The organism is Palleronia sp., assembly GCF_042089775.1.
Taxonomy (GTDB): Bacteria; Pseudomonadota; Alphaproteobacteria; order Rhodobacterales; family Rhodobacteraceae; genus Palleronia.
The window spans coordinates 1-45,108 of record NZ_JBELKF010000023.1 but is presented as its reverse complement, the minus strand read 5'-3'; the positions used below and the strand labels follow the sequence as shown (position 1 = coordinate 45,108).

Annotated in this window: 49 protein-coding genes and 1 tRNA gene; 11 read left to right on the top strand and 39 right to left on the bottom strand. The window is 66.0% G+C overall.

The window, feature by feature from the left end; translation table 11 throughout:
- On the bottom strand, nucleotides 1–1,372 hold a 1,372-nt coding region (pstC, locus tag ACFDS3_RS08315; RefSeq protein ID WP_375261888.1), incomplete at its 3' end, for a phosphate ABC transporter permease subunit PstC.
- Nucleotides 1,373–1,444: 72 nt separating this feature from the next.
- Complete coding sequence (locus ACFDS3_RS08310; protein ID WP_375261887.1) at nucleotides 1,445–2,497, bottom strand: substrate-binding domain-containing protein; 1,053 nt, start codon at nucleotides 2,495–2,497, stop codon at nucleotides 1,445–1,447.
- 282 nt (nucleotides 2,498–2,779) lie between these two features.
- On the opposite strand from ACFDS3_RS08310, the gene ACFDS3_RS08305 reads away from it, so the two are divergent.
- Both ACFDS3_RS08305 and ACFDS3_RS08300 read left to right on the top strand, forming a co-directional pair.
- Nucleotides 2,780–2,905 (top strand): hypothetical protein, encoded by a 126-nt coding sequence (locus tag ACFDS3_RS08305; RefSeq protein WP_375261886.1) that lies wholly within the window; start codon nucleotides 2,780–2,782, stop codon nucleotides 2,903–2,905.
- Nucleotides 2,906–3,067: 162 nt separating this feature from the next.
- Nucleotides 3,068–4,114 (top strand): YihY/virulence factor BrkB family protein, encoded by a 1,047-nt coding sequence (locus tag ACFDS3_RS08300; protein ID WP_375261885.1) that lies wholly within the window; start codon nucleotides 3,068–3,070, stop codon nucleotides 4,112–4,114.
- Between the two features lie 18 nt (nucleotides 4,115–4,132).
- Here ACFDS3_RS08300 and ACFDS3_RS08295 read toward each other — a convergent pair whose 3' ends face one another.
- From ACFDS3_RS08295 to ACFDS3_RS08285, 3 genes are read right to left on the bottom strand one after another with little or no spacing between them, the layout of a single operon-like run.
- The gene (locus ACFDS3_RS08295; protein WP_375261884.1) at nucleotides 4,133–5,455 is read right to left on the bottom strand and encodes a mechanosensitive ion channel family protein; all 1,323 of its coding nucleotides are present in this window, start codon (nucleotides 5,453–5,455) and stop codon (nucleotides 4,133–4,135) included.
- A gap of 47 nt (nucleotides 5,456–5,502) precedes the next feature.
- Nucleotides 5,503–6,204, bottom strand: a complete 702-nt coding sequence (locus ACFDS3_RS08290; RefSeq protein WP_375261883.1) for an RlmE family RNA methyltransferase — start codon at nucleotides 6,202–6,204, stop codon at nucleotides 5,503–5,505.
- A gap of 59 nt (nucleotides 6,205–6,263) precedes the next feature.
- The gene (locus ACFDS3_RS08285; protein ID WP_375261882.1) at nucleotides 6,264–7,379 is read right to left on the bottom strand and encodes a Ppx/GppA phosphatase family protein; all 1,116 of its coding nucleotides are present in this window, start codon (nucleotides 7,377–7,379) and stop codon (nucleotides 6,264–6,266) included.
- A 237-nt stretch (nucleotides 7,380–7,616) separates the two neighbouring features.
- Here ACFDS3_RS08285 and ACFDS3_RS08280 point away from each other — a divergent pair, with 237 nt between their 5' ends.
- From ACFDS3_RS08280 to ACFDS3_RS08245, 8 genes are all read left to right on the top strand, one after another.
- Nucleotides 7,617–7,913, top strand: a complete 297-nt coding sequence (locus tag ACFDS3_RS08280; protein ID WP_375261881.1) for a virulence factor — start codon at nucleotides 7,617–7,619, stop codon at nucleotides 7,911–7,913.
- 30 nt (nucleotides 7,914–7,943) lie between these two features.
- Complete coding sequence (locus ACFDS3_RS08275) at nucleotides 7,944–8,861, top strand: methylenetetrahydrofolate reductase (protein ID WP_375261880.1); 918 nt, start codon at nucleotides 7,944–7,946, stop codon at nucleotides 8,859–8,861.
- Nucleotides 8,858–9,517 (top strand): HAD family hydrolase, encoded by a 660-nt coding sequence (locus ACFDS3_RS08270; RefSeq protein WP_375261879.1) that lies wholly within the window; start codon nucleotides 8,858–8,860, stop codon nucleotides 9,515–9,517. Before ACFDS3_RS08275 ends, ACFDS3_RS08270 begins: the two co-directional genes overlap by 4 nt.
- Nucleotides 9,514–10,473, top strand: coding sequence for a methyltetrahydrofolate cobalamin methyltransferase (locus ACFDS3_RS08265; RefSeq protein WP_375261878.1), 960 nt, complete (start codon nucleotides 9,514–9,516; stop codon nucleotides 10,471–10,473). The genes ACFDS3_RS08270 and ACFDS3_RS08265 overlap by 4 nt, the downstream gene beginning before the upstream one ends.
- Nucleotides 10,474–10,495: 22 nt before the next feature.
- Complete coding sequence (locus ACFDS3_RS08260) at nucleotides 10,496–12,508, top strand: ASKHA domain-containing protein (RefSeq protein ID WP_375261877.1); 2,013 nt, start codon at nucleotides 10,496–10,498, stop codon at nucleotides 12,506–12,508.
- Between the two features lie 55 nt (nucleotides 12,509–12,563).
- Nucleotides 12,564–12,637, top strand: a tRNA-Gly gene (locus ACFDS3_RS08255).
- Between the two features lie 200 nt (nucleotides 12,638–12,837).
- Nucleotides 12,838–13,146: a thermonuclease family protein gene (locus ACFDS3_RS08250; protein ID WP_375261876.1), complete on the top strand. Its 309-nt coding sequence runs from the start codon at nucleotides 12,838–12,840 to the stop codon at nucleotides 13,144–13,146.
- 156 nt (nucleotides 13,147–13,302) lie between these two features.
- On the top strand, nucleotides 13,303–14,433 hold the full coding sequence (locus ACFDS3_RS08245; protein WP_375261875.1) for a sulfotransferase: 1,131 nt from the start codon (nucleotides 13,303–13,305) through the stop codon (nucleotides 14,431–14,433).
- 223 nt (nucleotides 14,434–14,656) lie between these two features.
- On the opposite strand, the gene ACFDS3_RS08240 is transcribed toward ACFDS3_RS08245, so the two are convergent.
- The 16 genes from ACFDS3_RS08240 to ACFDS3_RS08165 all read right to left on the bottom strand — a co-directional run bounded on the left by ACFDS3_RS08240 (nucleotide 14,657) and on the right by ACFDS3_RS08165 (nucleotide 29,886).
- Nucleotides 14,657–14,800, bottom strand: coding sequence for a hypothetical protein (locus tag ACFDS3_RS08240; RefSeq protein WP_375261874.1), 144 nt, complete (start codon nucleotides 14,798–14,800; stop codon nucleotides 14,657–14,659).
- A 376-nt stretch (nucleotides 14,801–15,176) separates the two neighbouring features.
- Nucleotides 15,177–15,419, bottom strand: coding sequence for a hypothetical protein (locus ACFDS3_RS08235; RefSeq protein WP_375261873.1), 243 nt, complete (start codon nucleotides 15,417–15,419; stop codon nucleotides 15,177–15,179).
- Nucleotides 15,420–15,445: 26 nt separating this feature from the next.
- A complete protein-coding gene (locus ACFDS3_RS08230; protein WP_375261872.1) occupies nucleotides 15,446–15,715 on the bottom strand; it encodes a DUF6527 family protein in 270 nt (89 codons plus the stop codon).
- A gap of 44 nt (nucleotides 15,716–15,759) precedes the next feature.
- Nucleotides 15,760–16,572, bottom strand: coding sequence for a M15 family metallopeptidase (locus ACFDS3_RS08225; RefSeq protein WP_375261871.1), 813 nt, complete (start codon nucleotides 16,570–16,572; stop codon nucleotides 15,760–15,762).
- A gap of 130 nt (nucleotides 16,573–16,702) precedes the next feature.
- Nucleotides 16,703–17,332, bottom strand: a complete 630-nt coding sequence (locus ACFDS3_RS08220) for a hypothetical protein (protein ID WP_375261870.1) — start codon at nucleotides 17,330–17,332, stop codon at nucleotides 16,703–16,705.
- Nucleotides 17,333–17,433: 101 nt separating this feature from the next.
- Nucleotides 17,434–20,112: a hypothetical protein gene (locus ACFDS3_RS08215; RefSeq protein WP_375261869.1), complete on the bottom strand. Its 2,679-nt coding sequence runs from the start codon at nucleotides 20,110–20,112 to the stop codon at nucleotides 17,434–17,436.
- A 16-nt stretch (nucleotides 20,113–20,128) separates the two neighbouring features.
- On the bottom strand, nucleotides 20,129–20,743 hold the full coding sequence (locus ACFDS3_RS08210) for a hypothetical protein (RefSeq protein WP_375261868.1): 615 nt from the start codon (nucleotides 20,741–20,743) through the stop codon (nucleotides 20,129–20,131).
- Complete coding sequence (locus tag ACFDS3_RS08205) at nucleotides 20,743–21,750, bottom strand: hypothetical protein (protein WP_375261867.1); 1,008 nt, start codon at nucleotides 21,748–21,750, stop codon at nucleotides 20,743–20,745. The genes ACFDS3_RS08210 and ACFDS3_RS08205 overlap by 1 nt, the downstream gene beginning before the upstream one ends.
- A gap of 11 nt (nucleotides 21,751–21,761) precedes the next feature.
- Nucleotides 21,762–24,026, bottom strand: coding sequence for a hypothetical protein (locus tag ACFDS3_RS08200; protein WP_375261866.1), 2,265 nt, complete (start codon nucleotides 24,024–24,026; stop codon nucleotides 21,762–21,764).
- A gap of 15 nt (nucleotides 24,027–24,041) precedes the next feature.
- Nucleotides 24,042–24,701, bottom strand: coding sequence for a phage tail protein I (locus ACFDS3_RS08195; RefSeq protein ID WP_375261865.1), 660 nt, complete (start codon nucleotides 24,699–24,701; stop codon nucleotides 24,042–24,044).
- Nucleotides 24,698–25,603 carry a hypothetical protein gene (locus ACFDS3_RS08190; RefSeq protein WP_375261864.1) on the bottom strand — a complete coding sequence of 302 codons (906 nt, stop codon included), beginning with the start codon at nucleotides 25,601–25,603 and terminating at the stop codon, nucleotides 24,698–24,700. The genes ACFDS3_RS08195 and ACFDS3_RS08190 overlap by 4 nt, the downstream gene beginning before the upstream one ends.
- A gap of 10 nt (nucleotides 25,604–25,613) precedes the next feature.
- Nucleotides 25,614–26,579, bottom strand: coding sequence for a phage late control D family protein (locus ACFDS3_RS08185; protein WP_375261863.1), 966 nt, complete (start codon nucleotides 26,577–26,579; stop codon nucleotides 25,614–25,616).
- A gap of 4 nt (nucleotides 26,580–26,583) precedes the next feature.
- Nucleotides 26,584–26,793, bottom strand: a complete 210-nt coding sequence (locus tag ACFDS3_RS08180) for a tail protein X (protein ID WP_375261862.1) — start codon at nucleotides 26,791–26,793, stop codon at nucleotides 26,584–26,586.
- Nucleotides 26,790–27,227 carry a phage tail protein gene (locus ACFDS3_RS08175; protein ID WP_375261861.1) on the bottom strand — a complete coding sequence of 146 codons (438 nt, stop codon included), beginning with the start codon at nucleotides 27,225–27,227 and terminating at the stop codon, nucleotides 26,790–26,792. Before ACFDS3_RS08175 ends, ACFDS3_RS08180 begins: the two co-directional genes overlap by 4 nt.
- 1 nt (nucleotide 27,228) lies before the next feature.
- Nucleotides 27,229–29,487: a phage tail tape measure protein gene (locus tag ACFDS3_RS08170; protein ID WP_375261860.1), complete on the bottom strand. Its 2,259-nt coding sequence runs from the start codon at nucleotides 29,485–29,487 to the stop codon at nucleotides 27,229–27,231.
- 114 nt (nucleotides 29,488–29,601) lie between these two features.
- Complete coding sequence (locus ACFDS3_RS08165) at nucleotides 29,602–29,886, bottom strand: phage tail assembly protein (RefSeq protein ID WP_375261859.1); 285 nt, start codon at nucleotides 29,884–29,886, stop codon at nucleotides 29,602–29,604.
- A 224-nt stretch (nucleotides 29,887–30,110) separates the two neighbouring features.
- On the opposite strand from ACFDS3_RS08165, the gene ACFDS3_RS08160 reads away from it, so the two are divergent.
- Complete coding sequence (locus ACFDS3_RS08160; RefSeq protein WP_375261858.1) at nucleotides 30,111–30,467, top strand: hypothetical protein; 357 nt, start codon at nucleotides 30,111–30,113, stop codon at nucleotides 30,465–30,467.
- 27 nt (nucleotides 30,468–30,494) lie between these two features.
- Here ACFDS3_RS08160 and ACFDS3_RS08155 read toward each other — a convergent pair whose 3' ends face one another.
- The 18 genes from ACFDS3_RS08155 to ACFDS3_RS08070 form a co-directional block, all read right to left on the bottom strand.
- Entirely contained in the window at nucleotides 30,495–31,007 is a 513-nt protein-coding gene (locus ACFDS3_RS08155) for a phage major tail tube protein (RefSeq protein WP_375261857.1), read from the bottom strand.
- Between the two features lie 12 nt (nucleotides 31,008–31,019).
- Nucleotides 31,020–32,207: a phage tail sheath subtilisin-like domain-containing protein gene (locus ACFDS3_RS08150; RefSeq protein WP_375261856.1), complete on the bottom strand. Its 1,188-nt coding sequence runs from the start codon at nucleotides 32,205–32,207 to the stop codon at nucleotides 31,020–31,022.
- 45 nt (nucleotides 32,208–32,252) lie between these two features.
- Nucleotides 32,253–32,588, bottom strand: coding sequence for a GPW/gp25 family protein (locus ACFDS3_RS08145; protein ID WP_375261855.1), 336 nt, complete (start codon nucleotides 32,586–32,588; stop codon nucleotides 32,253–32,255).
- A gap of 4 nt (nucleotides 32,589–32,592) precedes the next feature.
- Entirely contained in the window at nucleotides 32,593–32,808 is a 216-nt protein-coding gene (locus ACFDS3_RS08140) for a hypothetical protein (RefSeq protein WP_375261854.1), read from the bottom strand.
- Between the two features lie 8 nt (nucleotides 32,809–32,816).
- The gene (locus ACFDS3_RS08135) at nucleotides 32,817–33,362 is read right to left on the bottom strand and encodes a hypothetical protein (protein WP_375261853.1); all 546 of its coding nucleotides are present in this window, start codon (nucleotides 33,360–33,362) and stop codon (nucleotides 32,817–32,819) included.
- A complete protein-coding gene (locus ACFDS3_RS08130) occupies nucleotides 33,359–34,102 on the bottom strand; it encodes a hypothetical protein (protein WP_375261852.1) in 744 nt (247 codons plus the stop codon). The genes ACFDS3_RS08135 and ACFDS3_RS08130 overlap by 4 nt, the downstream gene beginning before the upstream one ends.
- Entirely contained in the window at nucleotides 34,099–34,473 is a 375-nt protein-coding gene (locus ACFDS3_RS08125) for a hypothetical protein (protein ID WP_375261851.1), read from the bottom strand. Before ACFDS3_RS08125 ends, ACFDS3_RS08130 begins: the two co-directional genes overlap by 4 nt.
- A gap of 54 nt (nucleotides 34,474–34,527) precedes the next feature.
- A complete protein-coding gene (locus tag ACFDS3_RS08120; RefSeq protein WP_375261850.1) occupies nucleotides 34,528–34,755 on the bottom strand; it encodes a hypothetical protein in 228 nt (75 codons plus the stop codon).
- Complete coding sequence (locus ACFDS3_RS08115) at nucleotides 34,755–35,780, bottom strand: major capsid protein (protein WP_375261849.1); 1,026 nt, start codon at nucleotides 35,778–35,780, stop codon at nucleotides 34,755–34,757. The genes ACFDS3_RS08120 and ACFDS3_RS08115 overlap by 1 nt, the downstream gene beginning before the upstream one ends.
- 13 nt (nucleotides 35,781–35,793) lie before the next feature.
- Entirely contained in the window at nucleotides 35,794–36,168 is a 375-nt protein-coding gene (locus ACFDS3_RS08110; RefSeq protein WP_375261848.1) for a head decoration protein, read from the bottom strand.
- Between the two features lie 15 nt (nucleotides 36,169–36,183).
- The gene (locus tag ACFDS3_RS08105; protein ID WP_375261847.1) at nucleotides 36,184–37,284 is read right to left on the bottom strand and encodes a head maturation protease, ClpP-related; all 1,101 of its coding nucleotides are present in this window, start codon (nucleotides 37,282–37,284) and stop codon (nucleotides 36,184–36,186) included.
- A gap of 12 nt (nucleotides 37,285–37,296) precedes the next feature.
- Nucleotides 37,297–37,533: a gpW family head-tail joining protein gene (gene gpW, locus ACFDS3_RS08100; RefSeq protein WP_375261846.1), complete on the bottom strand. Its 237-nt coding sequence runs from the start codon at nucleotides 37,531–37,533 to the stop codon at nucleotides 37,297–37,299.
- A complete protein-coding gene (locus ACFDS3_RS08095; RefSeq protein WP_375261845.1) occupies nucleotides 37,523–39,142 on the bottom strand; it encodes a phage portal protein in 1,620 nt (539 codons plus the stop codon). Before ACFDS3_RS08095 ends, gpW begins: the two co-directional genes overlap by 11 nt.
- A complete protein-coding gene (locus ACFDS3_RS08090) occupies nucleotides 39,139–41,193 on the bottom strand; it encodes a phage terminase large subunit family protein (RefSeq protein ID WP_375261844.1) in 2,055 nt (684 codons plus the stop codon). The genes ACFDS3_RS08095 and ACFDS3_RS08090 overlap by 4 nt, the downstream gene beginning before the upstream one ends.
- Before the next feature lies 1 nt (nucleotide 41,194).
- Nucleotides 41,195–41,830, bottom strand: a complete 636-nt coding sequence (locus ACFDS3_RS08085) for a hypothetical protein (protein ID WP_375261843.1) — start codon at nucleotides 41,828–41,830, stop codon at nucleotides 41,195–41,197.
- 219 nt (nucleotides 41,831–42,049) lie between these two features.
- Nucleotides 42,050–42,577 carry a hypothetical protein gene (locus ACFDS3_RS08080; RefSeq protein WP_375261842.1) on the bottom strand — a complete coding sequence of 176 codons (528 nt, stop codon included), beginning with the start codon at nucleotides 42,575–42,577 and terminating at the stop codon, nucleotides 42,050–42,052.
- Between the two features lie 153 nt (nucleotides 42,578–42,730).
- On the bottom strand, nucleotides 42,731–43,498 hold the full coding sequence (locus ACFDS3_RS08075) for a hypothetical protein (protein WP_375261841.1): 768 nt from the start codon (nucleotides 43,496–43,498) through the stop codon (nucleotides 42,731–42,733).
- 341 nt (nucleotides 43,499–43,839) lie between these two features.
- Nucleotides 43,840–45,108 (bottom strand): phage/plasmid primase, P4 family (locus ACFDS3_RS08070; protein ID WP_375261840.1); only part of this gene is annotated, 1,269 nt, incomplete at its 5' end.

Genomic DNA, 45,108 nt, shown 5'->3' with positions numbered 1-45,108 from the left:
CGTAGGCTTCGCGGTACTTTCGGACGATGCCGAGCGCGAGAATGTTGATCAGCAGGGTCACAAGGAACAACATCATGCCCAGGGCGAACGCGGCGAGCGTCTTGGGGTTGTCGAAGGCCGTGTCGCCGATCAGCAGGGTCACGATCTGAACCGTCACGGTCGTCACGCTGTCGAGCGGGTTGATCGTCATCTTCGCCATCAGGCCGGCGGCCATCACCACGATCATCGTCTCACCGATCGCCCGGCTGACGGCCAGCAGCACGCCCCCCACGATGCCCGGGATCGCCGCGGGGAACAGGACCGACGTCATCATCTCGCCTCGTGTCGCGCCGAGGCCGAGCGCGCCTTCCCGCAGGCTGCGCGGGACCGCACTGAGCGCGTCGTCCGCGAAGGAAGAGATGAACGGGATCAGCATGATCCCCATGACCCCCCCGGCCGCGAGCGCCGTGTTCGGCGCGATGCTCAGGCCAAGGCTCGCGCCGAAGCTGCGGATCGCAGGTGCCACGGTCAGGATCGCGAAGAAGCCGTAGACCACGGTGGGCACGCCGGCGAGGATCTCCAGCGCGGGCTTGGCGACGGCCCGGACGGACTTGGGCGCGAATTCGTTGAGGTAGATGGCCGAGAAGAGGCCCACCGGCACGGCCACGACCAGGGCGACGACGGTGATGACGAGCGTCCCGAGGAAGACGGGGACCCAGCCGAAGGCACCGGTGGCCGCAACCTGGTCGGCACGGATCGGGATCTGCGGCTCCCAGTTGGTGCCGAAGAGGAAATCGCTGATGGGGACCATCGAGAAGAACTTGATGGTCTCGAACAGCAGCGCCATGACGATGCCCACGGTGGTGAAGATCGCCACGGTCGAGCAGAAAATCATGAGGCCAAGCACGATCCGCTCGACCCCTTGGCGGGCGCGGAACTCGGCCGAAACGCGGCGCCGTGCGAAAAGCGCGAGGGCGACCGACAGCACCGCCACAACGATCACGAGAAGGACGCGGCTCGTCGTCTGCATCGACTGGTAACGGGCGGCCGCTTCCATCTTCCACTCCGGCGGGGTGCCGAAGATGGTGCCCGCAGCGATCGTCTTGATGTCCGCAACCGCAAGCTGGGCTGCGCCGCCGCTCAGCCCTTCGACCTCGCTCACGGGCAGCGACCGCCAGAGCAGCCAGTCGATGACCGGCCCCTGCAGCGCGAGCCACGCGAGGATGACGACGAGGACCGGCACCGCGACGAGAAGCGCCGAAAATAGTCCATGAAGCGACTCCAGCGAGTGCAGGCGTGTCCCGCTGCCGCTGATCTGTGCCGCGGCCCGTCGGTTGAGTGCGTAGCCAAGCGTACAGACCAAGAGAAGGATGGCGAAGGCGACGGCTGTCATGGCGGCGGCTTTCCTAATAGAAACTCCGGTCGACGTCATGCCGACCGGAGCGCGTTTTTCAAGAGGCTCGGATCAGCCCTGCGGAGCTTCCATGCTCTTGGCGTTGACCACGGCTTCCTGCATCTCTTCCCGGCGATCATCGGCCAGGGGAACCAGGCCGCGCTCGGTCAGGTAGCCGCCCGGGGCCAGCGCATCGTCGGAGACATACTCTTCGACGAACTCCTGGAGGTTCGGGATGACACCGCGATGCGCGTTCTTCACGTAGAAGTACAGCGGGCGCGAGATCGGGTAGGACTTGTCGGCGATCGTCTCGGTGCTCGGCTGAACGCCGTCGACCGAAGCGGCCTTCAGGGTGTCCTGGTTCTCGTAGAGGAACGAGTAGCCGAAGATGCCAAGGGCGTTCGGGTCGGCCTGGATGCGCTGAACGATCAGGTTGTCGTTCTCGCCGGCTTCGACGAACGGTCCGTCGGTGCGCATGCGCGAGCAATTCTCTTCGATCCAGTCGCCCGTGTCCTCGACGTCGAGGTTCTGGACATACTCGAGCTCTTCGCAGCCGGCCTGCATCGCAAGCTCGACGAAGGCGTCACGGGTGCCCGAGGTCGGCGGCGGGCCGTAGGCCAGGATCTCGACGTCGGGCAGCTCGGAGTTGATCTCCGACCAACGGGTGTAGGGATTGTCCACCCACTCGCCATCGACGGGAACCTGGGCGCCGAGCGCCTGGTAGATCTCGCCGAGCGTCAGGTCCCACTGGTGCTCGGTGTCACGGGAAACGGCCAGCGAAAGACCGTCGAAGCCGATCAGCGCCTCGGTGATGTCCTCGACACCGTTCTCCTGGCAAAGCTGGTACTCCGAGGCCTTCATGGCCCGCGAAGCGCCGGTCAGGTCGGGATGCTGGGCGCCGATGCCTTCGCAGAAGATCTGCATGCCACCGCCGGTGCCGGTCGATTCGACGACGGGCGACGGCGCGCCGGTCTCGGACGAGAATTGCTCGGCCACGGCCTGGGTATACGGGAACACCGTCGACGATCCGACGATGCTGATTTCCTGACGCGTTTGCGAAACGGCCATCGTGCCGGACGCGATGAGCAGCGCAGCCGCCGAAGTCGCGGTCATTACATTGCGCATGAAAGTCTCCTCATGTGTTTCCCGGGCCGCACCTCGGCAGCCGCTGGCGGCGTGCTAAGCTTCAGACAAGAAACTCCCGTAACAGTTTTATGAAGGTTTTGTAACAGGCGACTCTCGCCGACGCATTCAAAGACCGGCGAAGTTTCCCTCTCGGCCCGTTCAACCGCCGTGCGCTCGTCTCCACCGCGACGTCCTGTCGGTTGACAGAAATCGTGCGTGGTGGCGCAGTCGTGGTGCCCGATGAGGCACTGACCCGGCAGTCACCGGGACGGAGACAAGGACATGATCAAGCTGCGCGAAACAATGGGCGGCATCGCCCTCGCGGCCTTCATGATGACCGGAGTCCCCCTGATCGGCTTCGGCATCATCATTCTCACGCTTGCCACGCGATTCTCCGGATCGATCTGACGGAGCCGGCGCCTGCGGGCGCGCATCCCTCACCCCAGCAGCCATCGACCTGCGATCCAGATCTTGCACATCAAGCTCAGCCTAGGTGAACCGTTGGGCCGTCCTCGTGCGTTCCTGAACGGAGTCGCTGCAAAAGCGAGCCGCTGAAGGAGGTTGATACCAATGCAGGACCGACGAGGCGAAAGCCCCGGGCCCGGTGAAGGGGCCGAACCGCATCCCGAAGGCGATCACCCGGCGGCACCGGCGCCGCCGCAGGAAAAGGACGAGACGGGACGCGGGCGCGACGCATGGCAGCCCCAATCGATCCAGTTGGCCGGCTGGCGTGACATTGCGCTGCGCGTCGGGCGACGGATTGGCCGTGACCTCGTCCCGCTGGTCGCCGCAGGCGTCGCCTTCTTCGGCATGCTCGCGCTTTTTCCGGCGATTGCGACGCTGGCCTCGCTCGCCGGGCTGTTCTTCGATCCCGAGCTCGTCGTCAGCCAGATCGACGGGCTGGAGGGGTTGGCGCCGGCGCAACCGCTCGCGGTGGTGCGCGACCAGGCGGTCGCACTCGCAGGCCAGGCCCCCGGACAGGCCACCGCGACGGCGCTGTTCAGCCTCGTCTTCTCGTTGTTCTGGGCGTCGCGCGGGATCGACAACCTGGTGAGCGGCATCAACATGGCCCATGCCGAGGACGAAACCCGCAACATCATCATGCGCAACGTCGTCTCGCTGGGGCTGACGGCGGTGCTGACCGCGATTACCCTTTCCGCCGTCGTCCTGGCTGGGGCGGTGCCGGCGGCGACGGCGGCGCTGGGCTTGTCCGGCTGGACGGAAACGATCCTCAGGCTTGGGCGCTGGCCGGTGCTCGCGCTCCTGTCGATGGTGTCGATGGGGCTGCTCTACCGGTATGCCCCTGCGCGACGGTCGCCACGGTGGAGCTGGGTCACCCCCGGTGCACTTGTCGCCACAGGGCTGTGGGTGGGCGGCTCGATTCTCTTTTCGCTCTTCGTACGGAATTTCGGCAGCTATCAGCTGACCTATGGCGCGATCGCGGGGGTGGTGATCCTGCTTCTCTACATCTGGCTCACCGCCTTCGTCGTCCTGCTGGGCGCCCTGCTGAACGCCGAGATGGAGCATCAGTCCAGGCGCGACACCACCCGCGGACGGGTCAGACCCATGGGTCAGCGCGGTGCCGAGATGGCCGATACGCTGGGGCGCAAGCCCTGAACCATCGGGCCAACCTGCCTACTCCTGCGGCGCGTCCTTGCGAAGAAGATCTCCCGTTTCCTCCCGCTCGGCTGCGACGAGAGGAATCAGCGCCTTCTCCTCTGACTGGCGGAAGGACTGCGCGTCCGGCTCGGCCGCGGAGTCCTGCCTGGGCGCAGAGGACGGCGGCGGAGCAGGTGAAACCGGACCGGCGCCTTCGATGCGGATGCGGTAGGTCGTGTCGGGAATTGTGACGCCTGCGCCCTCGATGGCGGCCTTGACCAGCCGAAGTGCGTCTCCACGGGCGGATGCAAAGCCGCTTTCCTCCTGGTTGATCCACCCGGAGATCCGCAAGATCGCGCCCGCCTCGATCAGGTTCTCGATCCAGACCAGGGCCTCCGGATCTTCGAGCACGAAGGGAATCGCCCTCAGGGCGTCCTGCGCGATCAGGCGCGTCGATTCGAGGTCCGCATCGGGATCGACACCGATATCGAAGGTAAAGCGCCGGGCCGCGCTGCGGGTGTAATTCACGATCCGGCTCTTGAAAACGACGGAATTCGGGATGCGGATGTGGTTGCCGTCCAGCGACAGAAGGATCGTCGCGCGCGAGGTCAGCCGGATCACCCGGCCAGAGTCGCCCTCGATCTCGACCAGGTCGTTCGGTCGGAACGGTTGCCGAAGGCTCAGCATGACCGAGGCGACGAAGTTCTCGACCGTGTCGCGCACCGCGAAACCGATGGCGAGACCGATGATCCCCGCCGCGCCAAGGATCGTCCCCAGCAGCGCCGCCGCCCCCAGCAGGTCCAGGGCCACCACGAGCCCCGCGATGCCGCAGACGATGCGAACGCCCTGCCGGTAGATGCCCGCAATGAACGCATTCGGAGCGAGACGATCCCACACCGCCATCCGCGCCAGAAGGACGCCGAACCCGAGGATGGCGGCAAAGACCACGGTCGCGAGGAACAGGAGCGGAAGCCGGCCAAGCACCTGGTCGAACCGCGCCCGAAACCGGGAGAGTGCCGGGTCAAGTTGCTGCGAGAGCTCGCCGGCTTCGACAAGATCGTTCCTCACCGCGACGACGCCCTCAAGACGGTTCGCGATTCCCGACGCCTGTTCGCTCACGGCCGGATCGGCGACGTCCCCGCTCAAGGTCACGACGCCGGACTCGACGGAGACGGCGATCCCGTCGCGCTCAAGCGCCGCCAGGATGGCTTTAAGGCGCTCTGCAATCGCCTCGTCCGAGGGCGCATCTTCGACAGCGACACGCGGCGGCTCGGACTCGACCGGCGCCGGAGTCTGGGCCGAGGTCTGAAAGCCCCAGACGATCAGCAGACCGAAGAGAAGAAGGAAGCGCCGCGTCATGGCAAGACCTTTACGGGCAGGCGTCGCAACCTTCCAGCCGCCGCGGCCTAGCCGCGGAAGCCCTGCGCGATCACGAATTTCTCGGCCGAATCCGCGCGGCTCGACGGCGGCTTGACGTTCGCGACCTTCTCGAACCGACGCTTCAGTTCGGCCTGCAGGCTGTCCTCGGCGCCGCCCTGCAGCACCTTGGCGACAAAGGTTCCGCCCTGCTCCAGCACGTCGAAGGCAAGATGGGCCGCCGCCTCGCACAGCGCCACGATCCGCAGGTGGTCCGTCTGCCGGTGCCCCGACGAGGACGCCGCCATGTCCGACATCACCACGTCCGCCGATCCGCCGAGCCAGGCCTTCACCTGCTCGTCCGCGCCCGGCTCCATGAAGTCGAGCTGGTGGATCTCGGCGCCCGCGATGGGCTCGACCTCCTGCAGGTCGACGCCAAGCACGCGTCCCTGCGGCTTGCCGGCCCGCGCGCCGTCCGCGTTGACCCGTGGCACCGCCACCTGGCACCAGCCGCCCGGCGCGCAGCCCAGATCGACGACCCGCGCGCCGGGACGCAGGAACTCGTACTTGTCGTCAAGCTCCATGATCTTGAACGCCGCGCGACCGCGGAATCCCTCGTCCTTCGCCCGCTTGACGTACGGGTCGTTCAACTGCCGCTGCAGCCACCGGGTGGAGGACAGCCGACGCCCGCGCGCCGTCTTGACCTTGACCGTCAGGTCCCGCTGCCCCCGTCCGCTTGTCTTTTTCGCCATGATCGGGCCTCCTGCCCGTTCACTTACGCTGCCTGACCGCCCGCGCAAGAGGCCGTGGATCAGTAAGGCCCGTCTTCCAGCACGCCGTCGGCCGACATCTGTGCATAGAGCAGCCCCTCGCGCAGGCCCCGGTCGGCAACCGACAGGCGGTCCGTGGGCCAGACCCGCAGCAGCGCCTGAAGGATCGCCGCACCCGACATGATCAGCGCCTGCCGGTCCCGTCCGATACGCGGGTCCCTGCGCCGCCCCTCGGGGCCCAGCGTCAGGTAGCTGCGGATCACCGCGTCGATCTGGTCCGAGGTCATGCGTAGCCCGTCGACCCGGTTCCGGTCGTAGCGCTTCAGCCCCAGGTGGCTCGCCGCCACTGTGGTCACGGTGCCCGAGGTGCCGATGATCTGGAAGCCCTCGCGCGCCTGCTCGCGCGCGTAGGGCGCGAAGGTCACGAGGTTCTCCTCGAAATACCAGCTCATCAGGGCGAACCGGGCGGCGTCGTTCTTCACGTCGTCGAATTGCTCGCGCAGGGTCGCAACGCCCAGGGGCACGCTGATCCAGTCCACCACGCGCGCCGCCGGAAAGGGCGAGCCGTCGGCAGGCTTGAACCCCGCATGCAGACGCATGATCGCGCGCGGCCGGTCGTGGCGCGGAACACGGGTGATGTCGATCCACACAAGCTCGGTCGACCCACCGCCGATATCCACGACCAGCAGCTGTTCGGTCTTGGTCGAGACCAGCGGCGCGCACGAGATCACGGCAAGCCGCGCCTCTTCCTCGGGCGCGATGATCTCGAGCGCGAGGCCCGTCTCGCGCCGTGCCGTCTCGATGAAGGCGCGCGCGTTGCTTGCCCTGCGACACGCCTCGGTCGCGACGAGGCGCATGCGGCTGACGCGGCGGCGGTCGATCTTGGACCGGCAGACCTTCAGCGCCTGGATGGTCCGCTCCATCGACGCAAGGCTCAGCCGTCCCGTCGCCTCGAGCCCCTGCCCCAGCTGGACGGACTTCGAGAAGGAATCGACCACGTGTAACTGGTTGCCCTTCGGCTGGGCAATCAGCATCCGGCACGAGTTCGTGCCGAGATCGAGCGCCGCGTAAAGGGACGCAGGATCGGGTTTGTCGGTGCGCGGCTGCTCGACCGTCAAGGGGAACGCGCCCGCACCTATGGGACGCTTGGGCGCCATCTCGTCGCCCTCCAATCGGTTACCCCAAAGCCTAAGGCGCCCCCCCGTGCGAGGCAAGCTCTGTCTCCCAAGCCGCGCTTCAAGATCATGTTGAGCACAATGGGGGATGCCGTGCATGGCCGCGGCGAGCCGAAGGCGTTAGACCTCGCGTCGCTGGAGACCGACATTGCGTCGGGAAACGGCATCGGGTGCGGCAAGGGGCCGCGTATCTGGAACGAACGGACCGGGAGGGGCTGAATGGCCGAGATCACCATCGTCTACTGGCGGGACATCCCCGCACAGGTGATCGCGGGCAAGGGCCGCCGCGGGGTCAAGATCCCCCTGCCCGAACGGTTCGAACAGGCGATCGATCGCGCCGCGATGAAATCGGGCGCGGCCGGCACCGACGACTACCTGGCGGAGTGGCACAAGGGCGCCCCCGTCACGGTCGAAGGGTCGGACGAAGAGGCGGCGCGCAAGGCCGCCGACGAGATCGACGCCACCTACGACCCAGAGCGCCTGCGCGTCCTCATCGACAACGATGGATGGGCGTGATCCCCCGTGCCCCTTTTCCTGGAGCCCCTGATGTCGATCCTGAATTTCCGCCGCAAGACAGCTTCGCAACCGGCCGACATGGGCAGCTTCCTGCAAGGCTACTCGATCGAGGTGATGCCCCGCACTGCAGAGAAGGTCGAGGATTTCCGTGCCCTCCTGCCCCGCGGCACGCGCGTCTACATCGCCCATATCGACGGAACCCCGATCGAGGACATGGTGGCGACCGCGCGACGCATCGCGGGTGAGGGCTTCGACGTGATGCCCCACTTCCCGGCCCGCAGCATTTCCGACGCTGCCACGCTCGCCGATTGGATCGCCCGTTACCAGGGTGAGGCAGACATCCGGCAAGGCCTGATCCTCGCCGGCGGGATCAGCGAACCTCGCGGCGCCTTCGACAACTCCATGCAGCTGCTCGACACGGGCCTCTTCGACAAGGCGGGGTTCACCGATCTCCACGTCGCCGGCCACCCCGAAGGGAACCGCGACATCGACGTGGATGGCGGCGACCGCGCCGTCACCGACGCGCTGCGCTGGAAGCAGGCCTTCGCGGCGCGAACTGACGCCCGGATGGCGATCACCACCCAGTTCTGCTTCGAATCCGCGCCGGTCATCGCTTGGGCCGAGGGGCTGCGTGCGAACGGCATCGACCTGCCCGTGCATATCGGGATCGCGGGACCGGCAAAGCTGCAGACGCTCATCAAGTTCGCCGTGGCCTGCGGCGTCGGTCCGTCGATGCGGGTGCTCCAGAAGCGGGCGCGCGACGTTACGAAGCTCGTCCTGCCCTACGAGCCCGACGAGATCGTCACCGACCTCGCGGCCCACAAGGCTGCCAATCCCGCTTTCCCGATCGAAGGCGTGCACCTCTTCCCGCTCGGCGGGATCGGACTCGCGACCGACTGGGCGAATGCCCGGATTGCCGCCACTACGCAGGATGCTGCCGCTCAATGACCGTTGCGATGCTCTTCGACCTCGACGGAACGCTGATCCATTCCGACCCGATCCACGCGGCGGTGTTCATCGAACTCTTCGCCGAGCAAGGGATCGAGATCGACGAGGCGCACTACTACGACCACATCCACGGCCGCCTGAACGAAGACATCTTCGGCGATGCCTTCCCGGGCGCCGACGCAAAGGCGCTGGCCGACGAGAAGGAGGCCCGCTTTCGCGAGCGCCTCGGGACCGCGGCCGAGCCGATGTCGGGTCTCCTGCCGCTTCTCGACCGCATCAAGGCCGCTGGCTGGCGGACCGCCATCGTCACCAACGCACCTCGCACCAATGCCGACGCGATGCTGGCGGCGATCGGGCTGTCGGATCATTTCGACACGCTCGTGGTTTCGGACGAGCTGGAGCGTGGCAAGCCCGACCCCCTGCCCTACCTGACCGCGCTCGACCGGCTGGGCGGCACGCCCGCCCGCGCGCTGGCGTTCGAGGACAGCCCTTCGGGCGTCACCGCCGCCGCGCGTGCCGGCATCGCCACGATGGGCCTGCGCTCGTCGCTGACCCACGAGCGCCTGACAGACGCCGGCGCCGTCGCGACGCTGGCCGATTTCTCCGACCCGGCCCTCGCGCCCTGGATCGACCGCATCACCAAGGAGACGACATGACCCGCACCGTCCTCGAGTCGCAAACGAAGACCGTCACGATCGGCTTCGACGAGCCCTTCTGCGTCATCGGCGAGCGCATCAACCCCACGGGCCGCAAGAAGCTCGCCGCCGAGCTCGAGGCCGGGGACTTTTCGACCGTGGAAAAGGATGCGCTGGAACAGGTCGCCTGCGGTGCGATGGTCCTCGATGTGAACGCGGGCGTCGTCTACAACTCGAACCCCAACCCGAACGAGACCGAGCCGCCGCTCATGCGCAAGATGATCGAGCTGGTGCAGGGCCTCGTCGACGTGCCGCTCTGCATTGACAGCTCGGTCCCCGGTGCGCTGGAAACGGGGCTGTCGATCGCCAAGGGCCGTCCGCTCGTCAACTCGGTCACGGGCGAGGAAGAGCGGCTCGAGGCGATCCTGCCGCTCATCAAGAAGTACAATGTCCCGGTCGTTGCGATCTCGAACGACGACACCGGCATCTCCGAAGACCCGGACGTGCGCTTCGCCGTCGCCAAGAAGATCGTCCAGCACGCCGCCGATTACGGCATCCCGGCCCATGACATCGTGGTCGATCCACTGGTGATGCCCGTCGGTGCCATGGCCAGCGCCGGGCAGCAGGTCTTCACCCTCGTCCGCCGCCTGCGCGACGAGCTTGGGGTGAACACCACCTGCGGCGCCTCGAACATCTCGTTCGGCCTGCCGCACCGCCACGGGATCAACGCGGCCTTCCTGCCGATGGCGATTGGCGCCGGCATGACCAGCGCCATCATGAATCCCGTCCGCGCCGTCGAGATGGAGGCGATCCGCGCCGCCAACTTCCTGATGAACCACGACCCGAACGGCGGCGAGTGGATCAAGTTCAGCCGCGTGCTCGATGCGGTCGAGGCCGGCACCCCCTTTGCCGAGGCGGCCAAGGCGTCCTCGGACGCCGGATCGGGCCGCGGCAGCCGCCGCCGGCGCCGTCAGTGACCCGTCCCGGACCGGAAACGACATGAGCGAAGACCCCCTCGTCATCTTCACCCCCTCGGGCAAGCGCGCACGCGTGCCCGCCGGCACGACCGTCCTGGCCGCCGCGCGGCGGATGGGGGTCGATCTGGATTCCGTCTGCGGCGGGCGGGGCATCTGCTCGAAATGCCAGGTCTCCCCGCAATTCGGTCAGCACTCCAAGCACGGCGTGACGGTCCGGGACGACGCGCTGTCAGGCTGGAACGCGGTCGAGGCGCGCTATGACGAGAAACGCGGCCTGAAGCCCGGCCGCCGTCTCGGCTGCCAGGCCCAGATCTGCGGCGACGTGGTCCTCGACGTGCCCCCCGAAAGCCAGGTCCACCGGCAGGTCATCCGCAAGGCCGCCACCGCGCGCGAGATCCGCATGGACCCTGCCACCCGCCTCTACTTCGTCGAGGTGGACGAGCCCGACATGCACGAACCCTCGGGCGACCTCGAACGCCTGAACCGCGCGCTCAAGGCGCAATGGAACATCGGCCCGGTCGAGGCCCCGCTGCCGCTTCTGCGCAAGCTCCAGCCCATCCTGCGCAAGGGCGCCTTCCGCGTCACCGTCGCCGTCCACCAGGCGCATCGCGGCCCCGCGCGGCTGATCGACATCTGGCCGGGCCTCTACGAATCCGGCCTCTACGGCCTCGCCATCGACCTCGGGTCAACGACGATCGCGGCGCATCTGTGCGACCTCGACACCGGCGCCGTCCTTGCCTCGGCGGGGCTGATGAACCCGCAGATCCGCTTCGGCGAAGACCTGATGAGCCGCGTCAGCTATTCGATGATGAATCCGGGCGGCGACCTCGAAATGACGAAAGCCGTGCGCGAGGCGATGGACCAGCTCGCCGCCGACATTGCCGCCGAGGCCGGCATCGCCCCCGCCGCCATCGTCGAGGCCGTGATCGTCTGCAACCCGGTGATGCACCACCTGCTTCTCGGCATCGACCCGGTCGAGCTGGGCCAGGCCCCCTTCGCCCTATCCACCTCGGACGCCGTCGAATGCGCCGCGGCCGAACTGGACCTGACCCGCCTCAACCCCGCCGCCCGCGCCTACCTTCTGCCCTGCATCGCGGGCCATGTGGGCGCCGACGCCGCTGCGGTCGCGCTCTCCGAGGAGCCGGGAAAGCAGGACGAACTGTCGCTGATCGTCGACGTCGGCACCAATGCCGAAATCCTGCTCGGCGACCGCAACGGCGTCCTCGCCTGCTCGTCCCCCACCGGCCCCGCGTTCGAGGGTGCGCAGATCTCCAGCGGCCAGCGCGCGGCGAACGGCGCCATAGACGCCGTGCGGATCGATCCCGAAACCAAGGACGTGCGTTTCCGCGTCATCGGCAGCGACCTCTGGTCCGACGACCCCGCCTTCGACTTCGAGGTCACCGGGATCTGCGGCTCCGGCATCATCGAGGCGCTGGCCGAGATGCGCTCCGCCGGCATCATCGACGCCTCGGGCCTCATCGGCTCAGCCGAGCAGGTGGGCACCGACCGCCTCCGCGCCGACAACCGCACGCACCAGTTCGTCCTCTACGAGACCCCCGACCGCACGATTTCGGTCACCCAAGGCGACGTCCGCGCGATTCAGCTGGCGAAATCCGCGCTCTATGCCGGCGCGCGCCTGTTGATGGACGAGCGCGGCGTGGACAAGGTGGACCGCGTGGTGCTGGCCGGCGCATTCGGCGCACATATCAGCCCCAAGCACGCGATGATCCTCGGCATGATCCCCGACGTGCCGCTCGACAAGGTCACCAGCGCCGGCAACGCAGCCGGCACCGGCGCCCGGATCGCCCTTCTGAACCGCGCCGCGCGCGCCGAGATCGAGCAGACCGTGCGCCGCATCCACAAGGTCGAAACCGCGATCGAGCCGCGCTTCCAGGAGCATTTCGTCGCCGCCAATGCCCTGCCCCACGCGGTCGACCCGTTCCCCGAACTGCGCAAGATCGCGCCCCTGCCGGACGTGTCCTTCAACACCGGCGGCGAGGACGGCCGCCAGCGTCGCCGACGCCGCAAGGGCTGAGCGCGATAGGACTTGACCCGGAGCCGCCCCCGGCACTATCTGGGCGGCACGGAGCGCGGGTGTAGCTCAATGGTAGAGCAGCAGCTTCCCAAGCTGAATACGAGGGTTCGATTCCCTTCACCCGCTCCAAATCAAATCCCCTCTCAGAAGCCTTGTTTTCTTGACTGAAGCGCATGTTCAGGCGCCGTATTTTCGGCTTCCAGATCGTGCCTGCAGAGGGAAGAATCGTGAACGAAATGAAGCCTTCGGGAACCTCATTCCCGAAGTTTCTCCCGAAGCCCGAGGCCGTCCTAATGCCCTGTCTCGCCATACTCGCCGTCACAGCCGCCATGATCATTGACGGCGACACGGTGCGCGCGCCGGGGGCGAACGTGCGGCTCACCGGCGAGGGTGGCGCGTCCTTCGACGCCCCTGAGACATGGGAGCCTGAATGTCGCGCGGAGGCGGAACTGGGCGCCCAGGCAACCGATCAGCTCCGCGCTCTGATGCCAGGGCAACTCTGCATCGTCGGCTATGGCGTGGGCTCCTACGGCCGCGACCTGGGTGTCCTCTATGACAGAGACGGGCAGGACGTACGCGGGACACTGATTGAGCGCAGCCTGGCGAAGGGCTCGAAGAACGCGGCCTGGTGCGACTGACCCGCAGCGCTTGTTCTATCGATCAACTGGTGTTTCGGTCCGCCGGAACCTAGTGGTTGCCTCGCGGCCGGCAGAAGTCGCGAAACCACGAGCGGTCGGGAAAGCCGTCCAGGCGCAACCCGCCGTTCTGTCCAGTGAGGCAGGCAGGAGAGCACGATGGTTGAACCGAAGAGGCGGAGGGACAGCAGCGTCGCCCAGGTAGCTGCGCATTATGAGCAGTCCCCAATGCCCAACCTTTTCATCGTCGGAGCGATGAAGGCAGCGACGACAACGCGTGCTGATCAACTTGGCGCACACAGCGAGATATTCGCGCCCGTTCAGAAGGAGCCGAACCTCTTTGCGGAGCTCGATGAGTGCGGACGACCCTACTACAGGCTAGTCGCACCGAAGCTTGGATCGAGCGAGCCGGGCCCGATCTCCAGAACCCCGTCGATAACTGCTGAAGAGTACCGCGACCTGTATCGGGGGTCGGAGGCTTACCGATATCGACTGGACGCCAGCACGAACTACCTCCCGACCCCATGTTCAGCGAAGCTAATCCGCCGTGTGGCTCCGGATGCCAAGATCATTATCTTGCTCCGGAACCCCTATGATCGGGCTTATTCGAGCTTTGCATACCAGCTCTCCCGAGGACGGGAGGCAGTCTCGAGATTCGAAGCAGCCGTCCAGGCCGAGCTGTCGGGAGAGCGAGATGAGTGGGCTCACGCATGGCGGCACATACACACGAGCTGCTATGACGATGCGGTGGCGCGTTTCCAGAACGAATTCGCGCCGGAGCAGGTGAAAGTTCTCCTGTTCAACGATTTCATCAGCGAACCGCGTGCGGTCAACGATGAAATCGCGAGCTTCCTGAGCATCTCCAAGATGGCAGAGGTCCCGAGACTCGCCTCGAACGAGACCTCGATCCCGAAGACGCGCGCGGCCGCGGCGATCAAGGGCGTCCTTTCGTACGGCCCGCTCCGTCGCAAGATGCGGCGCGCTTTACCTCAACGTGTCCAGCGTACGGCAAAGCGGGTCGTCGATGCGAATCTTGCCTGGATCGACTCACGTGGCGAGCGCCCTTCCCGGCCCACTGAGCAGGCACTGAAACGCCTTGCAGAAGTGTTCGAGCCGGAAATCTCGAAACTGGAGAGCAGGCTTCAGCGAGATCTCTCGCGGTGGCGACTTGCTTCCGCCCCACTCGATGATCGTCTGGCGATGAGAGCGCGACCCGCTGTTCCCGCGGCTTCTTCGGCTGAGGAGCGGTCGATGCGGAGTCGAGCGAAAGCTCTCCGACGTCGTCCTTGATGGGTGAGCTTCAACCGGATTCACGCCTCGCGCGAGGCAAACCATAGGTGAGCAGACCTTGGGGCTGGAGATTGAACCGAGGGACGGTTCGCGCTACCTGCGGCGTGCAGGCGTGACGCGGTGATATTCTCCCGGCCGTAGCACGGTCCTTGGACCGGGGCGCTATGTGGGGTTTCCGGCATTGCCGGGTTGGGAGGCCCCACCGCCTGCACCTTCCCCATCCTTACCAGTCCTGCCCCCGCTCATCCCCGGCCAGCCTAGATCCTTCCATCGCGTTGGCATCTGCCTTGTAGCCGTGGCGGATGGTGCCGTTGCCGCGAGAGCCGCACCGGCGGCACCGAAGGCGGGGCACGATCTCACCGGCCAAGCCCTCGATCCTCGGGACGCACGCCTCATGCCCACACTGGCAGGATATCCACGTCACCGAACCCGTCGCGTTGCTCATGGGCGCCAGTTACAACCAAGGTTGCGGCGGGGCGAGGCACTTCAAAGCGAAGGACCTTTTAGGGTTCGCGTCCCCACCAGAGGCCCCGCCCCTCGTCCCTGCGTCCTCCCTGGCAGCGATGGATTAGCACGGGGTTCAGGACAAAGCCGCCCGGGAGACGCAGGCGCGGGAGCCGAAACGCAAGAAAGGCCCCCCAGTCCGCCTGAGGCAGACCGGGGGGCCGTGGGTTAGAGACCGAACAGGATGAAGGCGGCGAAGGCCAGCGCGGCAAGCGCCGCCAGGTAGACCGGCCGCAAAGCTACTTCCGGAACGAAAGACGCATGTTCGGCGCACGACGCTCGACCCAGACCCAAATGGCGCCGCCGATTGCGACGAGAGTGCTGATGGCCTCTACGGCGCTACCGGCCGCGGCGCCGGCCGCGTCGGGATCGACATCGCCGAAGATGCCTGGTGCGATGATGGCCGCGAGCGTCACTGCCATGGCGACGGTCGAGCGGGCCTTGAGCGGGTTCAGGGCGGGCAGTTGCAGATTGGTGGCCATGGGAGTGGTCCTTTCGGTTGGGGTGGTCAGTTGAGTTCGGGGAGGTCGGGAAGCTCTACGGTCTGGCCGGCGAGGTTGTGGGTGCTGTCCGCCAGGAACCGAATCTGGCCCTCGCGGACGAAGGAATGGCAGCGGGCGAGTTCGACCCGGGGTGCATCCGGATCGGGGGCGCTGACGTGGATCGATGGGCTGAAGGTCGGCGCGTCGGCGTCGCCGTTGTAGGACCAGCGCGGCCGTCCGGTGCCCTCGACGATGACGCAGTGCATGGACTTGCAGCCCGGGCACCTGAACGCCACGGCCCCACCTTCGAGGGACCGCAGCTTGCGGCCGAGCCGCGCCATCACATGCGCGCCATCTGGAAGTGCATGGCGTCGGCGCCCCAGAGACGGACGGCAGGCAGCCAGCCGTGGCGCTCCATGATGTCGAGCGCATCTTGGTATTCCTCGCCGCAGAACAGCGCCTGCGGGCAGCGCATGCGCAGCGCGTTCGGCGCGGCGTAGATGTCGATCGCGCAGCCATAGGCGTGCATCGACCAGCTGGACCCTCCGCGCATCCGGCGCGGCACATAGGAGCCGGCGAAGCGGTCGAGGCCGAGGCGGCGGATGCGACCGATCCCGTACTCGTCGCACAGCTCGGTCAGCGCGGCCTCGAGGGCGGGGGCGCATTTCTCGTGAACGCGGATCCGCGTGACCTCGGTGTCGAGCGCCCAGTCCAGGCGCATCGGGAAGGGCGTCCGGACATAGGTCAGCTGCGCCTCGAGCGCGGCGCTGCCCGGTGCGCCGTAGTAGGTCGCGCACTCGTCCTGCGTCGGCAGCGAAGAGCTGCGAAGCGGTCGTCCCGTGGGCACGCGCTCAACCGCGGCCGAGGTTCCGTGCAGGTGGGACAGCCACGAGATGATCGCCTCGTCCGTATTGTGCCCGTAGAGGCCGTCGACGGCGCCGCACTCATGGCCCTGTGCGTTGAGGACAGCCTGTGCGGCCGCGATCTGGCGGCGTGCGGCCGGCCACCAGAGCGGCCAGCCGCCACGATTGCGGCCGACGATCTCTACGGCGGCGTTGCTCTTCGGCCCGAGGAGGCCGTCGATCGCGCCCTTGTAGTAGCCAGCCGAGGCGAGCAGCTGTTGCAGATGACGGGGATCTAGGGATCGGGACATGGGTCTGCCTCCTGTGCAACACGATGGGCCCGCCAGGGCGGGTTGAATTGGATCAGGTCGGGATGGGTCGTTCAGGCGAGGCTAGGCCTGCGGAGTTGCGACCCGATAATTGCACCGCACGGTGCGCTGGTCAGTCCCGGCGAATTTCGATGGGGATGCGGGGCGAGGTGTAGGTCACGGGGTCAGCGTCGGGCAGCATGCCCGGACAGTCCGTGTAGCTGACCTCGAACTGCAGATCCGCGCCGGGCTCGAGGCCGGTCGGCGTCCGCAGGATCGTCTCGATCGTCGCCCAGGAGGCGTCGAGATCCCGGGACGGAGAGCCGCCCAGTCGTTCCGCAAAGATCAGTGCGTCGGAGCGCGGGTTCACGAAGCCCCAGCGTGACGATCCCGGCACGATGCGGCACGACAGGCTCTCGATGTTCCGGCGGACCTTGAGGGCGAGGACACATGGCTCCCGCTCAATGCAATAGCCATCGACCGGGCCCGAGTTCGTTACGGACACCTCGAACACCTCGTCAGGCCTGCGCAGCGCCTCGATGTCGTCCCGGGCATCGGCCAGGCCGGTGACCAGCTCGTCCACCTTGCGGGCGATCCTTTCCAGCGCCTCGGGCGTATTCCAGATCGCCAGCGCCCGTTCCTTCACCGGCTCGAATGCCAGGATCAGGACCGTGCCGAGGACGCCGACCGCGGCCCAGTCGACGGTCTTCGAGACAAACCTCTCCCATACCATCCGCAGGATGGGTTTGCTGTCGTCGCTCATGCGCGCCTCTCATTTTCAGAAGTGGTGGACGCGGGGCGCCCGGGGCCGGCAGCGGTCAGGCCGCCCGCCCGTGTCGGTAGGTCAGGTCCAAAAGGCGTACCTTACCGCGCCCCACCCTCGATCTTGATGGCTGTGGCGGTCGTGTTCGTGAGCCGAAGCGTCACCGTCTTGCCCAGGCGGAACGTGCTGATGACGGACAGTTCGAGATTTGAGCCCGAGCCTGCTTCGCCGACCGTGATGGCTCCAACATCCACGGCGATAGCGCCGAGCCGCGTGGTGCATACGAGGGTTCCGTCGCGGCGCGTGACGAGCGTTGCCCTGGCTACCGCGTCGTATTCCACCAGGTTCTCGACCCGTCGCATGGTCAGGTCCAACTGGAAGGACCGGCGCGCGTAGACATCGGCACCCATGTTCGGGCCATGCAGCGTCACGTCCAGAGAAGCCCCGGCCGCTATCGGCTGCGCGGGGATGACGCTTCGGTACCCGCCGTAGGAGACGAGGCTGGACATGTGCATGACGCGTGCGCCCCTGTAGCCGACAGCAGGGCCTTGGCCGGTGGGATTGCTGCCGTCGGTGCGCAGGTAGAGGGTGGAATATCCCAGCCCGTCATTGTCGCCCATTGCATACTGATTGGCTCCAAGCGTGCCGACAGTCCCTGCCGTCAGTGCCGTATCGCCAACCGCCACGTCGTTCGGTTCGACCAGGAACGGATTTCCGCCAGAGCCGTAGAGGCCCTTGTCGCGCAGATACCATTCTCCGGCCGTGGCTGACGCCATCCACTCGTAGATACTGCCAAGCGGCCCGTCGAACTCGATCAGCGACGTGATGCCCGCGAGCTTGTCGGTGTCCACGACGACGTTCGTGGCGGCTCCGAAATCGGCGAACCACAGCGGCGATACCATGCCCTTGACGCCGCTCGGCTCACTGCTGCGCGTCTGGCCGAGAGGGTCAGTGACGTAAATCCGATCACCGCCCTGGAACCGGATCGAGCGGCGCGAAAGGAGCGGCATGTCAATGCCCCAGGCTCCGCCCTTGTGCGCGCAGTCGCTGATCTGGATATCCACCGGGAACTTTGTCACCCCGTTCACGTCGGCCATTTCGCCGAAGATGTCGAAGCCGGCATTCCGGTCAAAGGTGCAGTTCGCGATCATGATGTCGTTGGAGTTGCGGCCGAGATAGATCCCGTCAGATCGCATGTCGAGGCCGGGACCGCCGCGCTGGAACTCGATGAAGCATGTCTGAATCGTGTTCTGCCCGCCGTTCGTGTAGATCCCGGCCTTCCTGTTCCCCGAGAACGTGGTCCGCAGAGCCCACGAGTCTCGGAAGTTGAACATCCCGTAGTTGTTCTGGCGGAAGACGCTGAGGCTTACATCGAGGCCGCCAACCGGGAAGTCGTCTCCGCCGAAGATGGCCCGGTCGAAGTCCAGCATCTTGACGTGCTGAACCTCGATCTCCGTGCCGCCAAAGCAGTCGAGCCCGTCGCCCCCGCCCGCGTTTACGGCGCCGTTGCCGTCGAGATCCATGTCCCGGAGGCGCAGATTGCTTTCCCGGTGGATCAGGATAGCGGCGGCATCCGGCTTGCGGACGAGCGCCGTCCGCCCCAGCGACCCGTTCCAGTCATAGATGGACGATCCCGAGCCTTCCAAAGTCGTCCCGTAAGGCGTCTCCACGTCGCCGAGCAGGATGCGCCCCGGCGGAAGCGTGATCCACCCGCCCCCGAGGCTGTCCGCGCGGTCCAGGGCGCGGCGCAAGAAGTCCGAGGCGTCGATGTTGCCCGTGCGGTCGATGTCATACTGCGCCAGGGAGATCGTGTGCTCCGCGCTTTCCAGCGGCTCAAAACTCTCGCCTTCCCGGATGAACCGATGGCCAGTTCCCGCAACTTCGACGACATCGCTCACGGCAGCGGCTTGAACGAGCGCCGGCGTCGCCAGCCCCGCGAGCGTCTTGACCCGGTGATCCGGCTCCCCGTCCGTCATGCGCAGGTCGTTGTCGGCGCGGGAGAGGAGCGTGCCCTTGAGCGGCAGGATGCGCAGCTTGACTCCGCCTGTGCCGATCGCATCCCAGTCCGGCGCAAAATCTGCGAGGACCTCGGCGACATTGCCTTCGTATTGCACCCGCTGCCCCGCCTGAACTTCCCCGGCGGCGACCCCATAGATCAGCGCATCGAGTGCGGCCTTATCGGGAATCTCGGCAACGATCCGCGAGCCTGCCGGGGCGTTGAGGTTGGTATAGAGGGATTGCAGCGTATCTTTCGCACCCACCGCCTGCAACACGCCGGTCAGATCGTTCGCCAGCGCTTGGATCTGCGGGGCCTGCGGTGCGAGATCGTCGAGTGCCTGCCCGCGAATGGCGAGATCTTCGACGGCTTGCCCCCTCCCCCCGAGTGCAGAAAGAGCGTCTCGCACGGTAGCGAGGGCCACGACCGCATCTCGGGCCTGCGCCACGCTCAGGACACTGTCTCTGTCTGCCGCGACCGACTGCACCGCAGCAAGGTTTGCAGTCAGCGCCTGAATATCCAAGTCCCGCGCCGCCACTGTCAGAACCGCATCGCGGGCTTGCGACACGCGCACGACATCGGTGGCATTGTCCGCCAGCGACTGGATCGTAGGCAGCGAGGCGGCCAACGTGTTCAAGCCGTCCGTGATACCGGCCAAGGCAATGACCGCATCCTCGTTGTCGACCAAAGGACGGGCTTGCTCGACCATGGCCGCGAGGCGCGGCAGCAGCGTCCCGAGGGCAGCCAAGGTGGCCTCAGCTTGCAGGGAAGTAATGTCGGTCATCCTGTATCCTCCGAACTCAGGGCCAGCGGGCGTCGGCGGCGAAATCGACCGGGATCGGGTCGAGTGCGCTCAGCTCGTCCTGCACAGCGAGAATCGCTCCGGCGGCGGCAGCGTAAGCATCGGCCTTGGCGATGATCTCGGTCGCGAGCTCGGCGGGCGTCATGCCGCGCGCGGCAGCGCGGCTGGCGACGAAAGGTGCCGGCGTCACGGGGTCAGCCAGAAGCCTGGTCGCCTCTTCGATCTGCCGATGCCACGTCTCGCGCTCCTGCGCGGTGTAGGGATTGGCGATCAGATCGAGGCGCCGGGCCGCTTCCAGGCGGACGTCCGACACGCTCGGGACCGCCGCCGGGAGCTCGGCCGGGTCGAGGTATGCGTCGGCGGGGACATCCTCGCCGAGCGCCTTGATCTCGTGCTTTGAGCCGTCGGCAGTCCAGTAGACCACGCCCCTCCTGTCGGTGACGTGAGACCATGCGTCGCCGTCGAACACCCGAACAGTACCCTCGATCGGCGCCGGCAGCTCGATCGTCGTGGCGTTGCCGGGGACGAGGTGACGGGTCGAATTGCGAGGATCCGGCCGTGCTTCCGTGGTCTCGGTGTATTCCCCGGCGTCGGTGAAGTGGTGGATCATCATCAGAAGTACGCCTTTATCAGGACCATTCGGGCAATGTTGCGTGGACGGTTTTCGGCGGCGGTGGGGGTGATGCGCGCGTTGTCGAAAGAGAGGCCGGCGACCTGGTATCCCGTCCCGGCCATCGCAGGACCTTTCTCGTTGCCACCGGAGCCAACGAAGAGCTCGCCGCTAGGAGCACTTTCCTGGGCGTAGTACGTGGTGAACGAGTCAGTGAGGCGGCGCATCGCATCGCCTTGAGACGAGCCAAGCGCTCGCCCGGCGTCGACACCCCGGCCGTGATCCCAGCCGCGCAGGATTTCGCCTCGCGCGTCCGGCAGACGGAATGTCGTTGAGCCATTCCCCGGGCTGAACATGCCGACATCCGCGCCGCCGGGATCCAGCATCCCCGATGCCTGGGCGTGTGCCCAGAGCTCCGGATAGTTGGCCCGAAGAAGCTCCGCTCGGTTTTCCTCCAGGTATCCGTAGGGGATCGCTGAACCGGACCAGAATATCTCGGCGCCGATCGGGACACCGAGCCTCTGCCGCTGGTCGGCGGACACGGGCTTGTCCGCGTCGCGCGTGTTGTCGACCCTCCCGAGGCCGATATCGGCTTTTCCAAGCGTCACGTCGGTGGAGAGTGGCTTGCCGTTCAGTGTCCGCGAGGTGGGTACGCGGCCGGCCAATCCATTCGAGAGGGCTTGCGCGGAAGCATAGGAGTCCGGCAGCTTCCCGCCGAGCTTCGCCGCGTCGGGAGAAATCCCGTCGATGACAATCTGGTCGATCTGCGCTTGCGCCTGCTGGACGCCCGATTGCAGATCCTCGAGCTGAGGTGCGACCGTCGCCTGGATGTAGTCGAGCGACGCCTGGACGCCCTGCGCCTCGAGCGCCTCGAACGACGCCTCAAGCCCCTCGCGCGCAAGAAGCCTTGCATGGATGTCCGCGAAGATCGCGTTCCAGAGATCGGCCGTAAAGTCGATGCCGCTGGGATCGGCGATCTGGTAGCCGTTGTCCCGGTTGGGGGTGGGCATGGATCAGCTCCTTACTGCGCCGCGATGAAGGCGTCCTGAACGAACGGCACGGTAACGACGTTGTCGGTGGAGGCTTCCGGCCGCATCCGCGCCGATGTGGTCGAGGCGACGGCATAGGTGGATAGGAAGGTCCGCCGCTCGGGCCGCGCGGGGTCCACCGTCTCCACGGTGTTCGCCGGGCTGACGACCGTTCCGCCGACCATTATCTTCGGCGAGAAGGTGTGCCGCGCAGGGTCGAAGCTATCGACCGTGAACTGCGTGACGATTTCGGTCGTGGACAGTCCGAACCCGAAGGCGTCCGACACCCCGATCATCATCGGGCGGTTGCGGTGAACACGGCTCACGGCCTTGCTGGTCAGCTCGATCATCGGCTGCAGATCGGCGGTCCCCATCATCACCATGCGCAGCTCGACGGACGCCGGCAATCCGACCAGCGGGTTTGCCGCCGGATCGCCATCGTCCAGCTCTGTCCAGTCGGACTGCCCCGCGGGCCGGATCTCCCAGCCGAGTTCGGTACCGTCGGGCACCCAGCCCGGGTAGAGCAGGTCGATTTCTGTCATGCCGTCGGCGAGGGTGAGCGCCTGCATCGGCACGACCGTGCGGGGGCTGCGGAAGCGTGCGGCATTGATGCGGAAGCAGATGTCTTCCTCGGTCGAGCCCTGCGCGAACGCTCCATCCGATGTGATGAAGCGGCTGCCGCCAGTGTACTTGTTCGCGGCCGAGACGTGCAGGCTGTGTGCGCCGGTCGTCGTGGTGACGAAGGCATAGCGTTTGCCCGACTGCAGGTAGGTCAGCGGGAACGGAACGCGGTTCCAGCCCTGCACGATGTCGCCATGCGCCAAGGTCACGCTGGCGAGCGCTCGGTCGAACCTCGGAGCGCCGTTGCGCGTCGTCTCCACGATCGCGATGTGAACGTCGCCACCCGCGCCGACCCGCGCGAAGGACAGGTCGAGCGAGGTCATCTGCATCGGCTGCGCAACCAGGAACGTCTGCGCGTAGATCGACCCGTTCAGGCCCACGTCCTCGCTGACGTACTCCCAATAGGGTGCGTCATAGACCTCGTAGCGGATCTGGCGGACCCCGTAGGACTGGTGGCCGGGGCCGTAATCCTTCGCCTGGTAGACCACCTCAAATGTCTCGCCGCCGACGTTCAACATTTGCCCGGCTCGCGCATCTCCGCCGAGTCCTGCCCAGCCGGCCCTGTTCTCGCAGGCCTTCATGGTCGGCCCATAAGTCATGCGCACGCGGCTGGCCGTCAATTTCTTGAGTGTGGTTGTGGTATGGACCAGCTGCGAGATGTTGAGCGAGCCGTCGAGCGCGGTGTTCGCGATCCGGGTTACTTCGTCAAAGGTCGGCACCATCCGTCGATCGGAAAGGATGCGGATTTTCGGATCGTCCGTGGCCTGCACCTCCAGGCGCGCTTGAGCGGAGGCCGCATAGCCGAAGCGCACCCCCTCCTCGATCCGGGCCAGCCAGTCGACATGTCCGGTGTCCCACTGGTCGGGGACAAGAGCGTTGTCGAACACGTAGGCGCGCGCCTCGGTCGGGAGATCTTGCTTGAGCCGGGTCGCGCCGATGTCGCGCTGCATCTGCCGGATGATCTCCGGCCGCGGGATCTCTGTGAGCGCGCCCTTGATGTTGGTGATCTGCGTCTCGATCGTCTCGGTGCGCCGGAAGAGGCCGTCCAGATCAACCTCGATGGAGGCCACCCGGCCCTCGACCTCGGCCAGCGTCTTCACACGGCTGTCGTTGCCCGGCTCGATCGTGTCGACGCCCTGGCTGGTCAGCAGGATGAACGCAATGCAGGCGTCGGTTTCCGCGATCACCGGCTTGACCGGGACCGGGTTCGCCTCGCCGGGCTGGACGATCAGGTTTACGCGCCGGCGGATCGTCTTCGCGGTGGACTGCTCGACGGGGATCGAGGTGTCCACGTCCTGCGATGTCTCAAAGGTGCGTTGCGCCGACTCGATCACTTCCTCGCCGCGCAGCAGGATCGCGACCCAGCGCTGGTCGGAGGCGGCGACCGGAATATGCAGCTGCAGGTTCATGTCGGCCGGGGCCGCGTGCTCGTAGACGATCTCGCCTGCGATGTATCTCCCGGCAGAGACGGTCACTTCCTGCGCCGACTTTTGCGCCACCGTGAAGGCCGCCCAGTGCGCAGCGTACCCGATCGCGTCGAGCCAGACCTTGTCGATGGCGTCCTGCGCGGCAGTACCGATGGCGTTCAGGTCGCCGTGCTCCACGAACTCGGCGTCGGCGAAGTTGGTCCGCTTCATTGGCGTCTCCTGGTTTTATAGGCGGGTGCGATCGGTCCAGCCGTCGATGCGTGGCGGCTGGTCGAAGGTGGTCGTGTCGGCGAGCGTTACGCGCCGGCGCCACGCGAAGGTGACGCTGTACTGGGTGGCCGGTACCTTGGCGGCGCGCATGGCTGCCTTGGCGCGGCGCAGCGGCTCCGGGTCGGCACCGTTGAGGGCGCCTCGGCCGAGAGCGGTCTGGCCGATCCGGTGCGCCGAGGGGCGGGACGTCAGCAGCACCTTGACGAGGTAACGCCCGGTGAAGGGCTGCTGATTGATCGGGGTCTGCCCCAGAATTGCACGGCCGATGATGAACCGGGCCGGATGCACACGGCTGTCGATGATCTCGGCATCGACATAGGCCAGCAGCCGTTTCAGCCCGAGCCGCGTTCCGACCAGCTCGCAGAGCCGTTCGCCCGGATAGGCAGCGGAGACGGCGGCGCTATGGGCCGTGATCTCGCGCTTCCGTGCCTCGGGCCAGTCCTCGAACCAGAGCGGCACGCCATGATGCGCGGCCAGCCACGGCAGCCAGTCCAGCGACGTCCGGTACGGATCCAAGATTTGGCCGTACTCGACCGGCAGCTCGTCTGACGTCGCGCGGGCCAGAGCCCGCTCCATGGGAGTGGCGTTCTGCGGCAGGATGCTCGCCACGCTCATGCGAGTTCCACGACCAGGTTGCGCAGGATCGGCGCGGTATATGGCTCGGCCACGAGCGCGATCGGGGCAAGGTCATCAACGCCGAGGATCGAGCGGCCATCGCCATAGGCCGCACCCACGAGGAACGATCGGGCGACCTGCACGCCGATGACCTGTCGAACCAGAGCCGCGGCGCGTACCCGATCCTCGGCCGCTTTCCGAGCCACCTCTCGGGCAGGACCCTCGGCCGCGGCGGCCCTCACCCGGAGATGCACGTCATACTCTACGCGCACGGCACGCCGGAGAAAGCCTCCCAAGGCCTCGGGATAGGCACCGGGGCCGAACACGGCAGATCGGATCGCGCTGAACTGCGCGTCCGTCAGGTCCGCATAGTTCGGACCCAGCACGACCAGATCCGCATCCCCGATGCGACCGTGGACGGCGTGGCCGTTCACCTTGGCATCTGTCAGCGCCGGAGTGGCGGTGTATGCCCGGTAGAGCATTCCCGTCGCCGATCCCGCCGCGAACCGCTGGAACGACAGGAGGTAGCGGCGCAGAAGCTGTGCATCGGTCTCATAGACCGCCGGTTCGGTGTCGGTAGCCGGGATCAGCACAAGCCGGGTGATCCCCTGCGCCCACACGACGTTGTCGAGGTCGGCACCCGACGCGGTCGGTGCGAGCAGCGCTTTCACGCCGTCGTTGACGCGAGCGCGGTCCAGTAGCCGCAGGTAGGACCAAGCCTGCCCGACGACCATCACCGGATCAGTCTCCAGAGACCCCACGTCATAGGCCGGTAGGCTCGGGTCCTCGACGCGCAGCGCGTCCCAGTAAGTCTGGAACCGCTCCTGAAACCCCGCGAACAGGGTCTCGAAAGACAGCGCTTCAATCGCTGACGGCGCCGCCAACGTAGAAAGGTTGATCATGCTGCTGTCCTCAGACCTGGGCGTGTCCGTCGAGACGGGCGCGATAGCCCGCCTTGCTCACGGTGTGCGTTGCCGTCTCGACGATGAACGGCTTTCCGTCGATCTCCCGCAGGACGCCGGAGAAGCGAACGGGGGCACCGGCGCGAAAGGCGGTATCGCCCACCACCTCGACGCTGAACGTCGACTGCCGGCGCCTCATGTCCTTGGCCTTCGCGGTGGCGGCCTTCTTCGCCTCGGCCTCGTCTGCGAACTGTTCGCCGATGCGCCAGACCGCAATGCCATCGCCGTCGCTCGGGACGGTCACGTCCTTGCGCTCGCCGGCTGCGCGATCGGTGTAGGTTGCGGCCACCTCGGCATACTGGCTCCGGTCGCTGAATTCGAAGCGGCATGTTCCCGGCACGATGACCGCTGGCGTGATTGTTGCGGCGGTCAGCTCCGCACCCGAGGGGGAGCGCCCTGCCCCGCGCGCGGCGAAGATCAGCCGACCGTCCTTGATCGAGAAGAGCGCGTCGTGCCGCCGCGCCAGCCGCTCGAGGAATGCGACCGGGCTTTCGCCGACCTGGCCGATCCAATCATAGACATGTGCCCCGATCTCAGGATCGACGGAGGCCGGCATGCCGAGAGCGCCCGCGAGGTCGGTCACGATGTCGGTGAGCGAAGCATCGTCCCAGTGCCGATCGCGCGGCTCCTTCTCCTTGCCCTTGAACCCGGCCGCCTTGCCGGTCACCTCGATCATGTGCGGAAAGCACGGCGCGGAAACCGTCTCGGCGGTGTAGCTCCCGAAATAGTCGCCGCTGATCCACGCCTCGATCCGGGCCCCCTTCGGCGGCAGCGGAATCGCCTGGTCCGGGTTGGCGATGACGAGGTTGATCGTGTCGGACGACACGCCTTCCTTGTCCACGATCTCGCAGCTCTGCAGGGCGGACCGGAAGTCGACCTCGCGTCCGTCCACCACGATCCTGACATTCGGCGTCATGCACTCAGTCCCACAGGGTTACGGTCTGGCGCACATCCTGCGCGGGCTTCACATCCGGCAGGCGCACGAGCGTTCCCATCGGCAGGCGCGGGCCCAGAGCGGCCAGACCGGGATTGGCGGTCAGCACGGCCTCCACGTAGGCGCTCTCGTCGCCGTAGTGATCGCGGCAGATGGCGTCGACCATCGCGCCCTGATTGGCTGCCACCGTCTTCATGCGAACAGCGTCTGCACGAAGGTGGCGGCGGCGCCGGCGTAATCCGGCTGGCCCGGATAAGACCGGATGCGCAGGGTGTAGGCGTTGCGACGGGGCATCCCGTCCGCGTCTATGAATGCGTGATCCTCCGTCACGCTTTCGAACACGTGCGGCCCGAACACGTTGTTCGGCGCGAGTCCGAGCGCCACCAGCGGCAGGATGACGCCCGTGCCGGCCGCCCGGCTCAACCCGTCCAAAGCGGCCTGCCCGCCGAACTCGGAGAACAGGACGCCCCGGATCGTCTCGGATCGTCCCTTGCCGCCAAACCATTGCAGCCGATCCTCGCCGCCCGCGACCTCGATCTCGGCCCAGGGCGTATCGAGCTTGCGGCCACGATCGGCAAGCGAGAAGCCGAGTGCCTGGAACTGGTAGGGGCCAAGCGCCATCAGGGTCATGTCAGAACTCGTCCGCGAAATGTGAGCCGAAGGCGTTCTGGACCTGGCGTCCGAACGCGAGAGCCAGATCGTCGACGCTGGCATTTGCGCCGCCGTGGACGACGATGTCGCCGAAGGTCACGCTGACCGGGCCGCGGGCTTGTGGTCTGGGCGCCGACGCTGCCGACCGAACACCATCCATGATCGAGCGGGTGTCGGCGGCATTGTGCACGAAGCCCCGGCCGCCGAACGTCGCCAGCTCCGGACCTTCCTCGCCGACCAGGAATGTCCCCGGCCAGACCGGGCCACCGGATGCGCGAGCGCCGTCAATGCCGGCACGAGCCTTGGGACGAGGCGACGAGACGGTGTCGATGGCCCGAAGATTGCCCAGAAGATCGATCGCCGAAGCGTTCGCCGAGTTGATCGAGGCCATGTTGACCAGCGGGGTGACGACGGTGGTTCCGATCGTGCCGAACGTTTCGGAGAAGGTATCGGTGACCGTCTGGGCTTCTTCGATCTCCGTCGTGTCGACCTTCGGCCGCAATTCGATCGTCCCGAGATGCTGGGCGTTCTTGGCGAAGTAGTCTCGCCCGTTCGGTCCCGTGCCTTTGATGGCGTCCTGGTATGCCTGCCAACCGCCTCCTTTCCCGTAGACTACGTCTGCAGATGCCGCCCCGCCCCTCGCGATCGCCGCTTTCCGCTCGTTGTCCATCCGACCGATGACCGTGTCGGGATCGGTGATGATAGGCTCGCCCCGGAGATACTTGTTAATCAAGCCCGGATTGTCGCTGTGGTCCCAACCGAGTATGAAGTCTGCCAATCCTCCGTCGCCAATCCCCATGAAGGCCTCGATACTGCCGACCAGCTGGTCAATGGCTTCGGCGATGGCCTTGATGTCGCTGACGGCTTGCTGGGCATCCGCTCCGATTTCCTTGAAACCCTCGAACACCCTCGCCAGCGCGGCGGTGTCTTCCTCCAGCTTCCCCGGGTCGCCGAACACTGCGTTCCAGGCACTGTCGAACGCGGACTGGAGTTCATCTCCGTCTCCGATCAAGCCTGCGAAAAAGCCGTCGGCAGCAGTTCGGATCGTGTCGAAGACCGTGACGCGCTCGTCCAGGTTCGCGAGCGTGTCGGACAGCTTCTCGCTGAACGCCACGATGCCCGGAAGCATCTCCGCGCCGATGGCCGACGCCACGTTCGAGAAGTTGTTCCGCAAGACTGCCAGCTTCTGCCGGGTCGTCTCGGCGAACAGCTCGAAGGTCTTGTCGACGGAGCCGAGGAACTTGCCGCCCGAGAGGCGATCCATGCCTTCCTCGACCCGATCGAAAGAGCCCAGCAGGGCGCTCGCCTCGTCAGCATGCTCGCGGCCGAACAGCTCGATCAGGAAGCCGGTCTTGTCTTCCTTCGCCATGTCCTTGGTGATTTCGGCAAGATCGCCGATCGCATCGACCGGCGTCTCGAAGAACTTCTTCTGAAGCCGGGCGCTGTAGCCCTTGCCTCCGATGCTATCGAGAATCTTTGCCGCGTCCTTGTTGCCCGACAGGTCCGAGAGCGAAGTCAGGACCTTGTTCGTCGCGGTGGACGATCTCTCGGCCGAGATGCCCAACTCGGACAGCGTGGCGCCAATCACTGCCATCTCTTCGCCGGTCACGCCCAGATCGTTCGCGAGAGACGCCGTGCGACCGAGGAAGTCGATCAGGACGGATTCGCTCGTGCCCGCGTTGTCCGCTGTGGTGTTGAGAGCGTCAGCCAGGACGCCAAGCTCGGCCACCGTCAGCTTGAAGCCGTTTCGAAGCTCCGACATCCTCTGAGCCGTCTCGGACGGATCCATGTCGAACGCGACAGACGCCTTCGTCGCCAGGAGCGAGAACGCTTCGAGGTCTTCGGCTGCAATGCCGAACTGCGATGCCGCAGCCATCAGGTTGACGATCTCGGTCGCGGCAACCGGCATCGTGCTCGACAGCTCGCGCGCCCGGTCCTGCATGGCAGCAAGCTGGGTCTCGCTGAGAGTCGACACCTTGGCGAGGGACGCGAGGGCGTCCTCCATGTCCATGGCTTTGCCGATGCCCGAGCCGATTCCGACGCCCGCGCCGATCGCCGCACCGCCGACCGCTGTCAGGGCAACAGCCGCCCGGCCAAGACCCATCGCCATTACGCCGCCGTTGCGGGCGGTGCGGTCGATCTGGTTGTCGAGGCCGCGCATGGTTCGGCCGACGCGGCGCGCGGGACCGGTAACGCCATCGCGCAGGCGGAGGATCAGTTCAGACGACAGCGTTGCCATGTCAGCCCTCCGTGTTCAGCCCGAAGGCGTCCTTGATTTCGGCGAAGTCTTCAGCGGCGTCACGCGCCGTCATGGCCCGCACGACCGGAAGCGGGGTGCAGGCATAGTGTGCGATCAGGATTGAGCCTCGTCGCCATCCTGATCGCGGAAGTTTCCCATCAGTCCGCCCATGGCGCGGTCGCACTTGTTGAAGTCAGACGCCCGCAGCTTTTCCAGAACAGGGATCGTAAGCCCCGTGACAGAGGCCATCATCGCCGTGGTGTAGGCGATCTTGCCCTGGAACTTCTCGGCCTTGATGAGGTCGCCGACCAGCGGCTCGCGCAGGGTCAACTCGGCAATCTCCTTGCCGTCCCCATCCTTGATCGGGCGGCTCAGTTTCACGACAGTGGTATCGGACATCAGGTTTCACCTTGAGGACGAGAGGAATCAGAATGGCTCTTGGGAAGTGTCGAGAGTGCGGTCACGAAGTCTCTAAACGTGCAAAGTCCTGTCCTTCATGTGGGAAGCCACACCCGACGAGGACCGGCATCTCGGCGAAAGGCTTCGCAATAGGACTGGGCGTTGTAGTTCTTCTCGGCTTCGCCCTCGGGGATGACGACAAGGCAGGCAGTGCCGATGAACAAATGGAGGCGAACGCCGCTCCTGCGGAAGATGCGGTTGACATGGCCGCGGATCGTGAAGCGGAAGAGGCAGCCTGCCGTGAGGACATCCAGTGCTGGGGCGACGAGCACGTGTTCACCGCCGCTGTTGCCTGCGAGCCGATCATCGAGCGGATGGCGGAATACACAATGGAGTGGACCGACGGATGGACTGAGCCGAAGTTCGGATACTTCCGATGGAAGGATCAGGACGCCGGTGTCGTGACGTTCATGGGGGACAAGGCGCGTTTCCAAAACGGCTTCGGCGCTTGGTCGAACGTCACGTATGAGTGCGATTACGACCCCACAAATGAGGCCGTTCTGGATATCCGGATCGAGTAGCAGGGCGGTTCATCGCCGCCCGCCGGATCAAACCAAGCCGAGCGCCCGGGCCATGCCACGGTTCTGCGTGACACCGCCGATCCGGACCTCGGTATCGGACATGTGCCAGACCTCGCGCTCCTGCCCCTCGGTCTCGAGGATCAGCGTCTGCTCGTGTACGGTGAATTCGGTTCCGACCGACGACTTGGACGCGGGCGCGTGATCGCCGGGGTTCACCGATAGCGCCTCGGCGACCATCAGGCACTTGTAGCTGTGCTGGGTGCCGTCCTCGCTCTCGGCATAGCCACGAGCGATCAGGTTGTGCGGACCATTGCCCATCAGCTCGAGGATCGCCGGATCGAAACTGGACAGCTCCACCGAGAACGTCTGTGCCTCGAAGCCCATCCGCACGAGCCGCGGCTTGATCATCCCCGCGTTCCGGAACTCCTCGGTCGTGGCCTCGGGCGCAGGCAGCGTGAGCTGCGCCATCTGGCCGATCTGGTTCACGCCGGCCATGACGACCGTGACGTTCTTCAAGACGAATGCAGGCGCGTTGGCCATGTCGTGTCCTCCTTACGCCGCTTCGGCGATGACAAACCGGCCCGCCACGCTGTCGAACAGCGCCTCGTAGGCCACGATGGGATTGCGGTACGCCTGGATGCGCAGGTCGTAGATCGGTGCGGGCGGCTCATACTGCAGGCCGAACTTCACGATCCCCTGCACGCCGTCCTCGGCCGTCTGGTTTGCGGCAAGCCCGAAGCGCGATCCCGCCAGCAGCACACCCTCGCCTTCCAGACGGCGCAGAAGCCGCTGGCCTGCGATGGTCATCAGGTCCAGCGTGTCGAGCACCATCGGGCGCCCCATGAAGCTGTAGAAGGCCTCTTCCAGCGTCTCGTTCACGTAGTCGGCCACGCGCACCACGTTCAGGAACTGCCAGATCGAACCGGCCTCGTTCGCCGCGGTCGTCTTCGGGCCCCAGACCTCGAAGCCGTTGCCGCGGTTGATGACGGTCGAGACACCCGCCTCGTTCAACGGGGTCACCTCCGTGCCGAAATCGACCGGGCGGTTCACCCCGATGATGCCCTGCGCCTGCACATTGGTCGCCGGCCACGCGACGTTGCGGGTGCGGTCGAGGTTCGACTGGACCGCCGCGAACAGCGTGGACGATGGCTTGGCCGTGGCGATGCCCGCCACGCTCTTCAAGATCTTGTCGTCAGTCAGCGTAACCCGCTTGTTCGCGATCAAGCCGGCAGCGGTGATGGCGTTGGCGATGGTGGTACCGGGCCCGTCCGCGAAGATGAAGCCACGCATGTCGTCAACGACGGTCGCCAGTTCGGCGATGATCGCATCCGCCTGTGCGACCCCTGCGTAGGCAATGCCGGCGGTCGGGAAGATCTTCGGCTTCGGCAGGCCGAGCGAGGTAGCCTTGCGGAAGGCGTGAACCCCGGTCTTCATCGTGGCGTCGCCCTGCGCATTTGCCGTCAGCGCCGCCACGTCGATCCCGGCATCCACGAACGTCAGGACAACCGTGCCGCCATCGTTGTCCCAGACCGTATCCAGCTCTTCCTTCACTGCGGCGGGAAGATCGGCCGCGTCCGACGGGTTGCGGATCGCGATCGGCGTGTTCAGCGAGATGCCCGAGGGAAGATCAGCGGGGGTTACAGCCTGGATCATGCCGATGGTCGAGGTGCCGACCGGCTGCGGGATGACGGGTTCGTTCGCGTCCTGGAATACCCGGACGCCGGAAAATGGCTCAGCCATGTGTTCTCCTTTCGCGGGCAGTCCGCGTGAGCTGGTGGAAGGTCGTCAGGCGGTCAGCGGCAGTGTGTCGCTGACGGCTTTGCCGTTGTAGATTCCGTAGATCGCGAGGCTCAGGGCGCCGCTGGCGCTGGTCTCGATCATCTCGCACCCGGTCAGGGTGAAGCGCGGTTCCCACCGCGAGATCGCCAGCGCGGTGGCCGCATAGACGGCGAGGATGTTCGACGTGGTCATCGGGCGGCCCAAAAGGTCGTAGAGGTGCGACCCGAACTCGCGCCGCATCACGCGGCTGCCGATCGGGGTGGTCAGGATGACCGTGATCGATTGGCGCACGTGGTCCCAGCCCTCGAGGGGACGGCCGGTCGTGCGGCTGACCCCTCCCATGGGATCAGTCCTTGGCCTTGGTCGAGCGAGACTTCGGCGCTTCGATCTGGCCGCCGCGCAGGAACGGCGCCGCCTGGCCATCGGTCAGATCGACGGGCTTGTCCTTGGCGTAGTGCCTGCCGAGGATGAAGGATGCCTTGGCGACGGTGTAGGTCTTGGGCGGGTTCTTGGCCGGTGCTTCTTTCGAGGTCTCGGCCGAGGTGTCTGACTTGTCGTTCATGTCGTCCCTCACTGTTCCGGCTGGACGGTCGTGCCGATGCCGGGTTGCGTGTCTTCGTGCTTGTGATCGTCGCCGACATTCGTGCCGTTGTGGGTGAACGCACCATCGGATGCGGCGAAGTCGCCTTCGATCGTGACGGGGCCCGTGATGCTGACCGGGCCAGTGAAGGCGAAGCCTGCACCGGTCAGTTCAAGCCGATGCCCCGCCAGGGTAATCACCAGCTCGCCGTTCGCCGCCTTCGGGCGGCCGCTGGCATCGGTGAAGCTCGACAGCGCGATCACACCGTCCGTCAGGTCGCCGCTTTCGCTCGTGACCTTCACGCGCTGGCCAACCACCGGCTCGCCCTGGATCTTCAGGTCACCGCTCGACAGCGCCTCGGCCTGCATCCACGGCCCCGTAAAGCCGCCGCCGAAGTCGACGCGGTACCGTCCCGTTGCGGGATCGGCGGCGCTGATGGTCCCTTCCCGGCTGCGGCCGCGCTCCCGGCGCTTCACTTCGGCGAGTTCGCGGCCCAGGTGGGCGATCTGCTCGCCGATCCGGCTGGGGAAGGTCATTCCCAGACAATCCCGGTGACTGTCTCGCTGTTGCCGGCGTCGATGCCCAGAACGGGTGCCGCCGCATCGGAAAGCCCGAAGCGCTCCCGGATGTGCTCAAGCGTCAGCTCGGCGTCCTGCACACCCAGCAGAGCCGCCGTGATGGCTTCAACGCCGGAGCCGGCGACAGCAGCCTCGAATTGCTTCCAGACCGACGTGGTGGCCAGCGGGGCGCCCCAGACCGGGTCGCTCTTGCCCGCGACCCAGATGCGCACCTGGCGCGCGGCAAGGCGCGTCCCGCCCTCGGAGAGCGTGGCGCGCTTGCGCTCGATCTTCGTGATGCCGTCATGCATCCGCGAGAACAGGTTCGGCCACTGCCCGTCGCCGTGCAGCGCGACGGCGATCTGTCGGTCCGTAATGTCGAGCGCCGCTTCCATGCCTGTATCCGTCGCCGGCACGGCGAAGCCCGTCAGTACGGTCTCGCCGGTCTCATCGTCGTGCGTGGACATGGCCTGCGCGATCCCGAACTCGATCACGACCTCGACTGTGCCGTTCTCCCAGAGGGTGCGCATGCCCGCCCCTTCGGACGCGCTGTCGTCGGTATAGACCAGGATGAACGGCTGATCGTCAGCCGCAACTTCGCCGTCGCTCGCGATGTCCAGCGCCTCGAAGTCGCTGTTCTTCACATTGTCGCCCACGATGGTCCGACCGCGCAGCGCCTCAACGACGGCGTGGCGGATGGCGAAACGGCAGAGGCTCATATCTCGTTCAACTCCGCGATCAGGCGCCCATGGTTGCGGTCATCGATGCTGCTCACCGAGAACCAGGGCTGGCCCGCCCGGTCCATCGCCCGCAGCTTGTCGCCGTCGCGGATCGCCAGCTCAGGATAGGCCACGCGCGAGAAGTGCGCGCGTGCCTTGCCAGAGACGATCCGCGATCCCCAGGACGTGCTGGTGCCGGCTACGTTCTTCTCGTCCGCGTTGCCCGTGCGGAGAACACCCTGCAGGTCGGTTCTGGTGCGGGTTGCATCCGCCTCGCCTTTGTTCAGCGGGTAGTGGCGCAGCGTCTCGGCCATCACGCCGTCGACGGCCTTGATCGCCATGTCGCGGTACTGGTGAAACTTGGGCGGCATGGCGCACCTCCGGAGGTGTGGGGCTGCCCCGAAGGCCCACCCCATCGTCTGTCATCAGGCGGCGTTGAGCGCCTCGACGATCTGGGCTTTGGTCGCACCGGACGAAATCTCAACGCCCCGGCGCTCGGCCTCGGCGATCAGCTCGTCCTTCGACATCTTGTCGAGGTCGAGCTTCTCAGCACCGGCATCGGCCGAGGCCGCCGCGATCGCTTCATCCGAAGCGTGCTGGCCGGCTTTCCTGAATACGCCGTCATAGAAGCCGGGCTTTGTCACCGTTCCCATCAGGCCGTCCCCCGCTGCAGCATCCCCGGGCGGGTGCAGATGAACAGCGGGTAGCTGTAGACCTCCACCCGGTCCCACGCCTCGCGGCCCGAGGGGTCCGCGAGGATCATGCCGTAGTATTCCCGCGCGCGGCGGTTCAGGTACGGCTTGAACTCCTGGGCAGGCCCGAAGCCGACCTTGAACACGCCGCGGGCGCCGATGGGGAAGAACTTCGCCTTGTCCGTGGGGACGGCGATCTTCGACTTATCGTCGGTCCCACGGTAGTTGATGAAGGTGATGTTCTCGATGTCGATCGCGGAGTAGCCTTCGACGCCCTCGAGCGACACGGCCCGCTCGGTGCCAAGGTAGGTCTCCTTGATCTGCGGGTGGTTCAGAAGGCTGTCGTAGAAGGTGTCGCCGACCAGCGCCCCGATGCGGGTGCCGGGCGTCCAGGCACCCTTCGCCGCGTCCCGCATCTTGCGGCCGACTTCCCGGCACTTCGCGCGAACGTCCGTGCCCGCCACTGAGAGGGCAAAGTTGATCTCCGCCGGCTGCGTGATACCCCACTCGGTGTACCAGTTGTGGAGGACGGTCGTGCCGTCGGCGTCATAGACGACGCCCTGGATGGCCCCGAAGCGCATGTGCTCCCAGGTCAGCTCGAGGTCGTCCATGATCAGGCCCGTGCGATCGGTCACTTCATCGGCGATCTCGACCAATTGATCTTCGAACGGCAGGGCAAGGACGCCAGCCAGCTCGGACGCCATGATCGTCGAGCCCTTCGCGAGGCGGTGCGGGTGGAAGACACGCACCTTGGCGCCCTTCGGGATCAATTCTTCCAGCGGAGCGCCCAGTTCCGAGGTCGGGATGAGTGACAGTGCCCCGTCCTTCGAGGCGATGGCGATGCTGCTCGAGCGGGAATAGATCGGCTCGAACAGGTTGAGGCCGCCCAGAAGCTGCGGCTTGAACTCGGTGGAGCGGACGACGTTCTCGTCGAACTCCACCGCTCCCCAGTGGTTCTGGGTGAATACGTCGGTGACGATAGCCATTGGTCAGCCCTCCTTATCGGCCGATGATGCCGAGTGCCGCGAGAGCGGTCATGGCAGCAGTCTTTTGCGGGTCGGTCACGCCGTCCGCGAAGGTCAGCATGTCGGCGTGCACCTCCGAATCCCGGGCGGTGTAGGTGCGGCGCACGTCCGCGGCGGTGGCATCGCAGCTTTCGTAGAGGATCGCGGCCGCAGTCTCGGAGCCGTCGGCACCAGCGGGGTTGAAGGGCGCGAGCTTTCCGCTCGCGGTGATCACGCCCATGACGGCGCCCGCCTTCACGACGCCCGAACCGGAGGCGACGACGCCCTGTTCACGCGAGCGATAGCCAGCGGCTTCCGAGACAATGTATTGGCCGGGCCGGTTGTGGATGTCTTCGTTGAGGATCGGCATCTCTCAATCCCTCCCTTAGCGCGCAGCGCGCTTGTTGCGACGATCGACGGCGGCCTTGAGGACGCTCGTGTCGCCCTTCGCGCCGGTTTTCGGCTGGCCGCCTAGACCCACGCCATTGGCCTGGGTCCGGTTGGCCTCGTACTCGGCAGCGGGATCGGCCGGCTCTTCCGCCGGCGTCGCGGCGGGCGCGGCGGCCAAGGCCTTCTGCACCTTCTCGACCTCGTCGTCGGTTTCGTCGGCGAAGTAGGAAGCCAGGGCCTCGCGGCCCTTCGCTTCGGGCAGCGCCATGATGGACGCGCGCCGCTTGCGATCGGCCGTGACAGCATCAGACGCGGCGGTGCTGCCGGACGCCTTCAGCTGCTCGAGTTCGGCGGCCAACTGGTCCGCCCGTTCTTTATCCGTCATCGGGGTCTCCTTTGCTTGACGGGTTTCAGCGACGGGCTTAGCCGCCGTGGGTGCGGTCGGAACCGCGGGCCGGGTGGCGGGGAGCCGCCAGCCGTTCTCTTTCGCCTGCGCCACGAGCTTCTGCGGCGCGCGGGCATATGCGTCGTAGGGGAAGGCGGCGATAGCCTGACGCTTGATCTCCAGGACTTCGTCAGCGAAGCCAGCTTCGACTGCCTCTTCGTCGCCGTACCAGGTCTCTGCCTTCATGATGGCTCGGGCTTCATCAACCGTCATGCCCGAGCGGCGCGAGTAGACCCGCGCATAGGAGGTCGCGAGGCTCTCGAGGCTGCGGATGCTCGCCTCGTGATCCTCCACCGTTCCGAACGTGAAGCCGGCCGGATCATGGATCATCATCTGCGCGCCGCTGGACATGCGGATGGTCTCACCGACCATCGCGATCAGGGATGCCGCCGAGGCCGCTTCGCCGTCGATCACGACATCAGTCCGGCCGGAGCGCTGCGCCAGAACGCTGTGGATTGCGATGCCCTCGACCGCGTACCCGCCGCCCGAGTTGATATGGACGGTGAGGTCGGAACCGTCGTCAATCTCCGCCAGAGCGTTGAGAACCATCGGGTGCGTAAAGCCGTCGATGATGATCTCGTCGCCGTAGGCCCAATGCTCACCGACGTAGCCGGTCAGCGTGAGCCGGCCGTCTGAAACGATCACTGCCATGTCTGGTATTCCTCAGTAGGGCCGGAACCGGACACCCATCGCGTAGCGGGTGCGCTTCGGCGTCTTGCCTTCGGTGATGGCGCATTGCTTCTCAGCCTCGGCGATCAGGCCGTCGAGCCGCGGCAGATCGGCTTTGGTGTAGCGAACTTCGTCCTCGCCGAAGCGGACCGCGGTCGCCTTCTCGCCGGCGATGAGATCGCGGCGAATTTTCTTCAGCTCGGCAGCCTCGACGCAGGGGTCAGTCGCCATTCGCAGGTGTCCTCATTCCATCGGCCGCGGCGCCCTGAGGGCCCGCTCCTTCACCGCCGGACATGCGCCCATGCGGCGGGGTGATGCCGGCCTCAGTGAACCGCGCGACCTCGCGCTCGATCTGATCGAGGTCTTCTTCCCAATCACGCCCCTCTTCGGATGCGATCTGCTTCAGCGTTGTCTGGCCAGTCTCGAGCCGGACCTTGTTCGACAGCGCGTCCTTGTACGGATCGGCGCTCGGCTTGGCCGGGCCGCGCCACTCGGCGTCGACGACCTTCTCGCGGTTTGCCAGGAAGGCCTGGTAGCCGCCCTTCAGCGGGATGCGGCCGGTGCCGATCTGCTCGTCGAGCCATGCCTCGTAGATACCCTGCGCCATGACGGCCGGAATTCGCTCGCGGCGCCTGGTGATCGTCGGCCAGATGGTCGCTACCGCCATCCGCACGCTGGAATAGGTCGCCCGGAGGTGGTCCATCGTCATGGATTCGTAGGTCACACCGAGACACCGCGCGACCTCGCGCAGGAGGCCCTGCTGGAACGGCTGATACTGCGGGCCCGGCGTGGCCGAAGAATGCAGCTCAAGTTCTTCGCCCGGCCCGAGATGATTCACCTGGGAGCTGTCTCCGCCGATGGAGAGCCTATTCGTTTTAAGTGCATCGATTCGATGCTCCCAAACCGAGAATAGGTCTTGGGCCAGTTCCTTGTTGCCTTCGATGCCAGACAGTTCGCTGATCTGTTCGAGGGCCATAAACGCCGTCTCAGAGGGCTCCGGGCTCTTGATTGTGGCCGCGAAGGCGGTTTGCAGGAGCGCGGTCGTCAGCGTGGCATCGGCGAACTGGTCACTCTGCGCGATGACCTTGAAGGCCGGCGTCATCGGGCTGATCCCGCGCGGGCTGTTCGGGGTCGCGCCGCGGTCCATGACGTGCAGAACCTGGGCGACGTTTCCCGCACGGGCCATCACGTCGATGTTCCGCTCGATCCCGCCTTCGGACCGACGGAACCGGTAGGCACCCGGCCGCCCCAGCTCGTCGTGGTAGATGCCTTGATCCCAGCCTTCCATCGGACTGGTGTAGCGTGTCAGGCGGTGCGGCGAGGCCAGACGAACCTTCGTTCCCGTCTCGAGCCCGTAGCGCTGCCGGTCAGAGCGGCCGAGGAAGTCGACGATCGCGACCGCCTCACCGCCGGCGAGGTAGTACCGGACCGCACCATCCAGCATCTCCTGGACAGTCGCCTTCCCTTCGAGGTCGCATTCCCAAGGGTTCCACGACCAGCGCCGCCACTCCCGCTCGACCATCCGGCACCAGGCGGCCTTTTCCTGGTCGTCGTAGCCCAGCCCCTTCAACTCGGGCTGGCAGTTCAACTTCAGCTCAGGGCCGATCATGTCCGCGATGATCTGATCGGTCGCGCCGGAGACCCAGCCCGAGTTCTGCATGAAGTCGAACGCCAGCGCGAAGGCCCGATCGGCAGCTTCACGAACGTCAACCTTCACGTCCCGCGACACGGCGCGGCGCATGCTCAGGACGCCAGAACGGTCGTGCCTCATGTAGCGCGCCGTGGGCTTCGCCTGGCGTGGTTGCATGGGCTGGCCAAGATGGTTCAGCAATTGCGTCATTCGTAGGCCTTCCATTTGGCTCGGCGACGCTGCGGCGGGCTTGTCACGTCCTTCGTGGTCTCTGGCTCCGCCTGGCTCGCAGCCGCGACTGGCAGTTCTGCGTCGAAGAGATCGCCCTGCGGCGCTTCCGGCACAGCTCCACGCTCGACCGCCAACGCGTCCCACTGGTCGTCGGTCATCGCCGCCCATCCCTTTCGCAGGGCTCCCGCCTCTGCGTAGTTCATCGTGTCCAGCGCTTCGTTCCGACGGGTCGGCTCGACCAGCATCCAGGCACTGGTCATCACGCCCACCTTGTTGCGCCGCACGACGCGCGTCTCGGCCGTGAGCATGCGGTAATATTCGTCGCCGAGGTTCTTGGCGAACTGGGTGAAGCCCCGCGCCTCGGGCAGTTCCTTTTCGAGGTGGCCGTAGAGCCCCGCCTTCATCGATGAAACGTTCAGGTTGAACGCCCGCTTCTGGGCCCGCTTCGCTTGACCGTCCTTCCGACGCTCGAACCGCTGCGGCATCATCAGGGGACCGTTCTGCGCAGAGCTGCCCTTCACGATGATCACCCGGCTCCAGGGGTGCGTCTTCGCCCAGCTCCACACGTCGTCGGTGTAGGCACCGCCGTCGATCGCGAGAATGTCGAGCGAGACGGGGAGCCCGAACTCGGTCCGCCACTTGTGCTTCAGGAGCGCGTTCAGTTGCGCACGACCCGCCTCGTCGCTGATGTGATGCGGGATGACCTTGTAGTCGATCACCCACCGCCGGCGATTGGCACCGAACGCGACGAACTGGGCTTCCATTCGATCATCTTGGCAGTCCACGCCTGCCGCGAAAATGAAGCCCGTCGCCGGAAGCACGCCGAGCTCGAGCACGTCACCCGCCTCTGCGTTTTCCGTGCGGTCGCGGAGCTGCTCCCAATCCGGCGCATCGGTGGCCTGCTCGTAGGGCAGTCCCAACACGTCGTTCCAGAACACCTGCTCGATCGCGGAGCTGACAGTCGGAGCCGTGGCCTTGCCCTTCGGCGCGACCTCGACCTCGTCTTCAGACTTGGACGCCGCGTCGGACCGGACATTGGAGACCTCGATCCGCGACCAGCCCATGATCTGCGCATACTCGGCCGCGATCGATCCCCAGTCCCGCTGCGGCGCGTAGGCGCGCCAGAGGTGAAAGCCTGGATGATCGCCGCCCGGGTTATGACGCACCCAGCGGCCCAGCCGCACGATGCGTTCCTTGTCACCGTGCCGGATCGGCTCCTGGCACCGCTCGCAGGTGAAGTGGGCCGCGTGCAGGCGCTCTGGATCGATGTTCTGCCGAAGGTTCTCCCAGGTCAGCGGCTGCTCAGCACCGCAATGCGGACACGGCACGTGGTAGAGACGCTGGTCGGACCGCTCATACGAGAGCGAGATCCGGCAGGTCCCCTTGATCATGGCCGTCGAGACCCGGAGGATCTTTGCGTCCTCGTAGCCCGACGCCCGGCTCTCCGCGAGTTTCTCGGGGTCCCCCTTCTCCGACGGCTCGAACTTCGAGACGTCGTCCATGATGACCAAGCGCCGGCTGGTCCCGGTCAGGTCAGCCGGCGACCCGGCAGACGCGACCTTGATCGACCCGTTCCGATCCAGCGTCTCCTGGTTGAACGTGTTGTCGCGGTTTTCCCCGCGCCCCGACCCGAAGACCTTGATCAGCCCCAGCGCCTGGCGACGCATGGGCATCCACTTGTTGTTCACCCATTCGCTCGCCGCGCTTCCCGTCGGGTGCACGATCAGCGAATCCAGCGGGGTGTATTCGTGCCACTCTGCCAGCGTCGGCTGGATCACCGATACCGTCTTGCCCCACTGCGCCGAGCCGCGAAGCGTCACTTCCCGCGCCGGATGCTCGGGCGACAGTACCTCGTGTATCTCGCGCAGGAAGGCGAAGCGCGAAATGTCGAACGGGCCCGGCATCGGCGAGCGTGCATCGAAGACGATGTTCTCTTCGCACCAGCGGGTGATGTCAGGCGGAGGCGGAGGCGCGATGGCCTCGGAAATGGCCCGCGCGATCACCGCCTCGGCCGCTGCGAGATAACCCATCCTAGAAGTCCGCCTCGTCCTCTGCTTCGGAGAGGTGCACGGCCTCGGCTTCCGCGGCCTTTTGCTCCGAACGGTGCGAGCGATACTCGCGCCAGACCTCATTCAGGATCGCCCTCGCCGCCTTGAAATCGATGCCCAGATCATCCGCCAGGCGCCGGGCACCGGCGCGCAGGACCGAACTCTCGATCGACGCGATCTCCATCTGCATTTGCCGGGCCGTCTCGGCAGCCACTTCGCTGGCGAGAACCCAGTTGCCCTCTTCGGCCTCGTTCTGCCGACGGGCGCGGCGCGCCTTTTCCTCGAGCTCCTGCGTGCGCGCCATCTCATAGCGCGTCGGGTCCTTTGCCGGCAGCAGCGTGGCGCCGGCACCGCCTGACGTTCCGAACTCTGGTTCAGCCTGTTCCGGCGGCTCCATGTCCTCCAGGCTCCGGCGCGTCTTCGCCCCGTTGCCAAGCATCTGAGCCGGATCGAGGCGCTGCCCCAAAGCGTCAGCCGCCCTGCTGAGATCGAAACGGCGAGCGCGACCGTCGCCGTGATAGCAGCCGTCGAGGCGACCGTCTCTGACGAGCTGGCTGATCCGCCCCTTCGAGAGGTTCAGAGCTTTCGCCAGGTCTGTCGTGTTCAGCTGCCTGCTCATGACGTCCTCCCCGGCTCAGTCCCCCTCCGATGCCGCTGCTGTCTCAAACGCCTTCGCTCAACCACGGCTCAACCAATTATACGAAGCGAGGTTTAGGCTTCGCGGATCGTTTATTATGACCGAAACCCCGGGCTGCTGCGCCCCCGCATGCAGTCGAATTTTTTGAACGGTCCCTGTATCCGGGGGGCTCAGAAATTGATGTTTTGACGACGCGCGCCCTCAGCTGACCACGCCGCGCGTCATGCGGCTAAGCTCATGCTGGACACGCTGGCCGAGGTCGTCGGCCGTCCGTTCGAACGCCGCGGCGCTGGCATCCTTCACCAGTTCCTTCGGGATGCTCGGGCCGAACATCTTCTCGATCGCGTTGTTGCGGCCAGAGTTCGCGCTGAAGCCGCCAGTCCGCTTGAACACGTGGCCACCAGCAACGAACTTCCCGCTCTTCCGCGTGCCTGCGAAGATGAATGCGCCTTCGAACCTGCGGCTGTTCCCCCACGGCTTGGCCTTCACCCCGTAGCCGAACTGCTTTGCACCGAATTCCTTCAGTGAAAGCGGTTGGCCGCGCGCGGTGATCTTGTACTCAAGACTTCCGAAGTTTGCCTTGGTCACATGCAGCGCGGCGAGAACAGTGGCGCGCTTTGCGCCCGTCTGCTTTGTCAGAGCCCGGACCACTTGCGTGCGGCCCTTGCTGCCCGTGTGGTTGATCGCCCGACGAAAAGCGTTGTGCGCCTTCTCGGTCTTCCCGACCAACGCCACGGCATCCTGAAACCGGACAGCGTTCTGATCCATGAACTCGAGACGGAACATAACGGCCTCCAGAAACGGCAACGCCCGGCGGTCACTGGACCCCGGGCGCACGTCGGTTGCTTGGCAAAAGTCAATACGGCTAGACCTGTGCTCCGGTCAATCCCCTTTTTCGCGCCATGGCGAGAGGGCAGGCATGGCCTCATCAATTACGGTCCACGCCAGCGGTGCGGCACATGCGATCCGGGCGACTTCCAGCAGAGCACCCCACCAGTCCAGATAGCGGCGGCGCGCCAAGGCGATCTGCGGCCACGTTGGTTCGTAGGTCACCGGAACCATCTGCGGCGTGAACTGCCGGACGCGCCCGTTCATCACGTACTGCTGGCGAGGAAGATTGACCGGCGCACCGAAAGATCCGTGAGGGTTTCGCTTCCACTCTGACGGGACGCACTTGGGGCTGGCCCCGATCATCGGGTCAGGCGTGGTCCCGGCCCGGGCATGGTCTGCGACGATCACCGCCATGTCCCACGGCAGCGCGGCGCGGACTGCGTCCGCCAGCAGCTCGGCATCGTCCGCCGGACGCGACTGCCCCCGTGACGTGTCGATCCGCACGCCGCCGAGCATCGCCCGCTGCATCAGGACGAACTCCATCCCGACGCCAGCACGGTTGTGATCGTTCAGATCGTACTCCAGCCGCGCATGCTCTACCCCGAACGCCCACTCCAAGGCTGCGCGAATGCCCATTCTGCGCACCTCGCGCGGCGCCGGGCCCTTTGGCCGCTCATCAAGGGAAGCCGCCGGCGAGACCGCAACACCAGGAGCTGCCTGCCGCGCCGCCGGGCGGCGACGTTCGACCCGCGTCACCCCGCGTTCAGCCAGGTACGTCTCGACCGCCTGCCGCTCTTCATCGGTGTAGATATCCGCCATTATTGCCCTCTTCAGCCCGAAGGGAGGAACGGGAGGGTAGCTTTCCCGAAAACAGCTACCCTCCCATTGCGACCCGCTCTTTAACCTGTTGTTCCGATGGTTCTTTTTACTCAGATGGGGAGGTAAGGGAGGATAGGGAGTGATTTTCAGACCTACACATAAGGGACTTGTCCTCCCCCCAGACCCCTCTGCCTCGCGCATGTGCATACCTTGCCGACAGCCTCCCTTCCCTCCCTGATCCTCCCTAAACCCCTGATCCCGCATCACTTCCCCCGATCCCCCAAACTCCCTCGCCCCTCCCTCAAACCTCGTTACGCTCCCTTCCCTCCCGGCGTTTGGTGTCAAAAGGGGTCCGGGGAAGCCGACGAATACGCAGGCGCAACGGGCGCGTTCGGCTCGACCTCCTTCCACCTGGCGGCGAACATGTCGGATATCTTGATGCCGACATACCCGGCCACGGATCGCTTGCCCGGACTGAAGGTCTGCCCCGTGCGCGGGTCGCGGTATGACTTCGCGCGCGCCTTCATGCGCTTCTGGATCGTCGTGGGCGTCCATGGGCTCTCGCCGCTGTCGCTCATCCAGAAGGTGAAGGCCGCAGCGATGGTCGAGGACCGCGTGAAGTCGCTGCCGTCGCCGGTGACCTCGCAGGCCGCCGCGAGGAAGCTGCCCACAGGGTCGCTGTCCTCCCGGTATTCCTTGGTCGCGTCCTGGACCGCTTGGGGCACCTGCAGGCCGCCTTCGAGGTAATCGATCAACCCTGCCACCATCCAGTTCAGGATGCCCGGTGCCTCGGCGCGCAGCTTCTTCCCCAAGTCGGGATCGCGTTCGGCTTCCGGGATCTGGACATCGAACGGGATCAGCAGGATGCGCCGCCAGATGCCGTCGTCGGTGTTGCGGATGTCCGGCTTGTGGTTGCCCGAGATTGTCAGCTTGAACTGTGGCTTCACCTCGACGAAGTCGGAATGCAGCGCGCGCACGAGCATCGGCTCACCGCCCGTCAGTTCCTTGATGACGCCCTCCTGCAGGCGTGTGCCCTGCTCAGGTTCGGAAGCCCGGACCATGCGGGCGCCCATCAGGGGAACGAGGTCCGGAGTAGCGTCGCCGCCCCCTCGCCGCTTCTCGCCCGTCAGGCTCTCGATCTTGGCGGTGGCCGCGTAGTCTCCCATGAGCCAGGCCATCAGGTCGGTCAGAACCGATTTGCCGTTCGCGCCCTGCCCGTAGAAGAAGGCCAGCTTCTGATCGCCGGTTATCGAGGTCAGGTTCAGCCCGAACCACCGCTGCAGAAACTCCCGCATCTCGCGATCGGGCAGCACCCGTTCTAGAAATTTGTCGAAACCCGGTGACCGGGCATCGGAGTCGAACTTCGCCCGCATCTGCTTTGTGATCAGGTCCCGCCGCTTGTGCGGTCGCAACTCGACCATAGCAGACGAGCTCATCCCTTCTTCGTGGAGCCTCTGAAAGAAGAGCGTCCCGTTGCCGACATTCACCTCGAGCGCCTCGGCGTCGAGCTCGTCGACCGAATGCGTGATCGAGACCGAAGCCTCTGTCAGGAAGGCGCTGATCCGGTTCGTGTTGCCGCAGGCCTTCGCGAAGGTCATATGCTGTTCTCG

Excerpts from the sequence above, each read along its gene's own strand:
- ACFDS3_RS08310 (WP_375261887.1), bottom strand. The coding sequence starts at position 2,497 with ATGCGCAATGTAATGACCGCGACTTCGGCGGCTGCGCTGCTCATCGCG.
- ACFDS3_RS08305 (WP_375261886.1), top strand. The coding sequence starts at position 2,780 with ATGATCAAGCTGCGCGAAACAATGGGCGGCATCGCCCTCGCGGCCTTC.
- ACFDS3_RS08300 (WP_375261885.1), top strand. The coding sequence starts at position 3,068 with ATGCAGGACCGACGAGGCGAAAGCCCCGGGCCCGGTGAAGGGGCCGAA.
- ACFDS3_RS08295 (WP_375261884.1), bottom strand. The coding sequence starts at position 5,455 with ATGACGCGGCGCTTCCTTCTTCTCTTCGGTCTGCTGATCGTCTGGGGC.
- ACFDS3_RS08290 (WP_375261883.1), bottom strand. The coding sequence starts at position 6,204 with ATGGCGAAAAAGACAAGCGGACGGGGGCAGCGGGACCTGACGGTCAAG.
- ACFDS3_RS08285 (WP_375261882.1), bottom strand. The coding sequence starts at position 7,379 with ATGGCGCCCAAGCGTCCCATAGGTGCGGGCGCGTTCCCCTTGACGGTC.
- ACFDS3_RS08280 (WP_375261881.1), top strand. The coding sequence starts at position 7,617 with ATGGCCGAGATCACCATCGTCTACTGGCGGGACATCCCCGCACAGGTG.
- ACFDS3_RS08275 (WP_375261880.1), top strand. The coding sequence starts at position 7,944 with ATGTCGATCCTGAATTTCCGCCGCAAGACAGCTTCGCAACCGGCCGAC.
- ACFDS3_RS08270 (WP_375261879.1), top strand. The coding sequence starts at position 8,858 with ATGACCGTTGCGATGCTCTTCGACCTCGACGGAACGCTGATCCATTCC.
- ACFDS3_RS08265 (WP_375261878.1), top strand. The coding sequence starts at position 9,514 with ATGACCCGCACCGTCCTCGAGTCGCAAACGAAGACCGTCACGATCGGC.
- ACFDS3_RS08260 (WP_375261877.1), top strand. The coding sequence starts at position 10,496 with ATGAGCGAAGACCCCCTCGTCATCTTCACCCCCTCGGGCAAGCGCGCA.
- ACFDS3_RS08250 (WP_375261876.1), top strand. The coding sequence starts at position 12,838 with ATGATCATTGACGGCGACACGGTGCGCGCGCCGGGGGCGAACGTGCGG.
- ACFDS3_RS08245 (WP_375261875.1), top strand. The coding sequence starts at position 13,303 with ATGGTTGAACCGAAGAGGCGGAGGGACAGCAGCGTCGCCCAGGTAGCT.
- ACFDS3_RS08235 (WP_375261873.1), bottom strand. The coding sequence starts at position 15,419 with ATGGCCACCAATCTGCAACTGCCCGCCCTGAACCCGCTCAAGGCCCGC.
- ACFDS3_RS08225 (WP_375261871.1), bottom strand. The coding sequence starts at position 16,572 with ATGTCCCGATCCCTAGATCCCCGTCATCTGCAACAGCTGCTCGCCTCG.
- ACFDS3_RS08220 (WP_375261870.1), bottom strand. The coding sequence starts at position 17,332 with ATGAGCGACGACAGCAAACCCATCCTGCGGATGGTATGGGAGAGGTTT.
- ACFDS3_RS08215 (WP_375261869.1), bottom strand. The coding sequence starts at position 20,112 with ATGACCGACATTACTTCCCTGCAAGCTGAGGCCACCTTGGCTGCCCTC.
- ACFDS3_RS08210 (WP_375261868.1), bottom strand. The coding sequence starts at position 20,743 with ATGATGATCCACCACTTCACCGACGCCGGGGAATACACCGAGACCACG.
- ACFDS3_RS08205 (WP_375261867.1), bottom strand. The coding sequence starts at position 21,750 with ATGCCCACCCCCAACCGGGACAACGGCTACCAGATCGCCGATCCCAGC.
- ACFDS3_RS08200 (WP_375261866.1), bottom strand. The coding sequence starts at position 24,026 with ATGAAGCGGACCAACTTCGCCGACGCCGAGTTCGTGGAGCACGGCGAC.
- ACFDS3_RS08195 (WP_375261865.1), bottom strand. The coding sequence starts at position 24,701 with ATGAGCGTGGCGAGCATCCTGCCGCAGAACGCCACTCCCATGGAGCGG.
- ACFDS3_RS08190 (WP_375261864.1), bottom strand. The coding sequence starts at position 25,603 with ATGATCAACCTTTCTACGTTGGCGGCGCCGTCAGCGATTGAAGCGCTG.
- ACFDS3_RS08185 (WP_375261863.1), bottom strand. The coding sequence starts at position 26,579 with ATGACGCCGAATGTCAGGATCGTGGTGGACGGACGCGAGGTCGACTTC.
- ACFDS3_RS08180 (WP_375261862.1), bottom strand. The coding sequence starts at position 26,793 with ATGAAGACGGTGGCAGCCAATCAGGGCGCGATGGTCGACGCCATCTGC.
- ACFDS3_RS08175 (WP_375261861.1), bottom strand. The coding sequence starts at position 27,227 with ATGACCCTGATGGCGCTTGGCCCCTACCAGTTCCAGGCACTCGGCTTC.
- ACFDS3_RS08170 (WP_375261860.1), bottom strand. The coding sequence starts at position 29,487 with ATGGCAACGCTGTCGTCTGAACTGATCCTCCGCCTGCGCGATGGCGTT.
- ACFDS3_RS08165 (WP_375261859.1), bottom strand. The coding sequence starts at position 29,886 with ATGTCCGATACCACTGTCGTGAAACTGAGCCGCCCGATCAAGGATGGG.
- ACFDS3_RS08160 (WP_375261858.1), top strand. The coding sequence starts at position 30,111 with ATGGAGGCGAACGCCGCTCCTGCGGAAGATGCGGTTGACATGGCCGCG.
- ACFDS3_RS08155 (WP_375261857.1), bottom strand. The coding sequence starts at position 31,007 with ATGGCCAACGCGCCTGCATTCGTCTTGAAGAACGTCACGGTCGTCATG.
- ACFDS3_RS08150 (WP_375261856.1), bottom strand. The coding sequence starts at position 32,207 with ATGGCTGAGCCATTTTCCGGCGTCCGGGTATTCCAGGACGCGAACGAA.
- ACFDS3_RS08145 (WP_375261855.1), bottom strand. The coding sequence starts at position 32,588 with ATGGGAGGGGTCAGCCGCACGACCGGCCGTCCCCTCGAGGGCTGGGAC.
- ACFDS3_RS08140 (WP_375261854.1), bottom strand. The coding sequence starts at position 32,808 with ATGAACGACAAGTCAGACACCTCGGCCGAGACCTCGAAAGAAGCACCG.
- ACFDS3_RS08135 (WP_375261853.1), bottom strand. The coding sequence starts at position 33,362 with ATGACCTTCCCCAGCCGGATCGGCGAGCAGATCGCCCACCTGGGCCGC.
- ACFDS3_RS08130 (WP_375261852.1), bottom strand. The coding sequence starts at position 34,102 with ATGAGCCTCTGCCGTTTCGCCATCCGCCACGCCGTCGTTGAGGCGCTG.
- ACFDS3_RS08125 (WP_375261851.1), bottom strand. The coding sequence starts at position 34,473 with ATGCCGCCCAAGTTTCACCAGTACCGCGACATGGCGATCAAGGCCGTC.
- ACFDS3_RS08120 (WP_375261850.1), bottom strand. The coding sequence starts at position 34,755 with ATGGGAACGGTGACAAAGCCCGGCTTCTATGACGGCGTATTCAGGAAA.
- ACFDS3_RS08115 (WP_375261849.1), bottom strand. The coding sequence starts at position 35,780 with ATGGCTATCGTCACCGACGTATTCACCCAGAACCACTGGGGAGCGGTG.
- ACFDS3_RS08110 (WP_375261848.1), bottom strand. The coding sequence starts at position 36,168 with ATGCCGATCCTCAACGAAGACATCCACAACCGGCCCGGCCAATACATT.
- ACFDS3_RS08105 (WP_375261847.1), bottom strand. The coding sequence starts at position 37,284 with ATGGCAGTGATCGTTTCAGACGGCCGGCTCACGCTGACCGGCTACGTC.
- gpW (WP_375261846.1), bottom strand. The coding sequence starts at position 37,533 with ATGGCGACTGACCCCTGCGTCGAGGCTGCCGAGCTGAAGAAAATTCGC.
- ACFDS3_RS08095 (WP_375261845.1), bottom strand. The coding sequence starts at position 39,142 with ATGACGCAATTGCTGAACCATCTTGGCCAGCCCATGCAACCACGCCAG.
- ACFDS3_RS08090 (WP_375261844.1), bottom strand. The coding sequence starts at position 41,193 with ATGGGTTATCTCGCAGCGGCCGAGGCGGTGATCGCGCGGGCCATTTCC.
- ACFDS3_RS08085 (WP_375261843.1), bottom strand. The coding sequence starts at position 41,830 with ATGAGCAGGCAGCTGAACACGACAGACCTGGCGAAAGCTCTGAACCTC.
- ACFDS3_RS08075 (WP_375261841.1), bottom strand. The coding sequence starts at position 43,498 with ATGGCGGATATCTACACCGATGAAGAGCGGCAGGCGGTCGAGACGTAC.